This is a genomic window from Peteryoungia wuzhouensis (assembly GCF_003205195.1).
GTDB classification, from domain to species: Bacteria; Pseudomonadota; Alphaproteobacteria; order Rhizobiales; family Rhizobiaceae; genus Allorhizobium; species Allorhizobium wuzhouense.
The window spans coordinates 1-57,671 of the sequence record NZ_QJRY01000010.1 but is presented as its reverse complement, the minus strand read 5'-3'; the positions used below and the strand labels follow the sequence as shown (position 1 = coordinate 57,671).

Here is a 57,671-nt window from a genome sequence, read left to right as displayed (position 1 = left end):
AGTTGATCGTCTCGCCCGATCACGGGGATCGCATCGGCCTCGGTGCCGATAATTATCTCGCCGGCGTCACGGCAGGCATCAAGGCGGCCAAGGTCGCCACAGGCATTGAAGCCCGTATTATTGTGACGGGAGAGCGCCATTTCGGTCCGGAAAGCGTCATCGCCGCCGCGCAATATGCCGCCCGCAGTTCCAATCCCCTGATCACCGGCTTCAATATGGCCGGTGAAGAGCGCATGGGCCGCGTTGCGGACTATGCCCGTGCGTTCGATATCGCCCGCGAAGCGGGTCTCGGGCTCACCATCCATGCCGGAGAAGTCTGCGGCGCCTTCAGTGTCGCCGATGCGCTTGATCTCGTGAAGCCGGCTCGAATTGGCCACGGCGTGCGCGCCATCGAGGATGCGGAACTCGTCCGCCGCCTCGCCGATCTCGGCACGGTCCTCGAAGTCTGCCCCGGATCGAACATCGCGCTTTCGGTCTATCCGGATTTCCAGAGCCACCCCTTGCGCAAGCTCCGCGATGCCGGCGTGCGCGTCTGCATCAGCTCCGACGACCCGCCCTTCTTCCGCACGTCGCTGGCCCGTGAATACGAGCTTGCCGCAACCGAATTCGGGTTCTCCGATGCCGAGATCGACGCCATGACGCGTACGGCTATCGAAGCCGCCTTCGTCGACGAGGAAACACGGGCAGCTCTTTTGGCAAAACTCTGACGCCGCCCTGTTGAAGATTAGGCAAATTCTGCGCCCGCTCTTGCAGCCCTGCCAGAGAACGTGAAAATAGACCCATCCGAAAACAAAGAAGAAAAGAAGGCTCGATCCATGGACGGCGTAACAGTCATCAACCACCCCCTCGTCCAGCACAAGCTGACGATCATGCGCCGCAAGGAAACCTCGACCTCCAGCTTTCGCCGGCTCCTGCGCGAGATCTCGACCCTGCTGTGCTACGAGGTCACCCGCGATCTCGAACTGACCATGGAGACGATCGAGACACCGCTGACCGAAATGCAGTCACCGATCCTCGAAGGCAAGAAGCTGGTCTTTGCTTCAATCCTGCGCGCCGGAAATGGTCTCCTGGAAGGCATGCTGGAACTCGTGCCGGCCGCCCGCGTCGCCCATGTCGGCGTCTACCGGGATCACGAAACGCTGCAGGCTGTCGAATACTACTTCAAGGCGCCGGAGGCTCTGTCGGAGCGTCTGATCATCGTCGTCGATCCGATGCTTGCCACCGGCAATTCCTCGATCGCCGCCATCGACAAACTCAAGGAACGCGGCGCCAAGAACATCCGATTCCTCTGCCTGCTGGCCGCACCGGAAGGCATCAAGAACTTCCACGCCGTCCATCCCGACGTGCCGATCTTCACCGCTTCGATCGACAGCCACCTCAACGAGAAGGGCTATATCATGCCGGGCTTGGGCGACGCCGGCGACCGCATGTACGGAACGAAGTGACTTTTTAACCAGATTGCAAACTATGACGGCCCGAAACTCCGGTTTCGGGCCGTTTTGTCTCGCGCGTTATCCCGCCTCTTGGCCTTGGCTGCTACGATCTACACATCGCTCAAGGGTTCAAGCCGATGTTTGTTCGAACGTTGTTCACAGTCATGATGCTCGCGCTCTCTGCCAGCCAGTGGCCGACGATCGCGGTAAAGGTCGAAGCCATGCTGGCCGATCGCAAGGCGGCCTCCCTCGATAACGTCGCAGCCAAGCCTGCCACTACGGGGCCTTCCGGCCAGACGGTGCTGCCTATGGGGCCGGGCGGCCACTATATCGGCACTTTCAAGATGAATGGCAAGCCGGTAGAGGCGATGGTCGATACCGGTGCTTCAACGGTCGCGATCAATGTATCAACGGCCCGTCGCCTGGGCTTCAGCCCGGCGGCGCTCGATTTTCGCTACGAGGTGAACACTGCCAACGGCTCTATCAAAGCTGCCCATGTCATTCTCGATCGCATCGAGATCGGCACCATCAGGGTAAGGGCAGTCGATGCCTTTGTTCTCTCCGATCAGGCACTATCATCGACACTTGTTGGCATGAGCTTCCTGACAAAACTCCGATCATATACCGCCGACAACCGCGCCCTGCGGATGATTCAATAGAATCCTTTTGCCTTCATTCTTGGCCGATCCTCAGCCCAATTGCCGGAACGGCAATCGGCTTCGTTTCGGAAATCTGATAACACTTTGCCACAGTCTTGGCGGCTTGAGCGGCGGCTGCCTCGTCGTTCGCTTGAACGAAGGCGATCGGTTCACCTTTGGTGATCCTTGTTCCCAAGGGGCTGAAGCCGGAAAGACCGACACCATGGTCGATCGTGTCACTCGGACGTTGGCGACCGCCGCCGAGCGATACCACCGCGAGGCCGAGTTCACGCGTATCGCAGGCATTCAGATAACCGTCCCGCTCGGCGAGCACGGCCACCTCGACCTTGCCGCGGGGTAGATAATTCTCTGCCTTTTCCATGAAGTCCAAGGGGCCGCCAAGTTCGTGCACCATCTGCCCGAAGATCTCTGCGGCTCGTCCGGAACCCAGCATCTCGCTGCAACGCGCCAAGGCCGCTGCCTGATCGCTCTCGACTCGGGCATTCACCAGCATTTCCGCAGCCAGTGCCAGCGTTACCTGTTCGAGCCGCGTGCCGCTTTTACGGCCTTTTAGAAAATCGACCGCGTTCTGCACTTCAATCGCGTTCCCGGCGCAGTCGGCCAGCGGTTCGTTCATGTCGGTCAGCAGCGCCGTGGTCTTTACACCTGCACCGTTGGCGACCCGCACCAGCGAACGTGCCAGGGCTTCGGCGTCTTCTGCCTTCGCCATGAATGCGCCATTGCCGACTTTCACGTCGAGAACCAGGCTTCCAAGCCCGGCCGCAAGCTTTTTCGACAGGATCGATGCGGTGATCAGCGGAATGGATTCGACCGTTGCCGTCACGTCGCGGATTGCATAGAGCCGCTTGTCAGCCGGTGCCAGATTTCCCGTTTGGCCAATAATCGCACAGCCGGCGCGATCCACGGTCCGGCGAAAAATGGCATTGTCGGGCATCACATTGTAGCCGGGGATCGACTGTAGCTTGTCCAGAGTGCCGCCGGTATGACCAAGTCCACGCCCTGATATCATCGGCACAGCAAGCCCGCAGGCCGCAACGATCGGTGCCAGCATCAGGGACACATTGTCACCCACGCCGCCCGTCGAATGCTTGTCGGCAACTGGCTTGCCGACATCGGCCCACGAGAGCACGTCGCCGGAATCGCGCATGGCAAGCGTTAGCGCCACGATTTCATCCGGCGTCATGCCCTTGAAGAAGACTGCCATGGCAAAGGCAGCAACTTGCCCCTCTGAGATCGTTTCCTTCGACAGCCCCTCAATAAAGCCGGCGATTTCTTCCCCGCTCAGCGTCCCGCCGTCGCGCTTGCGCCGGATGATCTCCTGAGGAAGCATGGTCAATACCCTGACGTTGGGGCCGATGCCTGCTGGCCGGAGAGAACAGCGACAATGCTGTCGAGCAACCCGGATGCGCCAAAGCGGAATGTTGATGGCATGACCCAGTCTTCGCCCATTATGGTGTCTGCGAGCTTCAGATAGTGGGCGGCGTCAGCGACAGTCGAAATTCCACCGGCCGGCTTGAAACCGACCTTCTTGCGGCTGTCGCGGATCGCCTGCAACATGATGTCTGCCGCTTCGAGCGTCGCATTGACGCCGACCTTGCCGGTCGAGGTTTTGATGAAGTCGGCACCGGCCGCGATCGCGAGATCCGAGGCCTTGCGGATCAAAGAGATATCCTTGAGCTCGCCGGTTTCCAGAATGGTCTTCAGGATCGCATTGCCGCAGGCTGCCTTCACCGCCGTCACCATGTCCGTCACCGCCGTCTCGTTGCCCGAAGCCAAGGCGCGATAGGGGATGACGAGATCGATATCGTCGGCGCCATCGGCAACCGCGTCACGGGTCTCCGCCAGCACGTCCTCGATCTTCATCGCGCCAGAGGGAAAGTTCACAACAGTGGCGATCCGGATCGGACTGTCAGGTCCAAGAAGCGTGCGAGCCTGCATGACGAAGCGCGGCCAGATGCAGATCGCAGCCGTCGGACCAAAGGCGGTCTGCGCTTTGCCGCAGAGCGTTACGATCTGTTCCGGGGTGCAGTCGTCCTTCAGGTTTGTGAGATCGAGCAGCGAAAGCGCTCGCGATGCGACAAAGCGCAGTTCCTGGTTATCCAATATCGTTTCCTCCGCCGATCATCCGCGTCAGGATGCGGGCCAGACGTTTGCCGCCGATCGGCGCCATGTCTTTGGTTTCTTCGTGGCTCAGTTCGCCACCGGTCATGCCGGCCCCATAATTGGTGATCACGGAGGCTGCCGCAACCCTAAGGCCAAAGAAACGTGCCAGGATCACTTCCGGCACCGTCGACATGCCGACCGCGTCAGCACCCAGCACGCGCGCCATCCGGATCTCTGCGGGCGTCTCGAAGCTCGGCCCGGAAAACCACATGTAGACGCCCTGCGAGAGATCGATGGCCTCGGCGGCGGCGGCCTCGCGCATCGCGGCCGACAGGTCGGCGTCGTAGGCGGACGTCATGCCGACGAAGCGTCCATCGCTCGGCTCGCCGATCAGCGGGTTCATGCCGGAATAATTGATGTGATCGCTGATCTGCATCACCGAGCCCGGCGGCATATCTTCGCGCAACGAACCGGCGGCATTGGTCAGGATCAGCGACCTGACGCCGAGCCCCATCAGCACTTCGATTGGCCCACGCATCGCGTTTGCGTCGCCGTGCTCATAATAGTGAACGCGGCCTGCCAGCATGATGACAGGGGTCTTGCCGAGATAACCGGCTACCAGTTCACCGGCATGGCCGGAAACGGCGCTGACGGGGAAGCCCGGCAGGTCGGAGTAGGGGATGCGGACGGCATCGCGGACTTCACCGACCAGGGAACCGAGGCCGGAACCCAGAACGATGCCATAACGCGGCATGAGGCCGTTCAGACGTTCGACCAGAAGATCGACCGCGGCCTTCATCCGAGGATCTCGGTCTTGAAGCTCAGCGGCAACAGCTCATCCATCGTCACGGTCTTCTGCACGCCAACCTCGTCGCAGAGATAGATCTTGGTCTCGGCGCTGGCGAATTCCGAGATCTTCTGGCGGCAACCGCCGCACGGCGGGCAGAGCGCGAGCTTTTCGGCAATGACGGCCATCTCGACGATCTTCTTGCCTCCGCCCATGATCATGCAGCCGATGGCCGTTGGTTCCGCGCACCATCCCTGCGGGAACGAAAGGTTCTCGATATTGGCGCCGGTATAGATCTTCCCGTCATCGGCGCGGATCGCAGCACCCACGGGGAATTTCGAGTAGGGCGCATGCGCAAACGCCATCGCGCCGCGTGCGGCCTCGAAGAGATCGTGAGCCATGATCAACGCTCCTTTGTGTAGGGCACGCCACCGGCCTTGGGCGGGTTGGCGGCACCGATGAAACCGGCCAGCAAAACGCAGGTCAGGATATAGGGCAGCGCCTGGAAGATCTGGACCGGCACTTCGCCGATTCCCGGAACAGCCTTGCCCTGCATGAAGTTGGCGAGTGCGTCGAGGAATCCGAAAAGAAGGCAGGCGAACATGACAGGCACAGGCTTCCACTTGGCGAAGATGAGCGCCGCCAGCGCGATATAGCCCTTGCCCGCTGACATGTCCTTGATGAAGGCCGCTGACTGCGCGATCGCGAGATAAGTGCCCGCAAAGCCGCAGAGGAAGCCGGCAACCAGCACGGCCCGGTAGCGTAGATAAGTCACCGAGATGCCGGCCGTATCCACAGCGCCCGGGTTCTCACCCACAGCGCGCAAACGCAGGCCGAAGCGTGTGCGGTAGAGCACCCACCAAGACAGCGGCACGGCGAGGAAGGCGAGATAGGTAAGAATGTTGTTGCCCGAGATCACGTTCGCATAGATCGGTCCAATAAAGGGCACATCTCGCATCGCGTCGGCACCCGGCAGGATGATCGGCGAAAAGCGTCCGTCATTGGTCACCTGCGGCGTGCGTCCGCCCTGGCCGAACCAGGCTTGCCCGAGCACGACTGTGAGGCCGGCGGCAACAAAATTCAGCGCCACGCCCGAGACGATCTGGTTGCCACGATTGGTGATCGAGGCAAACCCATGGATGAGCGAGAAAAACAGCGAGATGCCGATCCCGGCGGCGAGTCCTGCCCAGGCCGAACCCGTCAGATGGGCCGTGCAGGCAGCTGCAAAGGCGGCAGCCAGCATCTTCCCCTCGAGCCCGATATCGAAAATACCGGCGCGTTCTGAGAAAAGCCCGGCGAGCGCCGTGAAGATCAACGGGATCGACAGGCGGATGGTCGACCCGAGAATGCTGATGAGGATGTCGAAAGTATCCATGGTCTGATCCTCAACCCTTCACGAACGTCTGGTAAGCTCGAACGATCATCGGCCTGCACATGAATTCAAGCGCGCCGGCAAACAGGATGACGAGGCCCTGGATGACCACGATCATGTCGCGGGTGATGTTAGGCATGTCGAAGGAGAGTTCGGCGCCGCCCTGATAAAGTACGCCGAACAGGATGGCGGCGATGATGATGCCGAGCGGATGGTTGCGCCCCATCAGCGAGACTGCGATGCCGACGAAACCTGCGCCGCCCACGAACTCGACTTGCAGGCGGGCCGAGGCGCCGAGCACGGGGTTGAGAGCCATCATGCCCGCAAGACCACCGGAAATCAGCATCGTGATGACCACGATCTTGGTGTAGGATATGCCGGCATAATCGGCAGCCGACCGGCTTAGACCCATGGTCCGCATTTCGAAGCCGAGCTTCGTCCGCCAAATCAACACCCACACCACGAAGCACATCGCGAGTGCGATGAGGAAAGAGACGTTGAACGGGGCAGGGCCCAGCTTGCCGCCGAACATGGCGATCAGCCAATCGAGCTTGGGCAATTGGCCGCCTTCGAGGAAGGTGCGCGTTTCCGGCGCCATCTTGCCGGGCACGATGAACACATTCACGAGCAGATAAACCATCAGCGCCGCGCCGATGAAGTTGAACATGATCGTGGTGATGACGATGTGGCTGCCACGCTTTGCCTGCAGCAAAGCCGGTATCAGCGCCCAGGCGGCGCCGAAAAGAGCAGCGCCGATGATTGCGAACGGCATCGTCACATACCACGGCACATAATGGTCCAGAGCCAGCGCCGCGAGTGCGGCCCCAAGTCCGCCGACATAGGCCTGTCCTTCAGAGCCGATGTTGAACAGTCCGGCATGGTAGGCGACCGCCACCGATAGGCCGGTGAAGATGAAGTTCGTCGCATAAAACAGCGTAAAGCCGATGCCCTCGCCGCGCCCAAGCGCGCCTTGCAGCATTAGCTTCAATGCTTCCCACGGGTTTTCCCCGATGATCCAGACCACGAGACCGGACACCAGAAAGGCCAGCGTCAGGTTGATCAGCGGCAGCAGCGCATAATTGATCCAGTTTGGAAGGGGTACGGATGCAGTGCTCATCAAATCCTCAAGCGGCAATACCGGCCATCATAAGGCCGAGTGTCTGTTCACCGGCATCCGGTGTCTTCTCGCCAACCACCTTGCCGGCGAACATCACCAGGATACGGTCGGACAACGAACGGATCTCGTCGAGTTCGACGGATACGAGCAGCACGGCCTTGCCCGTATCGCGCGTCTCGACGATCCGCTTGTGGATGAATTCGATCGCGCCGATATCGACCCCGCGGGTCGGTTGGCCGACGATCAGGAGCTTCGGATCACGCTCGATTTCGCGGGCAACAACGATCTTCTGCTGATTGCCGCCGGAGAAGTTCGCCGTCTTGAGGCGCGGGTTCGGCGGTCGGATGTCGTATTTCTCGATCTCGGCCACGGCGGCCTTGCGGATTGCATCCGGGTCAAGAAAGAAGCCTTTTCCGTAGCGCTCATCGCGATGATAGCCCAGAATGGCGTTCTGGCTTTCCTCGAAGGGCAGAACAAGACCCATGTGATGGCGGTCTTCGGGAATATGCGCAACGCCGATGCCGCGCAATTCGGCCGGATCAAGCCCGGCGACGTTGCGGCCACCGATCCAGATTTCTCCGGAGGTCGGCTTGCGGATGCCGGTGATCGCTTCCAGCAGTTCGCTCTGGCCATTGCCGGCGACGCCGGCAATGCCGACGATTTCGCCGGAGCGCACATCGAAGGAAACATTGTCGACCATGACCACGCCGCGGCTGTCCTTGACAGTCAGGTTGCGCACCGAGAGGTAGATCTCGCCGGGATTGGCCGGCTGCTTGTCGACATGCAGCAGCACGCGACGGCCAACCATCAGCTCTGCGAGCTCCTCGACGGTCGTGTCAGCCGTCTTGCGCGTCGCAACGATCTCGCCGCGCCGCATGACCGAGACCGTGTCGGTGATCGCCATGATCTCGCGCAGCTTGTGGGTGATCAGGATGACGGTCTTGCCCTGGTCGCGCAGCACGCCGAGGATCTTGAACAGGTGATCGGCTTCGGCCGGCGTCAACACGCCCGTCGGCTCGTCTAGGATCAGGATTTCGGCCCCACGATAGAGCGCTTTCAGGATTTCCACGCGCTGCTGCAGGCCGACCGGAAGTTCTTCGACCACGGCGTCGGGATCGACCTCAAGCTCGTAATCCTCTTCAAGCTTCTTCAGTGCTGAGCGCGCTCTGTCGACGCCCTTTGACAAGGTCGCGCCGCCTTCTGCGCCGAGCATCAGGTTTTCGAGCACCGTAAAATTTTCGACCAGCATGAAATGCTGATGCACCATGCCGATGCCGGCGGTGATGGCGGCCTGGCTGTCGCGGATCGTGATCGGTTTGCCGTCGATCTGGATGGATCCCTGGTCGGCCTGGTAGAAGCCGTAGAGGATCGACATCAGCGTCGACTTGCCTGCGCCATTCTCACCGATGATGCCGTGAATGGACCCCTTGGCGACCGTGAGATTGATGTTCTTGTTGGCGTGCACCGCACCGAACTTCTTGTCGATGCCGATCAGTTCGATCGCCGGTACCTGGCTGGTTGCAGTCATTCCGGTCCCCCAGACATAAAAAGGGCGCAGGACGACATAGGAGCCGTCCTGCGCCCGGATTTCAGATCACTTCGGGCAGGAATTGTCCGACATGTAGTCGTGGATCTTCACAGTCCCTGCGATGATGTCGGCCTTCGCCTTTTCGACGGCGGCCTTCATGTCGTCGGTGATCAGCTTCGCATTGTTGTCATCGAGCGCATAGCCGACGCCGTCTTCCTTGACGCCCAGCGCGAGCAGACCCGGGGTGAACTTGTCGTTCTTCGCGTCTGAATAGGCGTTGTAGACGGCGAGGTCGACGCGCTTGACCATCGAGGTCAGGACGGAGCCCGGCTGCAGGTGGTTCTGGTTGGAATCGACGCCGATCGAGAACTTCTTGTTGTCGGCTGCCGTCTGCAGAACGCCGAGGCCGGAAGCGCCGGCTGCCGCGTAGATCACATCGGCACCCTGGTCAATCTGGTTCTTGGCCAGCTCACCGCCCCGGACCGGATCGTTCCAGGCTGCACCGGTGGTGCCGATCATGTTCTGCAGAACTTCGATGTCAGCCTTGGCAGCGCGCGCGCCCTGCTCGTAGCCACATTCGAACTTGCGGATCAGCGGAATATCCATGCCGCCGACGAAACCTACCTTGCCGGTGGTCGATGCCATGCCGGCGAGCAGGCCGACGAGGTAGGACCCTTCTTCTTCCTTGTAGACGACCGAACGGACATTCGGCTTGTCGACGACGGAATCGACGATCACGAACTGGGTGTCAGGGAATTCTGCGGCAACCTTTTCGACGGCAGATGTCCAGGCGAAGGAAACGGCAACGATCGGGTTGAAGCCCTTCGAGGCGAAGTTGCGGATCGCCTGTTCGCCCTGGGTGTCGCTGGTCGGTTCGAAGTCACGATAGTCAACGCCGGTTTCGGCCTTGAACTTCTCGGCGCCACCATAGGCCGCTTCGTTGAACGACTTGTCGAATTTGCCGCCCGTGCCATACACCAGCGCCGGCTTGACGTCGGCCGCAAGCGCGGTTGCCGACATCGCGGCCAAGGCAAAGAGACTGAGGAGGGTTTTCTTCATTGTGCAGCCCTGTTTGTTGCTATTGATCTTGTTGGGTCCTCCCGCAAGCCTTTCCGTTGGGAAAGACATGTCTGCGGAACCGCCGCTCCCCTTTTCCAGAGGTCCTGGCTGGCCCGCATCCTTGCATGGCTTTTGCAAAAATTCACCAGATTTTTTTCATCTGGTAAAGATTCACACGTGTGCCGAAAATTCAGCGCCGTGTGTGAAAATCTAGTCGGATCAAGGAGATTTGTGCCGCCCCTTTGGGCAGCACGCCTCACGCAGCCGGGGAGATCGGGCAGGAAACGCCCGTCCCGCGCAGGCCGCAATAGCCGTTCGGATTCTTGGCCAGATATTGCTGGTGATAGTCCTCGGCATAATAGAAGGGGCCGGCATGAGCAATTTCGGTCGTCACCCGGCTGTTGCGCCCGGCCTCCACCAGCGCCTGTTGGAACCTGTCGCGCACCGCAATCGCAAGCGCCATGTCCTCTTCGGTTTCGACATAGATTGCCGACCGATAGGTGGTGCCGATGTCGTTACCCTGCCGCATACCCTGGGTCGGGTCGTGCGCCTCGAAGAAGATCTTGAGGATTTCCTCCAGGCCGATCTTCGCGGGATCATAGACCACCTTGACCACTTCCGTGTGGCCGGTAAGCCCGGTGACGGTTTCCTGATAGGTCGGATTGGGCGTGATCCCGCCCTGATAGCCGGCGGCGGTCACGTAGACACCCGGTGTCTGCCACAGAAGCCGCTCGGCGCCCCAGAAGCATCCCATCCCGAGATAGATCGTCCTCATCTGTTCGGGATAGGGACCCTTGAGCGGCAGGCCGGAGACAAAATGCGTCTCGGCCGTCGACAGCGGCTCGGCTCGCCCGGGAAGCGCATTTTCGGACGTCGGCATCACGGTCTTCTTGTTGAACATGTCGATCAGGAACATCTCGATACTCCTTCTGGAAAGGTGGAATGCCGCCGTCGGGACGCGGAAGCTCGGATATATGTTGTATTCGGCGACCGGGTTTCTCGACCGATGTATCGGCCGCCGCGATCTATTCAATGGGTGCCAACGCGTGAGCGAGCGCTCAGGCCGCAAATCGCCCTGCCAGCGATGGCTTCTTGTATCCCAGCATCCAGAAGACCAGCGACAGCGCGAACAGCACGACAAATGCAGGCTGGGGCAGAAGCGTGTCGTGAAAGGCAGTCCAGGTGCCCATGCCGAAACGCACTTCGAGGATTTCTTGCAGTTTGTAGAGCGATGTCGGGCTGACATCGGCCCAAACTGATGACAATGGCGTCAGGATCATGCGGGAGGCCGAGACCGACGCAATCGTATCCACAGTCGCCGCAACCACCCCAGCGCATAGCAGGAGCAAACTCATCATTCTCAACGCAAGCCGCACCATAAACATCCCCGGCTGAACTCGACCGGCAGTCTCCAGTCCCACTGCCGTCTGGCGCTATAGATAGGGATTTGCAGGCCAATGTCAAAATAATGATAGATTTCGGTTGATCGGCAGAATTTCATGGGTATATATCGCGCCCGACCAACCGCGGTGTTTTTCCCGCGTTCCCCCTGGACAGGTGGCCGAGTGGTTTAAGGCGCACGCCTGGAACGCGTGTGTGCGTGAAAGCGTACCGTGGGTTCGAATCCCACCCTGTCCGCCATCTTCTTCAATAACCTACCTGATTTTGCGGGTTATCGTCTTGCTTAGCGTCTCGACCTTCAGTCGCCTTGCAGCATGACTCCGTTTTGGTCATCGCTACGGTTTCCCGTGTAGAGCACGAGCTACCTGTTGTCGTTACGCCAATGGCTGCATAGGGTTTGGTTGTAGTGAGTGCAAAGACTGCGAGGACGCGCAATCTGCTCAACAAAGGCAAACTTATGTCTACTGATCAGTAGACGGCTTCTTCCAAAGCCATGCTGCAATCGGGGCTCATGCATGAAGCGAATGAACGGACCCGCCCCGGATAGGAAAGCGGTTGTAGCAGGGCCTGTGGTCGTTTGCGGGCGGAGGAGCGCAATTCTCCGCTGAGAAAGCCTGTGTGTTCTTCGATCAGCGTGCAGGCCGGTTTGGGGCCTCACCAAGCTGGACCAGCTTGCCCCAGGCCGATCAAAATTCCATTTGGCAGCCCTCTTCGGGCGGCTGTCCATGTATGGCTTTTAGCGGTCAATCGCGACAGGACCAGACGGGAAGCTCTCGACGAACTGCTCGTGAGAGCTTCCCTTTCCGCCAAGCGCTCAGTGCTTCAATATCTGATCCAGGAAGTTTCGCGTTCGCTCGTGCTTCGGATTGGCGAAGAATTCCTCCGGCCCGGCCCGCTCCACGATGTTACCGTCTGCCATCAGAAATATACTGTCGGCAACGGTGCGGGCAAAGCCCATTTCATGCGTGACGACGATCATCGTCATTCCGCTTTCAGCCAATTCGATCATGGTATCGAGCACTTCCTTGATCATCTCTGGATCAAGTGCCGAGGTTGGTTCGTCGAACAACATGATCTCCGGCTCCATGCACAGAGAGCGGGCGATCGCCACGCGCTGCTGCTGTCCGCCAGACAGTTGAAGCGGATACTTGTGCGCCTGCTCCGGAATACGAACCTTGCGGAGGAAATGCATGGCAAGTTCCTCAGCCTCCTTGCGCTTCATCTGCCGGACGAGCGTCGGTCCTATGGTCAGGTTTTCAAGCACGGTAAGGTGGGGGAAAAGGTTGAAGGACTGAAAGACCATGCCGAGATTGCTGCGAACCGCCGCAATGTTCTTGACGCTGTCGGTCAGTTCGATGCCCTTGACGAAGATCTGCCCTTTCTGGTGCTCTTCAAGGCGGTTGATGCAGCGGATCAGGGTCGATTTGCCAGACCCCGAAGGTCCGCACATCACGACGCGTTCACCTTTGCGAATTTCCAACGAAATGTCATTGAGCACCTTGAAGGTACCGTACCATTTGGACACGCCATTCATTTGAATGACCATGGGAGAAGAATCGTTAGCTGTCACGAGATGACCTTTCATGATCTCAGATGCGACCAACCGCAACCCAGCTCTCGACACGGCGCGCATAGCTGGAAAGCGCCAGGCCGAAGACGAGATAGATGAGCGCGACGAAAAGATAGGCTTCGATGTAGAACTGCCGCCACAATGGGTCCTGCATCACGGCAGTTGTCGCCGTCAGGATATCGAACAGGCCGATGATGATGACGAAGGATGTATTCTTCATCGCCGCAATGACGTGGTTGGTCATGGCCGGCAAGCAGATCCGCAAGGCCTGTGGCAGGATAATGCGTCTGGTGGTTTGCCAATACGTCATGTTGAGCGACGCGGCGGCCTCGAACTGACCTCGCGGGATGGCCTGCAAACCACCGCGGATAACCTCCGCCTGATAGCACGCGAAAAACACCGCAATCGAGAGTGTGATGCGAAGGAGCTTGTTCACCTCCATGCCGGCGGGCAGGAAAAGCGGGAAGATGTTGACGGCGACGAAGAGGATGGTGATCAACGGTACGCCGCGCAGGCTCTCGATGAAGATGACCGACAGCCCCCTCGCAACAGGCAAGGGCGAACGCCGGCCCAGGGCGAGGACCACGGCGATCGGCATGCCGAACAGAACCGAGCCCGTGAAGAGGATGATGGTCAGCGGCAGGCCGCCCCATTCGCTGGTCGGCACATAGGTCAAGCCCAGCACGCCGCCGAACATTAAAATCGTCATTGCAGCGATGGAAAGTGTCCAGAGCGGCAGCAAAATCCTGCGGCTCCAGCAAACCGGGCTCAGCGATGCGATGACGGTCGCCAGATAGATGACGATGACCAGCACAAGCCGCCAGTGTTGATCGTAGGGATACATGCCGAACAAGATCGGCCGATGTTTCTCGACGATCACCGCCCAGCAGGCGCCAGCCGCATCGCGGCAGACCTGCGGATCTGTTGTGAACCACACGGCATCGAGGATCGCCCAGTTCAACAGGAACCACGCAACGCGGACCGAGACGGCTGCCACAGCGAGGGTCAGCAAGGTCTGGCCAATGCTGCTGAAGAGATGACGCCGTGCCCACTGAACCGGACCGGACGCCGAGATCGGCGGCAGATCCGTCGATCGTTCAAGAATCTCCGTCTGAGCCATGTCTATCGCTCCTTGATCGCAACAAGACGATTGTAGAAATTCATCAGCAGGGACGTGCAGACGCTGATCGTCAGGTACACGATCATCATGATGGCGACCGCTTCGACTGCCTGACCTGTCTGGTTCATGACCGTATTGCCGATGTTGACCAGGTCCGGATATCCGACGACTACGGCGATGGAGCTGTTCTTGCTCAGGCTGACATACTGGCTCGTCAGCGGCGGCACGATGACGCGCAGCGCCTGCGGCATGACGATGTAGCGGGTGATGAACCAAGGCTTCAGACCAATTGTCTTGGCGGCCTCGATCTGCCCCCGTGGGGTCGCCTGGATACCGCTTCGGACGATTTCGGCGATAAAGCCGGACGCATAGATGGAAATCCCCATCAGCAGCGCCACGAATTCTGGCGACAACGTGGATCCACCCGAGAAGCTGAAGCCGGTGCGGACGGGAACACTCATGTCAAGCGGCGCGCCTGAGGCGAGCCAGATCAGCAAAGGCAGTCCCAGAATGAGTGCCAGGGACACCCACAGGCTGTCGACATGTTTGCCGGTCTTTTCATTCCAGCGCCTGACGAGCCGCGCGGCGCCGATCGACAGGACCACGCCGGCGACAAGGCCGATGAGCATCCAGAAATGGGATGGATGGCCGAGAGGCATCGCAATGGTAAGGCCGCGATTGCTGAGGAAGCCAGCGCCCCACAATTCGAATGCGCCACGAGGTGCCGGTAGGTTGCGGATGACCACCGACCAGAAGATCACCTGGAGGATAACGGGAATATTGCGAACGATCTCCACGTAAAACCGGGCCAGCTTGCTGAGCAACCAGTTGTCCGAGGTTCGCGCGATGCCAACGGAGAAGCCGATCACCGTTGCCACCACGATCCCGACAGCACTCACTGCCAGCGTATTGAACAGGCCGACCAGAAGAGCCCGGAAATAAGTATCGCGGGAGGAATAGTCGATCAGGGCTTCACCGATCTCGAACTGGGAAACCTCGGAAAGGAAGCGGAAACCTGTAGCGATATTCTGGGCCCGCAGGTTCTCCGTGACGTTGGAATAGAGGTAATATCCCGCAAGGAGAACGAATATCGCCATGGCCACCTGATAGGCGATGGAGCGAAAGGCCGCACTGTATAGAATCCCGGAGATGCTGCTGCGCGGGAGAGACGACCCTGTGGGCGGATCTAAAGAGGACATTGTCTTTCCTTGAACATAGGGGAATGACGAGCCGTCATCCAAGGGAGCATGCTGCGCCGGCGATCGCGGCGCAGCATCACAATCAGTTCATCGGCTGGCCGTAGAGGATGCCGCCATCATTCCACAGGCGGTTCAGATCCCGGTCGAGTGCGATCGGCGTGTTCGGGCCAAAGTGCCGCTCATAGATTTCGGCATAGTTCCCGACCTGCTTGATGATGTTGTAGCTCCATTTCTGGTCAAGTCCCAGCTTGCTGCCGTTGTCGCCGATCACGCCGAGAAGGGTCTGGATGTCAGGGTCATCCGACTTCAGCATCTCGTCGACATTGGCCTGAGAGACCTTCATCTCTTCGGCATTGAATGTTGCGAAGACGACCCATTTGACGATGTCATACCACTGGTCGTCGCCCTGACGGACTGCCATTGCCAGCGGCTCTTTCGAGTAGATGCCTTCCAGCAGGACGTGTTCGGCCGGATTTGGTGTATCAACCGCACGCACGCCCGGAAGCGCCGCCTTATCCTTCGTCAGGGCATCGCAGCGACCTGTGACATAGGCGTCGACGAGCTGCTTGTTATTCTCGATCACCACAGGCGTGTACTTGAGGCCGCGGGCAGCGAAGATCTGCGCGACATTCCGCTCGGTGGTGCTTCCCGGCGCCATGCAGATGACAGCGCCGTCAAGATCCTCGACCTTTTTGACGCCGGAGTCGGCCCGCACGAGAAAGCCGGTACCCGTATAGAAAATCGGCGGCGCAAAATTGAGGCCCAGCGCGGTATCGCGCGACAGGTTGGCGGTGACGTTTCTGGCGAGCACATCGACTTCGCCGGACTGGATCGCCGGGAAACGCTGCTGTGATGACAGGGGAACGTAACGGACCTTTTCCGCGTCGCCGAGGGCGGCGGCCGCAAGCGCCTTGCAGAAGTCGACTTCAAACCCCTCCCAGACACCCTTGCTATCTGGGGCGGCAAAACCATGGCGGGCAGGGTGCACACCGCAAAGGACAAGGCCACGCTCCTTGACCTGCTTCAGTGTATCTCCATTGGCCGCCAATGCGGAAGAAACCGGCATTGCTGCCAGTGCGACGGTTGCGGCGAGTAGGCATGCTTTCAAAGTACGCATTGGATCCCCTTCGTTGAGTACCTGGCATTTGCAGCGGGCCTTTTCCTCTTGGCCGCCGCTTAGGTTGACGCCTGAGCAACATTTGTATACAAATGTTCTTCGTTGGATGCAACAAACAATTTTAAGCGTCACTCAGTCGATCGAGAGCAAACCAGCATGCAAAAAAAACATGGCCAGGAAACGATAATTGCGCATTGTGGACGCAACCCTGAACAACACTATGGTGCTGTAAACACACCGATATATCGCGCATCGACTATCCTCTTCCCAACGCTTGGCCAACTGGACGCGAAGGATGGAGCCAAACTGCGATATGGCCGCAGAGGCACGCCGACCACGCATTCGCTGGAGGATGCGATTTGCGCTCTGGAGGAGGCAGATGCCGCCCTGATCGCCCCATCAGGTGTGATGGCGCTCTCTGTCGTCTTGATGTCCTTTGCGGATCAGGGCGCCCATTTTCTCGTCAGCGACAACAGCTACGGCCCGACGCGGAAATTTTGCAGCCAGCTGCTAAGCCGCTTCGGTGTCGAGACGACCTATTATGATCCGTCGATCGGCGCCGGCATCGAGGAGCTGATCCGCCCTGAGACCCGCCTCATCTGGATGGAATCGCCTGGCTCTCAGACCTTCGAGGTTCAGGACGTTCTCGCAATCACGGCGATCGCCCGTAAAAAGGGCGTTGCGACAGCCATCGATAACACCTGGTCAGGCGGCTATTTCTGCAAGCCGATCCTTCAGGGCGTCGACATCTCCTTGCAGGCGGGCACCAAGTACATCTCAGGCCACAGTGACATCATGCTTGGCACCATTGCTTGCACGGCATCGGTCTATGAGCGGCTGCGTGAAACCTATCTTCGCTTCGGCGTATGTGTCAGCCCTGACGATGCATTCCTCGCCATGCGTGGCATTCGCACCCTGGGCGTTCGTATGCGTCAGCACGAAACCAATGCGCTCGCTGTTGCAGACTGGCTGGCCTCCAGGGATGAGGTGATCCGGATCATGCATCCGGGCCGAGCAAGCGACCCCTACCACGATGTCTGGAAACGTCATTTCACCGGCTCTTCCGGCCTTTTTGGCTTCGTTATCCGCGAGACTGATCGCACCGCACTCGCACGCATGTTCGACGGCTTCACGCTCTTCGGCATGGGGTCGAGCTGGGGTGGATTTGAAAGCCTGATGGTTCCAAGCAATCCTTCCGTGTATCGTACCGCCACTCAGTGGTCACCGGGCGGGCAAACGATCCGCATCCACGTCGGCCTTGAGGACCCGGCTGATCTCATTGGCGAGATCGAAGCAGGCTTCGCCCGGTTGAAGAGCGCGTAACGTCTTCAGTCAACCGGGATGGCTGCAAGAAAATTCTATGCATACAATTACGCAGCATTTAGATCATCCCTCTTGAAGACTGAGTGATGCTATCGAGAAATTGGGTGCAGGAATGGATCTGCGAATAGATGGCGAGCCGGAGAAGAGCTCACCATTGGAACTTCTGCTCAACGCGATTGAGCAGGGGGACCTGCCTCCCGGCACACGCCTGAGGGAAACGGATCTGGCATCACAGCTGGGGATTAGCCGAACCCCGGTCAGAGAAGCCCTGCATCGTCTGCACGCCATGGGCCTTGCCGAACATGGCGTGCAGCGCGGTCTTGTCGTGGCTCAAATCTCTTATGATCAGACCCGCCAGCTCTTTGCCGTGCGCGAAGGTCTTGAGGGAATGGCAACGCGACTGGCAGCACAGCATGCGTCACCGTATGAAATCGACGTCATGAAGCAGATGGTCAAGAACGACCGGGGCGTGACCGATCCCGCGAAATTGAGCGAGACCAACAAGCAGCTGCATCGCTACATCGCCAATGCGTCGCACAATCAATACATGATCGACGCGCTGAACAACCTTCGTATCCACTTGAGCCTGCTCCCGGCGTCCACCTACACTTTGCCTGAACGCGTCGCGAGCGCCCAAGCGGAGCATGAGGAAATCGTGGCCGCCATCGCCGCCGGCGACGGTGATGCGGCGGAAGCGGCCGCGCGCCGGCATATCGCAAACGGCTACCGCATCCGGTTGAAAATTACCAAATTCTAGCCCGCAGATGTTGCCTGCGGCCATCACGGGCAGAGGCGGCAGGTACCGTAAGTGAGCAGCGTTCTGCCGAACTGTCCATTCCGGCACATTTGCCGCCATCTGTGATCAGCTCAAAGACTGGGCAATGCGGCTGACGAAGGCCGGGCGCTCGAGAAGGCGCTGGTGGTACGCGGCAATGTTCTTGAGTTCCGGCTTTTCGAGCAATAGCAACGTCCAACGATGAATATTGGCGCCAGCGGCAATGTCTGCGATCGAGAATTGATTGCCTGCGATGTACCTGCTGCCTTCCAAATGCGTGTCCAGGAGTTGAAAAGCAGCGAAGACGGGGGCGGTGGCAAAATCTTCGCCGGCCTTCAGGGCTTTGCGAAGACGTCCGAGCGGCGGCGTCAGCGTCGTCGCACTCCAATCCATCCACATGTCGATCGCGGCCCGTCCAGCTGCGTCCTCCGGCCACAGCGAAACCGCCTTGTGCCGGCTAGCGATGTAGCGAAGGATAGCATTGCTTTCCCAGACGACCACGTCACCGTCCACGACCGTCGGCACCTTGCCGTTGGGGTTCATGGCGAGATACGCGGGCTGGTCGTTTCCACCGAACTTTCCGCCGCAGTCGATGCGGTCATATGTCTGACCGATTTCGTCGAGCAGCCAATAGACCTTGGCCGAATTCGAGGAATCCGAACGTCCATAGATTTTCAGCATGTTCATACCCTTTTCTCGTTTGCGATAGCCCGGATGATGGGGAGCCAATTGGGCGCGTCCTGCACGGCGAGGATGTCGGAGAACAGCAACCGTGCTTCCGCCTCACCCAGGTGGCCGCGCGTACAATCCAGGAACTTGCGCTCCAATTCGCCGCTGGCGTGAAGGTCGAAGGAATTGCGCCCGAGTTCTGTCGTCGCGCTATCTTCGAGGACCGTTCCATCCTTCATGACGACCCGAACGCGTCCCAGATACTCGTTCTTCTCCTGATGGGAGTGGGCGACCACGCGCGGCAGAAGAGCTTTGACATCAGGCGTCATAAAGCGCTCATCATCGAAATCGCCGAGGCTGATCATGCCGTCGAGAAGTGCTTTCGCGGTGAGAAACTGAACGCTGAACTTCGCCTCCAGCCCCGTGGCTGGCATCGACCGGTTGGTGTGCGCCAGGCGCCGCTCGTGCGTCCAGATCTCGATGGTCTCGATGGCGTCGCCGACGTCTCGACCCCAGGCTTTGCGGATCGAAAGGGCGGCGTCGATCGCAGAATGGGCGCTGCCGCAACACGGATGCTGCTTGACCGCGATACCGGGATCGAGGATTTCGAACCGGTCCCAGCCCTCAAGCGCTCTCTCGGGATCGAAGGTGCCGGCTCCGTTGAAGACCTCGAAGAACCCGTAGGTATGCTCGAACGCAGCAACATTCGATGTCATCCCGTGTGCCACCGTTTTTGCGGCAAGCAGACCGTTGAATGCGGCCTGCCCGACATGCAACGGCTTGACCGGGCTGCCGAAATTGGACTTGATCCCGCTCGCCATGGAGACGGCAACCGCCAAAGTGCTGGCTAACTGGTCGTCATCAAAGCCCAGCAGACGGGCCGAAGCCGTTGCCGCGCCGAAGACGCCGAGCGTCGCGGTCGGATGCCAACCCTTGTCGTAATGATGCGGCATCACGGCGCGGGCCAGATGCATTTCCACCTCGACCCCGGCCAGATAGGCTTCCAGCACCGCCCCACCACTGGCTTCTCGTTCCTCGGCCAACGCCAGCAGAGCCGCGACGACGGGGGCCGACGGATGGCCGGACATGGCGACGCTGCAGTCATCGAAGTCGAGCGCGTGTGCTGCGGTCCCATTGAGTAGCGCAGCATGAAGCGCGGAATAACGTCCTTTGCGACCGATCCGACTGGCCGCTCCATGATTGCCTGCGGCACCGAGTGCTGACGCCAGACCATCGAGATAAGGCGCAGACGAGCCGGCAAGAGCAACGCCGAGCGTGTCGGCAATGGCGAAAGTGGCGGCTCGCACGGCTTCCACCGGCGCGGTGGCCAGTCTGATGGCATTGGCGCGTTTGGCCAGTTCCTGGGCAAAGGTCATGGTATGGGTCTCCTCGCGGGTGGCAGCCATCACTTCAGCGTCCCGGCATTGATTTCGGCCGTCAGATCTCGCATCGACGGGAGGGTATCGAGTGCCATGAGCATCTCGAAAACGGTCTGGGCGCTCTGCCGTGTCACCGCGCGATCGGCGCAGTCCAGGAACTTGGCCGCCAGCATCGTCTCCGGCATGGGCACTTCGGGCCCTCGGCCAAGGGGAGCCGCAACGAAATTGGTGAGGGTCGATCCGTCTTTGAGTGTGACTGTGACCTCCGCGCCGTAGTCATGGGAGAGGTCTTCCAGAGGTTTCATCTGGATCAGATTCATGATGCGGACGACATCGGTATCGTGAAGCGCATCATCCTCGAAATGATCAAGCGTCACGGCCCCATTCACCAGGGCACGCGAGACGGCATAGGAAAGCGAGAACTTGGCATTGAGCGCGCTGGTCGCCGGGTTGAGAACATGGGGCAGCATGCGGCGCGGATGCATACGCACCATCACGGATTCGACATCTGCCGGCTTGATCGCCGCTTGCAGGGCAATGGCAGCGTCGATTGCCCCGTGAACACTGTAGACGCAGGGGTATTTCTTGATCGAGATTCCCGGCTCCAGCAAATCGAGAGGGCGCGCCCATCCGTCAAGCATCTTGTCTACGTTGTAATTCCCCGCACCGTTGAAGACCTCAAGGAAGCCCTGCTTGCCTTCCAGCGCGGTTGGCGAGGCCTCAAAACCCTCTTGCGCCAGAAGGGCCGCAAACAGTCCGTTGCGCGCAGCCAATCCGGCATGCATGGGCTTTACTGGGGTGCCGAAATTCGCCTTCACCCCGCACGCCAAGGAGGCACCGATGCAAAGGGCATCCGCCATTTGCTTCTCCGACAGACGCATGAGGCGAGCCGCTGCGGCAATTGCCCCGAAAATTCCCAGCGTCGCGGTCGGATGCCAGCCTTTTTCGTAGTGGTAGAAGTTGAGACCACGGGCCATGCGCGTCGCGGTTTCCACGCCCACAATATAGGCGTCGACGAAATCGCGGCCGGTGGAACCGAGCTCTTCGGCCAATGCGAGAAGGCCCGGGACGATGATCACCGTCGGATGTCCGGAGAGCGATTTGCTGGTGTCGTCATAATCCAGGGCGTGCCCAGAGGTGCCGTTGACGAAGGCGGCCTCGAGTTTTCCAAGTCGCATTTTCCGCCCCAGCACGAGGCAGTTTCCAGGAGGGAATGCCCCCGCCTCGATCGCCATGGTGGTCGTATCCGTATTCGCTCCCAGAAGTGCGCAACCGACCATGTCGGCCATCGCCTGCTTGGCCCACTTGATGGCCTCCGGGTCGAATCTCTCAAAATCGAGTGCGCCGGCGCGCGTGGCGAGTTCCAGGGCGAGTGACATGCTTCATGCTCCGGCTATCGAGGCGGAAATCAGGCAATGGCGATCTGGATCGCTTCGGACTTTCGACGTTCATCGATCGCCAATGCCGCGAGGATTGACATAGTGTATACCGATGCATACATATGTTTTGATTTGAGTGCAATGCGTGTTTCGATAGCGCCGGAGCGAAAAGTTATGAACGAGATGACCATCCAAAAAGACCGGTCGGCTACGCTGGCGCGCTTCGTCGCCGGTGCCGGCGATGCAAGCTTGCCGGCCAACGTCAAGGAGGCGGGGCGTCAAGCCCTGGCAGACTACATCGGCGTTTCCATTGCCGGGCACGAAGATCCGGCCGTTCAATCGCTGAGGCGCCTGGCTGCGAGCTGGAATGCTCCTGGCAAAGCGCGCATTTTCTTTGGCGGACAAACCCAGCCGGCGATGGCAGCCCTGCTCAATGGCACCATGACCCATGCTATGGATCTGGACGATGTCCATTACGCCGGTGGCGGACACCCAAGCGGTCCGTGTTGGTCGGCAGCGCTGTCTCTGGCGGAACATCTTGGTTCATCCGACGAGACGGCGCTGAAGGCGTTCGTCACCGGCTACGAGGTGATGGCACGGCTCGGCGGCGGTGGGCAAAGCGGTGTCGGGCGGACCCTTCAGCGACACGGCTTTCACCCGACATCCATCTTCGGCCGAGCCGGCGCTGCGGCATCAGCGTCGGTCGTTCTCGGTCTCGATACTGAAGGGGCCGCGAACGCCCTGGGCGTGGCAGCGACCACCGCTGGCGGTCTGGTCGGTTCCTTCGGAACGCACTCAAAGCCGTTTCATGCGGGAAAAGCCGCCATGGACGGTGTCCTCGCTGCCGAAATGGCCAAGGCTGGTTTCATTGCTGCAGCAGACCTCTATGAAGCGGACAAGGGGATTCTTCCGTCCTTTTTGAAGGATGCGGATTTTGTCATCCCCGAACTTGATTTCGAGAAGCAATGGTACCTTCTGCAAAACGGCTACAAGCTGTTTGCGAGCTGCAGGGCCACGCATGCGGCCGCCGAGGCTGCACGGGGCGTCAAAGATCAGCTTGGCAACCGGACGATCACCAAGATCACCGCATATGTGAACCCGATCGCCTTGATCGCGGCTGGAAACCCGGCACCGAAAACCGGCCTTGAAGGCCGGTTCAGCACCTATTTCTGCATCGCAATGGGGATCGCCGGCTACCGTCTGAGCGCCTTTGATTTCAACGAGACGACGCTCAACGACCCCTTCATCTCCGACCTGCTGCCGAAGATCGAATGCATTCCGGTGAAGGGCCAGTCGGAAGTGGCCGCAAGGCTCGAAATCAGCCTTTCCGATGGGCAGCAGCTGCAAGCCTCCGTCGATGTGGTTCTCGGCCACCCCGACAAACCCCTGAGCTGGACCGATATCCATGAAAAGTTCAAGGGGCTCGTCGAACCGGTGCTCGGCTCCTCTGCGTGTGAGGAACTTTTTGAACTGATCACGAAGTTCGACACCGGCGGCGAATCCATTCCGGCCATGTCCCGCCTTCTTGCTGCAAAGACAGATCGGACGGCCTGAATTCAATCTTCGCCGACCTGTCGGCGAAGATTGATATCGCTCGTGCTTATGTCTGGCACCATGCAGATGTATTCGGTTGTACCTGGCGGTCCTTGCCACATTTGGCATTTTCCCCTAAGAAGCCGGTCCGGCATTGAGCAGATGAGTGGGGCACAAATGGCGGCGCGGCCGAAGCTGAAAAGTGACAAGAAGGAGCCCGCTGCAGAGACCAAGCCGGGAGAGTATCCGCTTGGATCTGGAGACCTGACCTCTGAAGTCTATCACAAGGTGCGCGATGCGATCCGGAAGGGCACGCTCTCGATTGGCGAGCGCGTGACCGAGGCGGATCTGGCCACCCGCTTCGGCGTGTCGAGAACTCCGGTTCGAGATGCAATCGTGAGGCTGGAGGCGGACGGCCTCCTGACGAACGAACCCAGGCGCGGCCTGATCATCACCGACCTCAGTCACCAGCAGATCGTCGAACTTTATTTTATGCGGGAAGTGCTGGAGGGCGCGGCGGCGCGCCAGGCTGCCCAGAGCGCAAGCGATATCGAGCTTCGCACCATCGCCGAAATTGCCGAATCGGAATCGGATCATCTCGGAGATTTTGATGAACTCGGGGAGATCAACGTCAAGTTCCACCGGATGACCATGCTGGCCGCGCACAACCGCTATCTTCTGCGCAGCCTGAGCCAATTGTCTGTAACGATGTCCCTCCTGCCAAGCCTGCTGTCGCGCGGAACGCGGGCCGCTGACGCCTGCAAGGAACACCAGGAGATCGTCACCGCGCTCCTGGCCCGCAACAGCGAGGCAGCCGAAGACGCAGCGCGCCGGCACGTGAGATCATCGCTGCAGCACCGCATGCTGCTCTCCATCCGGAACACCTGACACGCCTGGAAAATCTGTCGGGAGATATTGAGGCGCAACAGTTCTGCCTAATTCTTAGTCATCCAGCATTGCGCTGTCCGCATAGCTGCAGTGCAGCATTAAGTCTTGGAAACGGCAGAACTCGGCGTATGATCACAGTCATCGAAGCAATGCACCTCCTCCCGCAGAGCTTCGACGCAGAACGGCCACTCCTCCTCCCAAGGCCGTTCTATTGAACACTGGCACTCCTCCTCCCAGTCGGTGTTCAAACTTTTCGGAAAGCCTGCCGCACCTCCTCCCGCGGCAGGCTTTTTCGTTTGTAGTATCTTTCCAGATCGGACGTCCTTCCACGCCACCGGGCATAGGCCCGATGGCTGGTTGTCAACCTTACGCGGCCATTCAGTTCTGCCGCATGAAACCCTGGATCATTTCGGCCAGCGCCTCCGGCTGCTCGATGCACGGAAGGTGGGCGCAATCCTCGATGATCTCGAACCGGGCGCCGGGAATGAGCTCCGCTCCCTTCTTCACCGTCTCCGGTGGCGTCGAGCCATCCTGATCGCCGACGATTGCCAGCGTCGGCACGGTGATTGTCGGCAGGATCTCGGAGAAATCGGTGTCGCGAAGCGCTGCACAGGTCGAGAGATAGCCGGCCACAGACTGCCGTGTCATCATCAGCCGATAGCCTGCAAGCTCGTCAGCGCGATCTTCATGGAAGCCGGGTGTGAACCAGCGCGCCATTGCGTTGTCCGCAGCGCTCTCCAGTCCGCCCTTTTCGATGCCGGCAATGCGCTCGCCCCAGATCGCCGGGCTGCCGATCTGAGGGGCTGTGTCGCACAGCACCAGCTTGCGGAACAGATCCGGCCGCGCCTTCCAGAGACCCTGGCAGACGAGACCACCGACGGACAGACCACAGAAGGTCGCCTTGCGAATGCCGAGTTCGTCACAGAGGCTCGCCAGATCCGTCACCAGCTCGTCCATGCCGAAGGCTGCATCCGCTCCGCCGGAAAGCCCGTGCCCACGGCTGTCATAGAGCAGGACCGAAACATCCTCACCGAGCTCGTCGAACAGCGGCAGCCAGATCCGGAAATCCGTGCCAAGCCCATTGGAAAACACGATCAGGTTCTTAGACTTGGCCTCCCCGATCAGTTCGTAGTGCATTACATGGCCGTTGATGGTCTTGAACGCCAAAGCGTATCCTCCGTTGAGAGGGCGTTGGAAGTATGATCGGTGACGCCCTGTTTGTATGTGCCGGCGCGCCCAAAACGGCGTGCCTGAAATTCAGTGGGCTTCGTCCCAGTTATGGGCTGCGCGGGCGTCGACCTTCAGCGGCACCCGCATGGAGACAGCCGGCATGGCCGCATTCTCCATGACATCGACGATCACGGGCATTGCGGCATCGACGGCATCGTCTCCCACCTCGAAGATCAGTTCGTCATGCACCTGCAGCAGCATGCGGCACCGTTCGGATAGGCCGGTGGCGTTGAGCGCCGGCTCGATCTGGATCATTGCACGGCGGATGATGTCGGCCGCCGAACCCTGGATCGGCGCGTTGATCGCAGCCCGCTCGTTAAAGGCGCGCATGGAGGGATTGGACGACTTGATCTCGGGATAATGCGCTCGTCTGCCGAAGATGGTTTCGACATAACCATGCTCGCGGGCAAAGGTCTTGGTGGATTCCATATAGTCCTTGATGCCCGGAAAGCGCTCGAAATACCTCTTGATGTAGTCGCCCGCTTCAGAGCGCTCGATGCTCAGCTGATTGGCGAGGCCGAAGGCGGAAATGCCGTAGATGATGCCGAAGTTGATCGCCTTGGCCCGGCGACGAACCTCGGATGGCATGCCCTCGACCGGTACACCGAACATTTCCGACGCCGTCATCGCATGAATGTCGATGCCGTCGGCAAAGGCCTGGCGGAGCTGCGGGATATCGGCGACATGGGCAAGGACGCGCAGTTCGATCTGGCTGTAATCGGCCGACAGAAGTTTGTGCCCCGGCGTCGAGATGAAGGCGGTACGAATCTTGCGCCCTTCGGCTGTCCGGACCGGAATATTCTGCAGGTTCGGTTCGGACGAGGAGAGCCGCCCGGTGGTGGTCGAGGCGAGCGAATAGCCGGTATGGACCCGCTTGGTCTGGGGATGCACATAGCCGGGCAGGGCGTCGGTATAGGTAGACTTGAGTTTGGTCAGCTGCCGCCAGTCGACGATCTTGCGCGGCAGCGGAGCACCTTCCGCTGCAAGATCCTCGAGCACCTGAGCCGACGTCGACCATTGTCCGGTCTTCGTCTTGGAGCCGCCGGGCAGTCCCATCCGACCGAACAGGATGTCGCCAAGCTGTTTTGGCGAACCGATGTTGAAGCGCTCGCCGGCCAGTTCATAGACCTCGTCCTCGGCCGCCGCCGCCTTCTGGGCAAGCTCGCCGGAAAGGCGCGAGAGAATTTGCCGGTCGACGGTAATGCCGCGCTCCTCCATATGGGCAAGCACAGGCACCAAAGGCCGCTCGAGCCGTTCGTAGATACGGGTCAGCCCTTCGGCGGCGAGGCGCGGTTTCAGCACCAGCCAGAGGCGCAGTGTCACATCTGCATCCTCGGCGGCATAGGCCGTTGCGCGATCGATATCGACGAGATCGAAGGTAACGGAGGATTTGCCGGAACCGGCAACATCCTTGTAGGCGATTGGCGTATGGCCCAGCCATTTTTCCGACAGCCCGTCCATGCCGTGATTGCCCTTGCCGGCATCCAGCACATAGGACATCAGCATGGTGTCGTCGAAAGCCTGTAGCGTGATGCCGTGGCGCTTCATCACGAGGTAGTCGTATTTCAGGTTCTGCGCGACCTTCAGCACCGAAGGGTCTTCGAGGAGCCCCCTCAATGCATCGAGCGCTTCGCCCATCGGGATCTGGCCCTCTGCATGACCACCGCCCAGGAGATCGCCGATCCCGGTCTTGTGGGCGAGGGGGAGATAGGCGGCGCGGATAGTGGTCGATCCCGGCGACAGCACATTGTCCTGGATCGCGAGCGATACACCGACCAGCTCCGCCTGCATCGGATCGAGCGACGTCGTTTCTGTATCGAAGGCGACAAGGCCGGTTTCCCGCGCGGCCGCAACCCAGAGCTCAAGGGTCGGGAGGTCACGAATGGTGACATAGGTCGATCGATCGATCGGATTGGCGGCAAATCCATCCGCGCGGCTGCGCGCCAGATCTGCTGGCGTCTTGCCACTGGCGGCGCCAGCGCCAGATGCCGGCGCCGCATTGCTCGTGGTGGGATTGGCGTCCACCGCTGCGGTGGAACTCGCATCGAGATCAGGTCCGCGCGCGGCGTCGCCCCACTCAACTGACACGACTGCGGCCTCAATCGTGCCTGCGTCGCAGTTGCAGGTTTCGGCCACGCGCCGCGTCAATGTGGTAAACTCCATGGCCTTCAGGAAGCCGATAAGCTTCGGCCCGTCCTGCGGCTCCAGCACCAGGGCATCGAGGTCCATGTCCAGGGGCACGTCGGTACGCAGTTCGACCAGCTGTCGGGAGACGCGTGCAAGCTCGGCATTGGCAAGGATGTTCTCGCGACGTTTGACTTGCTTGATCTCGCCGGCGCGGGCCAGCAGCGTTTCCAGATCGCCGAATTCTTCGAGAAGCTGAGCCGCTGTCTTCGGGCCGATGCCGGGAATGCCGGGCACGTTGTCGGTCGAATCTCCCGTCATTGCCTGGAGATCGATCATCTTCTCCGGCGGAACGCCCCACTTCTCGATGACGTCGGGAATGCCGATCTGCTTGTCCTTCATCGCGTCGTACATGTGCACGTTCGCGGTGACGAGTTGCATCAGGTCCTTGTCGGATGAGACGACCGTGACGTCGGCACCAGCCGCTTCGGCCTGCCGCGCATAAGTCGCGATGATGTCGTCGGCTTCAAAACCTTCGGTTTCGATGCAGGGCAGGTTGAAGGCCCGCGTCGCATGACGGATCAGACCGAATTGCGGAATGAGGTCTTCCGGTGGCGCCGAGCGGTTTGCCTTGTAGAGCGGGTAGATTTCCTTACGGAAGGTCGTGGATGAATAGTCGAAGATCACGGCGAGATGGGTCGGTGTGACCCCGACATCCGTGTTGCGCGCGTCGCGCAAGAGCTTCCACAGCATGTTGCAGAAGCCTGAAACCGCGTTGACAGGCAACCCGTCCGACTTGCGGTTCAGGGCCGGAATGGCGTGGAAAGCGCGGAAAATGAAACCCGAGCCGTCGACGAGAAAGAGATGATCGCCTTTTTTCATGTCGGCATGGATAGCGCGGGGCAGGCGAAACGTCCATGACGGTTTGGCTCCGGCAGCGGAAAAACCCGGACGCACCGGGCGCTTTAACCTCTCTCCCGCAAATTGCGCTGCTCACAAAAAGCTTACCGATTTGTAATGCCCGTTTCCCTTGAAAAACCACATTTGGAACCACAAATCCCAGTCATCGGCGTCTGATCACGCCGTAGTCTGAATGAGGCTCGTCCCCCGCCGCGTCAGACTCGGGCAAAGGCCTTATCCCCCTCTCCGGGCCTTTGTCCCCATATTCCGGAGCCGTCGTGGCAGTCCCCCCGCCCAAAGCCACGGCGGCCTCCGAAATCCCTCACGCATCTGCTGAATGGTAAGCCATAGGAATGCATCGCCTGCGATGTTTTTCCGCGCTACAGTCACCGACACATATTCCGAATCTCTCTCTTGCGACATTGTCGAGCCATGGCCAATGACCGCCCGGAATCTGCCACGCAACTGGCGATGCAGTTCGCCCGCAGTGTGACCCGCGCTCTGCAGAGCCGGGCCGTACGCCTCGGTTTCTCTCCGGGCCAATTCCCCGTTCTTCTGGAGCTTTGGGAGGAGGAGGGCTTGACCCAGCGCCAATTGCTCGATCGGGTCGAGGTGGAGCAGGCGACGATTGCCAACACGCTGGCCCGCATGGAACGCGACGGTTTGATCGAGCGGCGGGTCCATCCCCGCGACAAACGCGCCCAGCAGATCTTCCTGACCGAGAAGGCCCGCGCCATGCGCGAAGAGGCGCTTGCACTGGCGTGCGAGGCCGAAGATGCGGTCTTTTCCGGCTTCCGGCGTTTCGAAAAGGAATTGCTGAAGGAGTATATCCGCTGGGCGATCGCCAATGCACGAAAGCTCTGAGCAGCCGACTCTTGGTGACCTGTAAATTGCCGCACCCCTATTTTCGCACAGGTTGTGCCTCGAAACATCAAGTCCTTTGCTCTATGGTCCGCCGCGATTTCAATTCTGCAGGACATTCCCCATGACCGATCTCTCTCCCATTCTTGCCAAGGCGGATGAAACCCTCCCCAAGAGCCTCGATCGGCTTTTTGATCTCGTCCGGATCCCCTCCATCTCGACGGATCCCGCCTACAAGGCCGAATGCCGCAAGGCCGGCGAATGGCTGGTGAAGGAACTGACCGAGCTCGGCTTCGACACCTCGTTGCGCGACACGCCCGGCCATCCGATGGTCGTCGCCCATCACGCCGCGGATCGCGCGGAAGCCCCTCATGTCCTCTTCTACGGTCACTACGATGTTCAGCCGGTCGATCCCCTGGACCTCTGGGAAGACGATCCCTTTGCCCCTGCGATCAAGGAGAAGGATGGCCGCAAGATCATCACCGGCCGTGGCACCTCGGACGACAAGGGCCAGTTGCTGACCTTCGTTGAAGCCTGCCGCGCCTACAAGGCGGTCAAGGGCTCTTTGCCGGTACGCATCACCATTCTCTTCGAGGGCGAAGAAGAATCCGGTTCGCCGTCGCTGAAGCCCTTCCTCGAAGCCAATGCCGCAGAGCTGAAGGCCGATTTTGCCCTGGTCTGCGACACCAGCATGTGGGATCGCGAGACGCCGGCAATCGCCGCAGCGCTTCGTGGCCTGGTTGGCGAAGAGGTGACGATAACAGCCGCCGACCGCGATCTGCATTCCGGCCTCTTTGGCGGTGCTGCCGCCAATCCCGTGCATATCCTGACGAAAATCCTCGCCGACCTGCATGACGAAACCGGCAAGGTTACCCTGCCAGGCTTCTACGATGGCGTTGAGGAAACGCCTTCCAACATCAAGGCATCCTGGGACAGCCTCGGCCGCACCGCCGAAAGCTTCCTCGGCGAAGTCGGTCTGTCGATCCCATCAGGCGAAAAGGGCCGCTCGGTTCTGGAACTGACCTGGGCCCGCCCGACCGCCGAAGTGAACGGCGTCATCGGTGGTTACACTGGCGAGGGTTTCAAGACGGTGATCGCCGCCAAGGCTTCCGCCAAGATCTCCTTCCGCCTCGTCGGCACCCAGGATCCTGCCAAGATCCGCGAACGCTTCCGCGCCTTTGTTCAGGCTCGCATCCCGGCTGATTGCTCGGTTGATTTCCACGAACATGGCGGTTCGCCAGCAATTCAGCTGTCCTATGATTCGCCGGAACTCACCAAGGCGAAGAACGCGCTGTCTGATGAGTGGCCGAAGCCGGCCGTCATCATCGGCATGGGTGGCTCTATCCCGATCGTCGGCGATTTCCAGAAGATGCTCGGCATGGATTCGCTTCTGGTCGGTTTCGGTTTGACCGACGACCGCATCCATTCTCCCAATGAAAAATATGATCTCAACTCGTTCCACAAGGGCATCCGCTCGTGGATTCGTATCCTCGACGCACTCGCCAGCAAGTGAAAACCTGAGCCAGAAAAGCAAAAAGGCCGGTGAAAACCGGCCTTTCCTTTACGTTTCAACACTGTCCTGCCAGTACATCCGTGGTCAGGGGTGGAAACGTGCCATGCGATGCTTCGGATGTCTGTTCGCCGTGGCGAACTCATCCCAGATCCACAGGATCGCGCGGGATGATGAACAATTCCTTAATGCGCCTCGTATTTCATGCCGTCCTGGCACTAAACCGGCGCGTCCATCGCTTGGTAACCTTTAGATGGTGGAGGCGGCCGCCCGTTTCAAGACCCGCAAGCATGCGCAGTTGAAGAACCGAGCCGATCCTGACTAAGATGCTGACATGAGCCTTGAATCCGTCCGACAATTTTTCCGCGACCACGCCCCTGATCTCTCCGTGATCGTCACTGAGGCGAGCTCCGCCACGGTGGCGCTCGCCGCCGAAGCCCATGGCGTCGAGCCGGACCAGATCGCCAAGACGATCTGCCTCAGGATCGGCGAGGACGTGGTACTCGTCGTTGCCGCCGGCACGAAGCGCCTCGATAACAGAAAGTTCAAAGATCGGTTCGGGGTCAAGCCGCGCATGCTGGATGCAGAGGCTGTGGTCGAAGCGACGAGCCATCCGGTCGGCGGCGTCTGTCCTTTCGGCCTTCCAGCGCCGCTCAAGATCTATTGCGACATCTCGCTGAAAACTTGGCCCGAAGTTGTCCCCGCTGCTGGTGCGACCAATGCTGCGGTGCGGATCGCGCCTGACCGTCTGGCGTCCCTGATCGACGCGGAATGGGCCGATCTCTGCCAGTGAAGCGGGTTTGATTTCGGCTGTTTACCGCGTCTTAACCACCCCTTAAATCGCCGCAATTACTGTGCAATCGGATGAATGTCCGCACCGGCTCAAAGGGCGGTTTTCAACACCAATTCACCCGGCATTAGGCGAGCGTCAGACCTCGACGCCCGGCCGGCCACACGAGCATCTGGAGCAAGACCACCGCAATGGTGAGCCGAGGCAAGTCCCGCGACCGTATTGAGCCGAGCTTCGACGAGGAGAGCGAGGACGAGGATCTGCGGCTGGATGCAGACGATCGCATTGCGGGAGGCCGAAAGACGCGCTCTTCAGGCAAGCGTTCGGCCCCTGCGGCTCGATCCAACAAGGGTAAGAAATCGCAGCCCCGCAAGCGAGAAACCTCGGGTGGCTTCGGTCTTGGACGCCTGATCTACTGGTGTTTTGTCCTGTCGATCTGGGGCGCCATCGGTCTCGGAGCTCTCATCGCCTATTACGGCTCACAGATGCCGAGCGCCAGCAGCTGGTCCATCCCCGAGCGCCCGCCGAACATGAAGATCGTTTCTGTCGAGGGCACGGTGATTGCCAATCGCGGCGCGACCGGCGGCGAGGCGCTTCCTTTGGAAGAAATGTCGCCTTTCATTCCCCAGGCGGTGATGGCGATCGAAGACCGACGCTTCTATTCGCATTTCGGCATCGATCCCTTGGGTCTCGCCCGTGCCATCGTCACCAATGTGGTGAGTGGCCGCGCCGTGCAGGGCGGATCGACGCTGACGCAGCAGCTGGCCAAGAACCTCTTCCTCTCGCCGGAACGCACGGTCGAGCGCAAGGTTCAGGAAGTCCTGCTCGCCTTCTGGCTGGAGCAGAAATACACCAAGGACCAGATCCTAGCGATGTATCTGAACCGCGTCTATTTCGGGTCTAATGCCTATGGCGTGGAAGCCGCCGCCCGGCGTTATTTCAACAAGTCCGCCCGCGACGTGAACCTCGGCGAGGCTGCCCTGCTGGCAGGTCTTCTGAAGGCCCCCTCCAGGTTGTCCCCCGCCCGTGACCCGGAGGCGGCGGAAGCCCGCGCCCAGGTCGTGCTCCAGGCCATGCTGGAAGAGGGCTACATCACCGACGACGAGATCAAGACGGCGATGTCGCAATCGCCCACCAAGGCAAAACGCTATTGGAGCGGGGCCGGCCAGTATGTCGCCGACATGGTGCGCGATGATGTGACCGCACTGATCGGCAAGGTCACTGAAGACATCGTCGTCGAAACCACGATCGACATGACGCTCGAAAAGAAGGCTGAAGCGGCACTGACCGAATCACTGGCCGCCGAAGGCGCCAAGGTGAATGCGTCCCAGGCAGCGCTCGTCTCGATCGACGGCACCGGCGCCATCCGGGCTCTGGTCGGCGGGCGCGACTATGCGGAAAGCCAGTTCAACCGCGCGGTCAAGGCCAAGCGCCAGCCGGGCTCAGCGTTCAAGCCCTTCGTCTACGCGGCCGCCATGGAAATCGGTCTGCGTCCCGGCTCCACCCGCAACGATGCGCCGATCCGCATCGGATCGTGGACGCCGCAGAACTATGATGAAAAGTATCGCGGTCCGGTGACCCTTGCCCATGCGCTCGCCGAATCGCTCAACACGGTCGCGGCCCAACTGGTGATGGAAGTCGGTCCCGATCAGGTGATCAAGCTCGCGCATCGCATGGGCATTGATTCGGACCTGCAGAACAATGCCTCGATTGCGCTCGGCACATCCGAAGTCTCGCTGCTGGAACTGACCGCTGCCTATGCCCCCTTCATGAACGGCGGCTACAAGGCGACCCCGCATATCGTCCAGCGTATCCTCAAGGCGGACGGCACGGTGCTCTACGAGAACAACTATCTCGAGCCGCCCCGTGTCATCAGTGACCAGGTCGTTGCCGAGATGAACCAGATGATGATGGGCGTGATCAATCAGGGCACCGGCAAGAAGGCGCAGCTGAAGGGCTGGGAAGCCGCCGGCAAGACCGGCACCACCCAGTCTTTCCGCGATGCGCTCTTCGTCGGCTACACCAGCAATCTCACCACCGGTGTCTGGTTCGGCAATGACAATGGTGATTCGATGAAGAAGGTCACCGGCGGTGGCCTGCCCGCGCGCGCCTGGCACGACTTCATGGCGGCAGCCCATCAGGGACTGGCGCCGGCACCCCTGCCGGGCGGTGATTATCAGGAACCTGCACCTGTCGATCAGGATCCGACCATCGGCGCGATCATTTCGGACGTTTTGAACGGTGGAGGCGAAGAGCGTTACCCGGCCCAGCCGCAGGCCAATGGCGAGCCGCCTGCCGAGCAGGATCAGCAGGGCAACTGGCCTGTACTGGAAGGCCCTGTGCCGCCGGGCGATGTGGGCCAGGCGCCGCAGGAAGGTGCCCGCAGGCGCACCACGCTGCTCGATCTTATCCTCGGGCAATAAGGATTTTGACGTTGGCAGGCATTGCGCCTGCCAGAGGCAAGCCCGACATGGTATGGGGCATGCCGAACACGGGTTGAGGTGGTGTGGAAATCGGCCTGAAGATTGCCGCCCAATCTCTTCTTTTTACTGATTTTCAGCGGAATTCCAGCCTTGCAGTCGGAAAAACCGCTTCTTATATACGCGACATAGCCACAGCACCGCTGTAGCAAATCCCAGACCATCCACGTCGAGGGGCTGTCAGGAATGCCTGATTGGGGTTCCGACGGCCTGCTTCAAGGAGAGAATGACATGGCAAAAGTAATCGGTATCGACCTTGGAACGACCAATTCCTGCGTCGCCGTCATGGACGGCAAGGATGCGAAGGTCATTGAGAATTCCGAAGGCGCACGCACCACGCCTTCCATGGTGGCTTTTTCGGACGATGGCGAACGCCTCGTCGGACAGCCGGCCAAGCGCCAGGCTGTCACCAACCCGACCAACACCCTCTTCGCCGTCAAGCGCCTGATCGGCCGCCGCCACGAAGATCCGACCGTTGAAAAGGACAAGGGCCTCGTTCCCTTCCCGATCATCAAGGGCGACAACGGCGATGCCTGGGTCGAAGCCCAGGGCAAGGGTTATTCGCCTTCGCAGATCTCGGCCATGATCCTCCAGAAGATGAAGGAAACGGCAGAAGCCTATCTCGGCGAAAAGGTTGAAAAGGCCGTCATCACCGTTCCCGCCTACTTCAACGACGCGCAGCGCCAGGCAACCAAGGATGCCGGCCGCATCGCGGGTCTTGAAGTGCTCCGCATCATCAACGAGCCGACGGCTGCCGCTCTCGCTTACGGCCTCGACAAGAAGGACGGCAAGACCATCGCCGTTTACGACTTGGGTGGTGGTACCTTCGATATCTCGGTTCTGGAAATCGGCGACGGCGTCTTCGAAGTGAAGTCAACCAACGGCGACACCTTCCTCGGCGGTGAAGACTTCGACATGCGTCTCGTCGAATATCTCGCAGCCGAATTCAAGAAGGACCAGGGCATCGACCTGAAGGGCGACAAGCTTGCCCTGCAGCGGCTGAAGGAAGCCGCTGAAAAGGCCAAGATCGAGCTGTCGTCCTCGCAGCAGACCGAAATCAACCTGCCCTTCATCACGGCTGACGCGTCCGGTCCGAAGCACCTGACGATGAAGCTGACCCGTGCAAAGTTCGAAAGCCTGGTCGACGATCTCGTCCAGCGCACGATCGCACCGTGCAAGGCAGCCCTCAAGGATGCCGGCGTCACCGCTGCCGATATCGACGAAGTCGTTCTCGTCGGCGGCATGAGCCGCATGCCGAAGGTCCAGGAAGTGGTGAAGCAGTTGTTCGGCAAGGAGCCGCACAAGGGCGTCAACCCGGATGAAGTCGTTGCACTCGGCGCCGCCATCCAGGCCGGTGTTCTGCAGGGCGACGTCAAGGACGTTCTCCTCCTCGACGTGACCCCGCTGTCGCTCGGCATCGAAACGCTCGGTGGTGTCTTCACCCGTCTGATCGACCGCAACACGACGATCCCGACGAAGAAGAGCCAGACCTTCTCGACCGCTGAAGACAACCAGCAGGCTGTCACCATCCGCGTCAGCCAAGGCGAGCGCGAAATGGCACAGGACAACAAGCTGCTTGGCCAGTTCGACCTCGTCGGCCTGCCGCCGTCGCCGCGTGGCGTTCCGCAGATCGAAGTCACCTTCGACATCGATGCCAACGGCATCGTCCAGGTTTCGGCCAAGGACAAGGGCACCGGCAAGGAACAGCAGATCCGCATCCAGGCGTCGGGTGGTCTGTCTGACGCCGACATCGAAAAGATGGTGAAGGACGCCGAAGCCAATGCCGAAGCCGACAAGAAGCGTCGTGCGGTGGTTGAAGCCAAGAACAGCGCGGAAAGCCTCGTCCACTCGACTGAAAAGTCGCTGAAGGACTACGGCGACAAGGTCTCCGAAACCGACCGCAAGGCGATCGAAGATGCGATTGCCGCTCTGAAGGGCGCGCTCGAAGCCTCCGATCCGTCGCCGGAAGACATCGGCACCAAGACCCAGGCCCTCATGGAAGTCTCCATGAAGCTCGGTCAGGCCATCTACGAGGCCCAGCAGGCCGAGGGTGGCAATGCCGAAGCCGGCGACGATAATGTCGTCGACGCCGACTATGAAGAAGTGAAGGACGAAGACGCGAAGAAGTCGGCCTGATGCTGGCTCGCTTCACGCGCATCGTATCGAGCGGGCTGGCCTTCGGGCCAGCCTGTATCGCATTGATGATGGCAACGACAGCTGTTGCGCAGGATGCGCAGATTGGCGCCGTCTATCGGCAGGTGAGCAGTGCCGAGGCCAAGGTTGCCAAGGCCCTGTCTGCGAAGGACTCGCGTTCTCTTTCCCGGATCGGCAGCGAACTCGGGAAGATCATCGAGGCGGCCCTGCAGCGGCGCGAGAATGGCGGTTCGGTATCGGCTTGCGATATGGCCGCCCATTCGCTGGCTTTCGTTGCCGTATCAGCAGCCGATGGCGTGATCAGCAAGGGCGATGCGCGCAAGCTCCTGATGGACGATGCGATGGCAGCGGCTTCCGACTTTCAAAAAGACATGCAGGCCTGTGACAAGCTCGCCGGCAAGCCGGCGTCCGGTCACACGAGCGTTGGGAAAGCTTTGAGGGCTTTGTAAGACGATGGCAAAGGCAGATTTCTACGAGACCCTCGGGGTCGGCCGCACGGCGGATGAAAAGGAGCTGAAGAGCGCCTTCCGCAAGCTTGCGATGAAATACCATCCGGACAAGAATCCGGGCGACGATGAAGCGGAAAAGAAGTTCAAGGAACTCAACGAGGCTTACGAGACCTTGAAGGATCCGCAGAAGCGCGCGGCTTATGATCGTTTCGGCCACGCTGCCTTTGAACAGGGTGGTGGCGGCTTCGGCGGTGGTGGCGGCGGTTTTGCCGGCGGCGGTGGCTTCTCCGACATCTTCGAAGACATCTTCGGCGAGATGATGGGTGGTGGTCGCGGTGGTCGTGCTCGCTCTACGGGCGGCCGCGAACGCGGGGCCGACCTGCGCTACAACATGGAAATCAGCCTCGAAGAGGCCTTTACGGGCAAGACGGCACAGATCCGGGTTCCGACCTCGATCACCTGCGATCTTTGCACCGGCACCGGTGCTAAGCCCGGCACCAAGCCGACGACCTGCTCAACCTGTCAGGGTTCCGGGCGTGTGCGGGCAGCCCAGGGCTTCTTTTCGATCGAACGGACCTGCCCAACCTGTCACGGTCGCGGCCAGACTATCTCCGATCCCTGCACCAAGTGCCACGGCCACGGCCGCGTGACCGAGGAGCGCTCGCTCTCCGTCAATATACCGGCGGGCATCGAGGATGGCACGCGTATCCGCCTGCAGGGCGAGGGCGAGGCGGGTCTGCGCGGCGGCCCCTCCGGCGATCTCTACATCTTCCTGTCGGTCAAGCCGCACGAATTCTTCCAGCGCGACGGGGCAGACCTTTATTGCTCCGTGCCGATCTCGATGACGACGGCCGCTCTCGGCGGCACCTTCGATGTGGTGACGCTCGATGGCACGAAGTCGCGCGTGACCGTTCCGGAAGGCACCCAGGCCGGCAAGCAGTTCCGCTTGAAAGCCAAGGGCATGCCGGTTCTACGGTCGGCACAGACGGGGGATCTGTACATTCAGATCCAGATCGAGACACCGCAGAAGCTCACCAAGCGCCAGCGGGAACTGCTCCAGGAATTCGAGCAGCTGTCGTCGAAGGAAAACAATCCGGAATCGACAGGCTTCTTCGCTCGCATGAAGGATTTCTTCGACACGTTGAGCGACTGATCGACAACGATCTGTCGGATGTGGAAAAGGGGCTGGCCGCGAGGCTGGCCCCTTTTCGCTATGGATGAACGCGACACACCGCGTGCTTTACCCGTGGCCTATGCCAACGCCACGGTGCCAAATGCCATGGTCGAACTTCACGCGATCCGCGCCAGACTTGCGGATCCAACTCACCGCAGAACCGCCAACTCGTTTCGATGGCGCATCATGGTGCGCAGCAACGCATGATCCCGCGCCAAGGCCTTTTGCCGTGTCGGATCCGGATGCACGGCCCTGAGCGGAAAACGCATGGCAGCCCCGGCAACCTCGGTGCCATCGAATATGCCGGCGCACACGGCCGCATGAAAAGCCGAACCGAGCAGGACGGCATCGCAACCATCCGGAACATGCATCACGCAACCGGTCGCATCGGCGTAAAGTTGCGAGAGCAGGGGATGGTCGGCAAGGCCGCCGGCGAGGAAGAGATGCTGCGGGTTCCCGGCCTGCTCAGGCAGATGATCGATGATGTTGCGGATGCTGCAGGCCAGCGCCACGCAACTGCGCCAATAGAGACGCAGCAGGCCCTCCAGGCTTCGGTCGAGGTCGAGCCCCGCAATGGTGCCGGTCAGAAGCGGGTCGGAGACGGGCGACCGCGTCCCGTGAAAGTCCGGCAATACGCTGGTGGGGAGACCGAAATCCGGTCCTTCTTCCGCCAGCCGCTCGGCAATCTGATCGAGCAGGACGCGATGGCGATCCTTCGTCGGCGTGCCCCCTGCTGGATGGTCTTTCACGATGTGGTCGAGAAAGGCACCGGACGCCGATTGTCCCGCCTCGGTCAGCCAAAGCCCTGGCAGCGCCGCATCGCGGAATCCGCCCCAGCAACCCGGCCCTGAGATCGGCTTCTCCGACAACATCACGATGCAGCTCGAAGTGCCCGCGATCAGCGCTGCATGGTCACCCACAGGAGAGCGGCTTGTGCCGAACAGGGCGACGGCTCCGGCATAGGCATCGACCAGTCCCGGCGCAACGATACACCCCGCAGTCAGGCCGAGCGCCGCTGCCGCTCCCTCCGACAGGGAGCCGACGGGCAGGCCGATAGGATGGGAGGTCGCCGGAAGCCCGGCCTTTTCCGCGAGATCAGCCAGTCCGATGCGTGCATAGAATTCGTCCGGTCGCGCGCCGGGCGGCTGTGGGAGGTACCCCCATTTCGACGCCAGCGGCGAGTGACTTCGCAGGTCCATGCCGGTTGCTCGCCACGTCAGGAAGTCGCTCAGGTCGAAGATTAAACCGGCCTTTTCCCAGGTTTCAGGCATGTGCCGCTTCAGCCACAGGAGCTTTGGCAATTGCATTTCGACCGAGAGCCGTCCGCCGAACCGCGTAAGTAACGGATCGTCGATGGCATTGCATTCAGCCGTTTCGGCAATGGCACGATGGTCCATCCATAAGATGGTGTCCTGTTTCAATGTGCCGGTGGTGGAGACGGAGAGCGGCGCCCCGCCCCGGTCGCGCACGACCAGCGAACACGTGGCATCGAAGCCGATGGCGCCGACGGTCGCACTGTCGATACCCGCAGCAGACAGTGCTTCCCGGGACGCCGTACAGACGGCAGACCAGATCTCTTCGCTGTCCTGTTCCATGTGGTTGTGCAGTGGTCGATAAATGGAAATCGGCACCACGCATCGGGCGAGCTGGCGGCCCGCGAGGTCAAAGACACCGGCTCGCGCGCTGCCCGTGCCAACATCCACGGCCATGAGGTGCTCACGCATCAGAATGGTCTTCCGGTCTCCTCGCTCCGCCGACAAAGTGGAGCAATTCTTCCATGGCGTCAAACCGTGCGTCGGGATGCAGCGCAAGGAGTGCGGCCTGGTAGGAGGCATGGTTCGTATGCGATCCGCCCGTGAAGGCACAAACCGCCATACCGGCCGCCTGGGCCGCAGCGATACCTGCCGGACTGTCCTCGACGACCACGCAGGCCGAAGGGTCGGTCCCCATGGCTGCGGCCGCATAAAGGAACAGATCCGGTGCCGGCTTGCCGTTTTTGACCATGGTGGCGCTGAAAATGGCATGCTTGAAGTGGTCAAGCAAACCGGTCGCCGTCAGCGACAGCTCGATCCGCTCGCGCTGGCTGGACGACGCGACGCACCATGCGATGCCCCTGTCTTTCAGCCCAGCAATCACCCGCTCGATGCGGGCGATCGGCTGCAGTTCCTGCCTGAACCGCGCATAGAGCGCTTCGCGCATCTGGCTGAGAAAGACCTGGTCGATTTCGACCCGGAATTCCTCCTTCACGACTTCGGCCATTGAGGCGATACTGCGCCCGAGAAAGCGCTCCGCCGCCCCGTCCGTATCCATCGTGATGCCTTTTACCGCTAGCATGTCCACCAGGACCTCGAGTGCGATCGGCTCGCTGTCGACTAGGACACCGTCGCAATCGAAGATCACCAGTTGTATCGGCTGCATTGGCATCATGGGTCAGACAGGGTTCCATCCAGGTAGTGCTGGAGGGTATTGGCCGTTCCCTGACTACGCAAGCTATTGATCGCGGAAAGAAAACGGTTGCGGAAAAGCGGGTGGCTTCCGATCGCACCAAAGATGTCGGTAAGCCCCAGGAAGGCATCCGGATTCGAGCGGGAGGCAAGCGCTGCCGTCTGCAGCCGCTCCGCGTTGGCATCGTTGAACACCAGTGCCTTGCCGTTGTCGGAGACCCCTTCGAAATAGCGGCACCACAGCGCAGAAACCAGCGCCAGACCCTGCACGTCGAGCCCCTTGGCCAGTCGGTCTGCCGTCGACGGCAGAATGAATTTCGGCTGCCGGTTCGAGCCGTCCTGGGCCAGCCGCGGGATGGTGTCGCCGATCTTCGGATTGAGGAAACGCCGTTCAATCAGGTCGACATAATCCGAAAGGCTCGTGTCCGGCACGGGCGGCACGACTGGCACGATCTCCTCGTGCTCGAGCTTCGACAGGAAAGCGCGGATCAGCGGATGCTCCATCGCCTCGTGCACGAAGTGAATGTCGAGAAGCGCTGCCGGATAGGCGATGGCCGCATGACCGCCGTTCAGGATCCGGAGTTTCATCAGCTCATAAGGCGCGACATCCGCCACGAACGTGACGCCGACTGCCTCCAGAGCCGGGCGCCCGAGCGGAAACTTGTCTTCCAGCACCCACTGCTTGAACTCCTCGCAGAACACCGGCCAGCCATCTTCGATGCCATAGGTATCACGCGTCATGTCGATCTCGCGTTGCCCTGTTGCAGGCGTGATGCGGTCGACCATCGCATTCGGGAAAGCCACGTTGTCGTGGATCCAATGTGCAAAGTCCGGATCGAAGAGTTTTGCCAGCCCGCACAGCGTCGCCTCGGTCACTTCGCCATTGCCGGGAATGTTGTCGCAACACATCACGGTGAAGGGCGGATGTCCTGCCGTGCGACGAGCCTTCAACCCGGCAATGATCAGGCCGAACACGGTCTTCGGTGCATCAGGGTTTTGCGCGTCGGCAACGATCGCCGGATGGGCGGGATCGAACTTGCCCGTCGCCGGATCGATGAAATAGCCACCTTCCGTGATCGTCATCGAAACGATCCGGATAGCAGGGTCGGCCAGCGTCGCGATGATCCGGTCGAACTCCGGCGCGGTGATCACGTCGAGCATCGGCCCCGTTACGGTTGCTGCCGAACGCGTCGTATCCTGCTCGACCACCGTCGTCAGGAAATCCTGCGCCTTCAGCGTGTCCCGCATCTTCTGGTCCGACGGCATCACGCCGGCGCCGATGATCCCCCAGTCGAGATCACGCCCCTGGTTGAACAGCTCGTGCAGATAGACCGCCATATGAGCCCGGTGGAAATTGCCGACACCGAAATGCAGGATGCCGGGCGTGATGTCCTCGCGCCGATAGGTCGGCACCGAGGCATTGGCCGAGATTTCGGCGAGATGGGCAAGGGAAAGTCTGGTCGTCATGATCCCGTTCCTTGGCTATGAGCGCGGCCTTGTGGCCGTCAGCTCATCCAGTTGCCGCCGTCGACATTGTAGGTCTGCGCCACGATGTATTCGGCTTCCGCAGACGCCAGAAACACCGCCATGCCGGTCAGGTCTTCCGCGCGTCCCATGCGGCCGAAGGGAACCGCCTCTCCGACCAGCTTCTTCTTCTCCCCGAGCGGCCGGTTCTCGTATTTGGCGAACAGCGCATCCACTTCGTCCCACATCTCGCTGCCGACAACGCCAGGCGCGATGCCGTTGACATTGATGCCGTGTTTGATGAGGTCGAGCCCGGCCGATTGCGTGATCGAGATGACGGCGGCCTTGGAGGCGCAGTAAACGCCGACCAGCGCTTCGCCTCGGCGACCGGCCTGGCTTGCCATGTTGATGATCTTGCCGCCGCGGCCCTGGGCGATCATCTGCTTGGCGAATGCCTGCAGCGTGAACAGGCATCCGCCGACATTGATGTCGAACACCCGCTGATAGCTTTTGCGCGTGATCTCAACGATCGGGGCCAGATCAAAGATCGCGGCATTGTTGACGAGAATGTCCACGCCGCCAGCCTTGTCGACGCAAGCCGCGACTGCCGCGTCGATCGACTCCTGGTTCGAAACGTCGATGCGCACGGCATAGGCGGCAGGACCAATTTCCGCAGCCGTCGCCGAGGCGCGGTCGAAATCGATATCGGCGATGGCAACGGCCGTTGCCCCCTCGCGCACATAGGCCTCGGCGAAGGCGCGACCGATGCCGCGTGCCGATCCCGTGATGATCGCCGATTTTCCGTTCAGTCTGCCAGTCATTGGGCCAGTCCCTTGTCGTTGAATTTGTGCATGCGGTTTGGATCGGGCGTGATGAAAACCTTGTCGCCATGGGAGACAGGGAAGTCACCACTGGTGCGGACAGTCACCATGCCGATCTTGTCGACATTCACGTGCAGGAAGGTATCGGATCCCAGATGCTCGGCAACGCCGACCACGCCCGCCCAGGTGCCGCTCTCCGCGGAGAGCTTGACGTGTTCCGGACGGAAACCGATCGTGTGGGCATTGTAGGGTGCGGCCACTTCGCCCGTGGCGAAGTTCATGCGCGGCGAGCCGATGAAGCCGGCAACGAAGATGTTGTCGGGCTTGTTGTAAAGCTCAAGCGGCGAGCCGACCTGCTCGATATGACCGGCGTTCAACACAACGATCTTGTCGGCCATGGTCATGGCCTCCACCTGGTCGTGGGTGACATAGATCATCGTCGTCTTCAACTGCTGGTGCAGTTCGCTGATTTCAAGCCGCATGGTGCCGCGCAGCGACGCATCGAGGTTGGACAGCGGCTCATCGAAGAGAAAGGCGGACGGTTCGCGCACGATCGCCCGGCCGATCGCCACACGTTGGCGCTGGCCGCCGGAGAGCTGGCCCGGACGACGGTCCAGGTAGTTGGTGAGGTTCAGCACGCGGGCGGCGTCCGTCACCTTCTTCTCGATGACAGCGGGATCAAGCTTGGCCATTTTCAAGGGAAAGGCGATGTTGTTGCGCACGCTCATATGCGGATAGAGCGCATAGGACTGGAATACCATGGCGAGGCCGCGCTTGGCGGGCGCTTCGTCGGTGACATCGCGACCGTCGATAACGATATGGCCGGTCGTGGTATCCTCTAGCCCGGCGATCAGCCGCAGCAGGGTAGACTTCCCGCAGCCGGAGGGGCCGACGAAGACGACGAACTCGCCTTCTTTGATCTCCAGGTCGATCCCCGGAATGACGGTGGTCGCTCCAAAGGATTTCGTGACCTTGTTGAGGACGATGTTACCCATGTGTTGTCTCCCCGTAGCCGTTTCGGCTTGTTGGCCCGCTGACCGGTTTATTTCACAGCGCCGAATGTCAGTCCGCGCACGAGCTGCTTCTGGCTGAACCAGCCCATGATCAGGATCGGGGCGATGGCGAGCGTCGAGGCGGCGGAAAGCTTGGCCCAGAACAATCCTTGCGGACTGGAGAACGAGCTGATGAAGGCCGTCAGTGGCGCCGCGTTGGTGGCCGTCAGCCGGATCGTCCAGAAGGCTTCGTTCCAGGCAAGAATGATATTGAGGAGCATCGTCGACGCGATGCCCGGAACGGCCATCGGCGTCAGCACATAGACGATCTCGTTCCACAGCGAGGCTCCGTCCATGCGAGCTGCTTCCAGGATTTCCGAGGGAATTTCACGGAAGTAGGTGTAGAGCATCCACACCACGATCGGCAGATTGATCATCGTCAGCATGACGGTGAGACCGATGCGGCTGTCCAGCAGTCCGAGATTGCGGAAGATCAGGTAAATCGGAAACAGCACGGCAACCGCCGGCATCATCTTGGTGGAAAGCATCCACATCAGGATGTCCTTGGTGCGCTTGCCAGGCGAAAAGGCCATGGACCAGGCGGCTGGAATGGCGATCAGCAGGGCAAGCAGCGTGGAGCCCACCGACAGGATCACCGAATTCATGAAAGGCTTGAAGTAATTGTACTGGCCCTGAACCTCAGCATAACTCTCCAGAGTGCCCGACGGGATCAGATTGAAGCCGGCAATTGCCTCGGTTTCCGATTTGAACGACGTGATGATCGTATAGAGGATCGGAAAGAAGATGATCAGGGCGACGATCCAGGCGGCGACCGTGAAGACTGCCTTGCGTTTCGTGCTGATAGCGCGTGCCATTGACGTGTCCTCTTAGTTCCGCTCAGCGGTCCAGGTTCTTGCCGACTGCGCGCATGGCGAAGAAGGCGACGATATTGGCAAGGATGACGGCGATGATGCCCCCGGCCGATGCCTGGCCGATTTTGAATTCGAGCGAGGCCTTCTGGTAGACGAGGAAGGGCAGGTTGGTGGAGGCGTAGCCGGGTCCGCCATTGGTGGTGACGAGGATCTCCGCATAGACGGCCAAAAGGAAGATCGTCTGGATCAGGATGACCACGGTGATCGCTCGCGACATATGCGGCAGCGTCAGATGCCAGAAGCGGGATAGGAAACCGGCGCCGTCCATTTCGGCTGCTTCCATCTGCTCGTTGTCCAGCGATTGCAGCGCGGTCAGGAGGATCAGGGTCGCAAAGGGCAGCCACTGCCAGGCAACGATGATGATGACCGAAAACAGCGGATACTGGGCAAACCAGTCCACGGGTTGCACGCCGAGAAAGCGGGAAATATCAGCAAAGACCCCGTAGCTTGGATGCATGATCATGTTCTTCCACACGAGTGCCGCCACCGGTGGCATGACGAAGAACGGGGAGATCACCAGGATGCGCACAATGCCCTGGCCGAAGATCGGCTGGTCGAGCAGCAGGGCCAGGAGAATGCCGCCGATGACCGTGATCAGCAGAACGCTGCCCACGATCAGCAGCGTGTTGATGATCGAGGAGAGAAAAGCGGGATTCGAGTAGAACAGCGCGTAATTGGCAAAGCCGACAAAGCCGTCGCGGATCGGGTTCAGCGGGTTGTATTGCTGGAACGAAAACCACAGCGTGAAGCCGAGTGGCACGATCATCCAGATAAACAGCAGCACCACGGACGGTGCCATCATCAGTCTGGCAAGCGTTTGGGTCTGTCGCGTCGCCATGGTTCCCTCCCGATTGATCTGGACCGTTCGGTCTCTTGCTGTTTCTAAACCGTCATGCCGATACGCCTGAAACCGTCGCAAGGCTGCAATCAGCCATGACTTTGCGCATTCCAGACATTGAGAGAGCTGAGCGCCCCTTCCGGGCGGTCGGAGCAGGGCCGGTCTGTCGACGGCGGCCCTGCTCTCATTTTGTAGAAGACTACTTGATGTAGCCGCCTTCGGTCATGGTCGCGGTCGAGGCGTCCTGTGCCTGCTTGAGCGCATCGTCAACGGACATCTGGCCGGCCAGAGCCGCCGAGAAGAGCTGGCCGACGGTCGTGCCAAGGCCCTGGAATTCAGGAATGGCGACGAACTGGACACCGACATAAGGCACCGGCTTGACGGTCGGTTTGGTCGGGTCGGCAGCGTTGATCGAGTCCAGCGTCATCTTCGCAAACGGGGCGGCCTTCTGGTACTCGGGGTTTGCGTAGAGCGAGGAGCGCGTGCCCGGAGGAACGTTGGCCCAGCCTTCCTTGGAAGCGACGAGTTCGAGATAGGCCTTGCTGGTTGCCCAGGAAACGAACTTCTGAGCAGCTTCCGCCTTCTGCGTGCCGGCCGGAACGGCCAGCGACCATGCCCAGAGCCAGTTACCGCGCTTGCCGAGACCGGTGTCGGGGGCGAGCGCGTAAGCGACCTTGTCAGCGACGGTGGAGTCCTTCGGGTTGGACACGAAGGAAGCCGCTACCGTAGCGTCGATCCACATGCCGCACTTGCCCTGCTGGAACAGCGCCAGGTTCTCGTTGAAGCCGTTGGAGGAGGCGCCAACCGGGCCTGCGTCCTTCATCAGATTGACGTAGAAGTCGAGCGTGTTTTTCCATTCGGGCTGGTCGAACTGCGGCTTCCAGTTTTCGTCGAACCAGCGCGCGCCGAACGAGTTGGACATGGCGGTCAGGAACGCCATGTTCTCGCCCCAGCCGGCCTTGCCGCGCAGGCAGATGCCGTTCACGCCGGTGGCGCGGTCGGTCATCTTGCGGGCCGCGTCGGCCACGAAGTCCCAGGTCGGAGCGTCGGGCATCGTCAGCCCGGCCTTTTCCATCAGGTCCTTGCGGTACATGATGAACGAGCTTTCGCCGTAGAACGGGGCTGCATAGAGCTTGCCGTCAACCGTCAGGCCACCGGCAATCGCCGGGATGATGTCGGCGGCATCATAGTCGGCGCCAAGGTTGTCGAGCGGCAGAAGCCAGTTCTGCTTCGCCCAGATCGGAACTTCATAGGTGCCGATCGTCATCACGTCATACTGGCCGCCCTTCGTGGCGATGTCCGTCGTGACGCGCTCGCGCAGGACGTTTTCTTCCAGCGTAACCCACTCGACCTGAATATCGGGGTTCTTGGCGGTGAATTCCGAGGTCAGGCCCTGCATGCGGATCATGTCACCATTGTTCACGGTGGCGATCGTCAGGGTTTCGGCAGAGGCCATGCCGGCAAGCGCCAGCGCCGAGCAGGCGCCCAGCAAAATCGTCTTCAATGTCATGTCTTCCTCCCAGAAGAAAAATGAGCATTCGCTTTGCTCATGGGCAATTACTCAGTTGTGGCGCGCGCAAAGTCAAGCGGGATTCATTGCTGCAGCGCCGCATAAATCGCCCAAGCGTATGAATATGAATGAGAAAAACTTGGACCGTCAGCGCTTCAAAAGCTGCCTGGCCGCTTCTTCGTCGGTGATAAGGCCATTGATATGCCCCCCTCGCACGGCGGCGAGGATGGCGGCATGCTTGCGTTTGCCGCGCGCCATGCCGATGACGGTCGAGTGCTCACGCGAGGGAATATGGAGGCTGGCCACGCGGTCGTTGACGGGGTGGTCGAGCAGATTCCCATCTGCGCCGAAGATCCAGCCGCAGATCTCGCCGACGGCTCCGGCACGCAGCAGATCTTCCATCTCGTCGGGCTTCAGGAAGCCATCGACCAGAAGCGGTGCCGTGATCGCCATGTCGCCGATGCCGACGAAGGTAACGTCCGACTTTTGTCCGAGCGCGATGGTCGGCGCGACGAGTGGTTGCGCATGAAGCAGCGCCTTCTCTTCGGGGGAAGACACGATAACCGGCAAGGGCATCGGAAAATGCGGCGCCTTGATCGCGTCCGCCATCGAGAAAATGACGTTGAAATAGGCGGCCGATCCATCGGGGCTGATGTTCCCTGTCAGCGAGACGATCTTGTGCTGCGGACATTCGATCGGGGACAGTTGGTCGATCATGGCGCGAAGCGTGCGTCCGGTTCCCATGGCGATCACCAGAGGATCCGATTGCTTGAGCCAGCGCTCAAGCTCGGCTGCGCCTGCTTCTGCGACGCCGACTGTTGCCGATTCCGATTCGGGGTCGGAGGGAACGATCTCCACCTGCCGCAACCCGTAACGCTCCTTCAGCGCTTCCGCCAGTTCGAGACAGGCCGCGATCGGATGATCCAGCCGGACTTTGATCAGCCGCTCGGCAATCGAGAGCGACACGAGGCGCTGCGCACTTTGTCGCGAAATTCCCATGAGAGCGGCAATTTCGTCCTGGGTTCGCCCGGAGACATAGTAGAGCCAGCCCGCGCGCGCGGCATCGTCCAGCCTCGTCTGTCCTTCACTCCGCCGCGCCATTCGCTCACGCCTCCCTTTGCGGAACAGTGCTGCCAATTTTGCCGCCTGCTGTCAAATCGGGCCAGGGTTCGGGCAGGGCGCTTGGGAGGGCGTTGGCAGGGGAAAAGATCGCCGCGGCAAGAAAAAGATCCCGCCGGAGCGGGATCGAGGTGGGAGCGCTGACGCTACCGGGGGAGGTTGGGGGAGGAAAGACTGTGACGACTAAACGGCTTGATGTTCCCTTTGTTCCATCGAGATGGAACAAAAATCGGGCATTCGGATAATCCCGAATGCAAAGTGTCGCAGACATTCGGCGGCCAGCTCAGTTTGATGATGCGAAATTCTATCATACTCCCATTGACGTATGTAATGTTATTACATATCAAACACGAACGACGAAGGATCCCGCTTGACCGCCCGGTCAGAGAGGCTCTATTCAGGAGGGGACGGTTCCCCCACCGGATGACTCCGAGGGGATTAATAGGGAACACGGTGCGGAAGACCCAACAGGGACCAAGACCGTGGCTGCCCCCGCAACTGTAAGCGGATTGCCGTCCATTCTCGCGGCGCGAAAGCGTCGGGCCACTGCGAGTGATCGTGGGAAGGCAGATGGACGACAGATATTCGCGAGCCAGGAGACCTGCCGTCAAGTGAATGAGAAACGTAGCGGACGGGGTGTTCCGATGGATACGATCTGGCTTGCAAACCGCGCCTGTGGCGTGCGTTTATCGGTGCCATTTTGCCTCCGGAGAAGTCCTGCGGAGGAAAACTATGCCGGATATCTGCAGCGATGAGCCTTGCGCTCGGCGGGTGACGTGGCGACATTCGACCGCCTTCCAGGTTGGGAGAGCTGTCGATGAGTTGTGACACGAAGGGGATCTCCCTGCGGTCTGTCGGGCTCGGCTGGGGGCCGAAGTCCTCCCATTTTCTGTTGCGTGACGTCACCTTCGCCATCGAAGGCGGTGACCGCCTTGCCATCGTCGGTCCGAATGGTGCCGGCAAGACGACACTTCTGCGTTGCCTTTATCGCGGCGTGGCACCGCTTGAGGGCCGGGTGGAGATCGACGGTCAGGACATGGCCGATCTGACACCCCGCCAGGTCGCGCGCCGGGTCGCTGTTGTCCTGCAGGAAATGCCGGCCGATTTTCCCTTCACCGTTCAGGATGTCGTCCTCATGGGCCGCGTCCCCTGGCGCGAAGGCCTCACCGGCTGGACGGAGCAGGACCGTGAAGAAGCCCGCCATGCGCTTGGGCATCTGGATCTGCTCAGTCTCGCAAGACGGCAATTTTCGACCCTGTCCGGCGGTGAAAAGCAACGTGTTCTCGTGGCGCGCGCGCTCGCCCAGAACCCGGAGATCGTCATTCTCGACGAACCGACCAATCATCTCGATATCCGGCACCAGCTCGAGATCCTGGCTCTGCTGGCCACGCTTCGGCTGACCATCGTCACCAGCCTGCACGACATCAACCTCGCCGCCGATTTTGCCACCCATGTCGCTCTGATGCAGTCGGGTCGGGTGACGGCATTCGGCCATCCGGACGACGTTCTTACCGATCATGCCATCTCCGGCATCTTCGGCGTGCTTGCCTCACGCCAGCGTTTCGCCGGCTCCGCCTCCTCGCAGTTTTCCTTCTCCCTTGCCAGTTCCTGATTTCGAAAGAAGCACCATGATCTCGCCCCGCCTTCTCTCCATCTCCACCCTCCTCGGCGCTGTTCTTGTCGCCTCCGCAGCGGCCGCCTTCCCGGTGACGGTCAAGAGCTGCAACCGTGATGTCACCTTCGACGAGGCGCCGAAGCGTGCTGTCTCCAACGACGTCAATCTCACCGAAATGATGCTCGCCCTGAGGCTGCAGGACCACATGGTCGGTTATACCGGCATCTCCGGCTGGAAAACGCTCGACGCAAGTCTGCGTGAAGGTGTTCAGGAACTGCCAGAGCTTTCGCCGAAATATCCCAGCAAGGAAGTTCTGCTCGAGGCGGATGCCGATTTCTACTTCGCCGGCTGGAACTACGGCATGAAGGTCGGTGGTGAAGTCACCCCCGAGACGCTGAGCCCCTTCGGCATCAAGGTCTATGAGCTGACGGAATCCTGCAGCCACATCATGGCCAAGGCAAAGCCGACCATGGACGACATGTTCGTCGATCTCCTCAACCTCGGCCGCATCTTCGGTGTCGAGGATCGGGCCGAGGCGCTGGTAACAGGCTACAAGAGCGGGCTTGCAAAAATTCAGGAGCGGATCGGCACGATCAAGGAACCGGTCCGCGTTTTCGTCTACGATTCCGGCACTGAAAAGCCATTCACCTCCGGCCGCTTCGGCATTCCGACAGCCATGATCGAAGCCGCCGGTGGCATCAACATCATGGACGATGTCGAAAAGAGCTGGACCGAAGTTTCCTGGGAGCCGGTCATCGACCGCAATCCGCAGGTCATCGTCATCGTCGACTACGGCGATGTCACTGCAGAGCAGAAAATCGCCTTCATGAAGGAAAACCCGGCCTTCAAGAACCTCGACGCGGTCAAGGCCGATCGCTTCGTGGTGCTCGCCTATGTCGAGGCAACGCCGGGACCACGCAATGTCGCGGCAATCGAGCGCCTCGCTGAGGTTTTCCACCCGCGCAACATGTAACCGGGCCGAAAGGCCTTGGCGCATGCGCCAAGGCCGTGACCGGATTGAATCCAGTATAGAAACAGGAACAGAATGCGCGGCAGCAGGATCTTGCTCTGGACCGTAGGCTCGCTTGGTCTGCTGCTCCTCTCAGTCACTCTCGGCGTCTCGCTCGGCTCGGCGCGCATTCCGGTCGGCATGGTCTGGCAGATCCTCGGCCACCATGTGGCGCCCGACCTGTTCGAGCAGACCTGGTCGCCTGGCCGCGACAGCATCGTCTGGGAAGTACGCCTGCCGCGTGTGCTGCTGGCAGCCCTTGTCGGCGCCGGTCTCGCGGTCGTCGGCGCGGTGCTGCAGTCCATCACACGCAATCCGCTCGCTGATCCGCATCTGCTTGGCGTATCCTCAGGCGGCTCACTCGGGGCCATCGTTGCGCTGCTGCATACGGGCCTGATCTTCGGGGCCGTCACAGTTCCCCTGTTCGCTTTTGCCGGGGCGCTGGTCGCGACCATGGCTGTCGTCGCCGTGACCCGGATGACGGGTGCCGCGCCGGATCGACTCGTGCTCTCGGGCGTCGCGGTTGCGTTCATTGCCACCTCACTCGGCAATCTCGCGATCTTCCTCGGCGATCCCCGCGCCGCGCATACCGTGATCTTCTGGATGTTGGGTGGCCTCGGCCTCGCCGAATGGGGCCACCTCGTCTATCCTGCCGCGACCCTGGCTGTCTGCCTTCTCTTCCTCGTCCTGCGCGCCCGTGAAATCAATGCGCTCGCCATGGGCGACGAAACAGCCGCTACCTTGGGGGTCCCGGTCGCCCGCTTCCGGGCCGAACTCTTCGTCGTGACGGCTCTGCTGACCGGGGTGATGGTCGCCTTTTCCGGTGCCATCGGGTTCGTCGGTCTGCTGGTGCCCCATTTCGTCCGGCTGACGGGCGGCAGTGACAATGTCCGTGTCATTCCCCTGTCGGCCCTGGTCGGTGCCATCGCGCTGATCCTCGCGGACGTCGTCTCCCGCACCATCATGGCGCCGGAGGATGTACCGATCGGTGTCATCACGGGGCTTGTCGGCGGACTGTCCTTCATCCTGCTGTTGAGGCGCCGCTGACATTATTTGAGTTTTCAGTTGCCCTTGGTTCGTTTTCACTTAAGTTGAAGAAAAACGAAAGAGTAGGGGATGGAGATGCTGCTTTCGGCCCGACAGACGGAAATTATGGCGCTTGCCAAGGAATACGGGCGCGTGCTCGTCGATGAACTGGCCGCCCGCTTCGCAGTCACACCGCAAACCATCCGCAAGGATCTCAACGATCTGTGCGACGCCCGAGCGCTGAACCGGATCCATGGCGGTGCAGTCTTCCCGACCGGAAATGAAAACGTCAAATACGAAGCGCGCCGATCCATGGCAGCGACGGAAAAGCAGGCGATCGGTCGGGCAGCGGCCGCCCTCATCCCCGACAATTCCTCTCTTTTCATCAACATCGGAACCACCACGGAAGCTGTAGGCGACGCACTTGTGGACCACAAGGAATTGATGGTCATCACCAATAACATCAATGTTGCCAATCGCTTGCGCGTCTTCCCCTCGATCGAGGTGGTCATCGCCGGTGGCGTGGTCCGCGGGTCGGATGGTGGCATCGTCGGCGAAGCAGCCGTTGATTTCATCCGCCAGTTCAAGGTGGATTTCGCCGTGATCGGTGTGTCAGCGATCGACGAGGATGGCGCCTTGCTCGATTTCGATTTCCGGGAAGTGAAAGTTGCACAGGCCATCATCGCCAATGCGCGTCATGTCATCCTCGTCTCGGATGCGTCCAAGTTCGAACGAACGGCGCCGGTGCGAATCGGCCATGTTTCGCAGGTTCAGACCTTTATCACCGACCATTGTCCCTCGGACAGCATCCGCTCCATTTGCGTGGAAAACGATGTCCGAATGATCGAAACCGCCGCAATAGAAGCCACGCCCGATTCACTTTAACTTTCGTTTGACATTCGTTTAAATTTCGATTTAGATATCCATGCTTTCGCTATCGCAGCAAATGCTGCAGTGCGAAAACTGGGAGGAAAGATGTCGGGGCAGCCTATCTACGATCTCTTCGTGATCGGTGGCGGGATCAACGGATGCGGGATCGCGCGCGACGCGGCCGGCCGTGGCTACTCCGTCGCTCTTGCAGAGATGAATGATTTTGCCTCGGGCACCTCATCCGGTGCCACAAAGCTGATCCATGGCGGTCTGCGTTATCTCGAACATTACGAATTCCGTCTCGTACGCGAGGCGCTGATGGAGCGGGAAGTGCTTTGGGCCATGGCGCCGCACGTCATCTGGCCGCTGCGCTTCGTTCTGCCCTTCCAGAAGGGGGGCATCCGCCCGGCTTGGCTGATCCGCCTCGGGCTGTTCCTCTACGATCATCTCGGCGGTCGCAAGCTGTTGCCGGCCACCCGCACGCTTGATTTGCGCCGCGATCCCGCCGGAAAACCCTTGAAGCCGATCTTTTCCAAGGCCTTCGAATATTCCGATGGCTGGGTCGACGACGCCCGCATGGTCGTCTTGAACGCCCGCGACGCCGAAATTCGCGGCGCAACCATCCTCAGCCGCTCGCGTGTCACGTCGGCGAAGCGCGAGAATGGCGTTTGGGTCGTCACCACCCGCAAGCGCGACGGATCGGTATCGACGCATCGCGCCCGCATGCTCGTCAATGCCGCCGGTCCATGGGTCGATCAGGTGCTCGCCGGCGCCTTTGGCCGCAACAATGTTCACAATGTCCGCCTGGTTCAGGGCAGCCACATCATCGTGAAGAAGAAGTTCAACGATGCGCGCGCCTATTTCTTCCAGAATCCGGACAATCGCATCATCTTTGCTATCCCCTATGAGCGTGATTTCACCCTGATCGGGACCACCGACCGCGACTATACCGATGACCCCAAGGATGTTCGCATCAGCCCCGAAGAGGTGAGCTATCTCTGCGGTGCCGCAAGCGAATATTTCCAGGAACCGGTCGTGCCCGGCGATATCGTCTGGAGCTATTCGGCCGTCCGCCCGCTCTTTGACGACGGCGCCTCCAAAGCCCAGGAAGCGACGCGCGATTACGTCTTGAAGGTCGAAGGCAATGAGGGCGAGGCGCCCCTGCTGAACGTCTTCGGCGGTAAGCTGACGACCTATCGTCGATTGGCCGAGCATGCGCTTGAAAAGATCGGTGAGACCATCGGCGTGAAGGGCACGTCCTGGACGGCCGGCAGCCAGTTGCCTGGCGGCGACTTCGGCGTCACCGCCTATGAGGCAACCGTCGAAAAGCTGATCAGGAGTTGCCCGTTCCTGCAGCGTTCGCATGCCGAAAGATTGATTCGCTGCTACGGCACCGACGCCCATGCCATTCTCGCAGGCGCCCGGGCAATCGAGGATCTCGGTCGCCATTTCGGCGGCACGCTCTACGAGGCGGAGGTCCGTTGGCTGATCGAGCGGGAATGGGCGGTCACGGCAGAGGATGTGCTGTGGCGGCGAACCAAGCAGGGACTGTTCCTGACGCCTGAAGAGGCGGAAGGCCTGGACGGTTATATGGGGCTGATGGCTGCGGCCTGAGAGCCATCAACGGAAAAGACCGACGGTTTGGAGGAGGCCCGAGGAAACATGTTGGAACTGCGTAAAGTCTCGAAACAGGTGGGGGTGGATTATCACATTCACCCGACCGATCTGACGTTGCAGCGGGGTACGCTGAACGTTCTGCTCGGCCCCACGCTTTCGGGCAAGACCTCGCTGATGCGGCTGATGGCCGGCCTCGACAAGCCCACCTCCGGCAGCGTCTTCGTTGATGGCGTCGATGTCACCGGGGTGCCGGTGCAGAAGCGTCAGATCGCCATGGTCTACCAGCAGTTCATCAACTATCCCGCCCTCACTGTATACGAGAACATTGCCTCGCCGATGCGCGTCTCGGGAGTCGACCAGGCGACGATCGACCGCGAGGTCCGCAAGGCTGCAGATTTGCTGCGGCTCACGCCCTATCTCGATCGCACGCCGCTCAGCCTCTCCGGCGGTCAGCAGCAGCGTACCGCGCTCGCACGCGCCATCGTCAAGAAGGCCAATCTCGTCCTGCTCGATGAACCGCTCGCCAACCTCGACTACAAGCTGCGTGAGGAACTGCGCGAAGAGCTGCCGAAAATTTTCGCTGAGTCGGGCGCGATTTTCGTCTATGCCACGACGGAACCCTCGGAGGCGCTGCTGCTTGGCGGCAATACCGCAACCCTGAGTGAAGGTCGGGTGACCCAGTTCGGCAGTACCATCTCGGTCTACCGCAAGCCTGCCGATCTCGCCTCAGCCCGCATCTTTGCCGATCCGCCACTGAACACGCTTGACGTCGTCAAGGTCGGCACTCAGTTCCAGCGCGACGGCCGGCCGATATTGCCGGTGCCGGCGCATCTGGGGGCGATCCCGGACGGGCCCGTCACCATTGCCTTCCACCCGCACCATCTCTCCTTGTCTGGCGAGGTCGGCTCTACGGGCCTTGCGGCGCGCACGCTGGTTTCCGAAATCGCCGGCTCCGAGAGCTTCATCCACGTCGAATATGGCAATGCCCGTTGGGTGAGCCTGGAGCATGGCATCCACGACATCGAACCCGACCGGGAGATCGACGTCTATATCGACACCCGACACCTGATGGCCTTCGATGCCGAGGGCCGCGCCCTTGGCGTCGCGCCTGAACTGGCAGCGTGAGGGAGGATAGACATGGCGCGCATCAATCTCGACCACATCCGCCACGCTTACACGCCGGCTGCTCGCGCCGCCGGAGACTATGCCTTGAAGGAGGTCCATCACGAATGGGATGACGGCGGCGCCTATGCGCTTCTCGGCCCGTCGGGTTGCGGCAAGACCACGCTCCTCAACATCATATCGGGTCTGCTGCACCCCTCCGATGGCCGCATTGAATTCGATGGCGTCGACGTCACCAACCTGCCGACCCAGGCACGCAACATCGCCCAGGTCTTCCAGTTCCCGGTCGTCTACGACACGATGAGCGTTTACGACAATCTGGCCTTTCCCTTGCGCAACCGCCATGTGCCGGAAGATCAGGTCCATCGTCGTGTCAACGAGATCCTCGACATGATCGATCTCCAGCCCATGGCCCGCAAGAAGGCGCAAGGCCTGACGGCAGACCAGAAGCAGAAGATCTCGCTCGGCCGTGGTCTCGTCCGTTCGGACGTCAACGCGATCCTCTTCGACGAGCCGCTGACCGTCATCGATCCGCACATGAAATGGCTGCTGCGCTCGCAATTGAAGCGCCTTCACCGCCAGTCCGGTTTCACCATGGTCTATGTCACCCACGACCAGACCGAAGCGCTCACTTTCGCCGATAAGGTCGTCGTCATGTATGATGGCCAGATCGTCCAGATCGGCACGCCGGCCGAACTCTTCGAACGCCCGAGCCATACCTTTGTCGGTTACTTCATCGGTTCGCCCGGCATGAATGTCATGCCGGCCAAAGTCAGCGGTGCGACGGCCACCGTCGGCGATCAGGCGATTGAACTCTCCGGCCCGCCGAAGCTCGGCACTCAGTCGAAAATCGAGCTCGGCATCCGCCCCGAATTCGTCCGCCTCGGGCGCGAAGGTATGCCGGTGACGGTTTCGAAGGTCGAGGATATCGGCCGCCAGAAGATCGTGCGCGCCCGCTTCTGCGACCAGCCGCTGTCGATCGTCATCTCGGAAAATGCCGAGGTCCCGACCGATCCGAAAATCACGTTCGACCCGGCAGGCATCGGCATTTTCGCTGATTCCTGGCGCGTAGGTCTGGAGGGCTGACAATGGAAAAGACCTGGAACAACAGAGCCTGGTTCATGGTCATTCCGGTCCTCCTGCTGGTGGCCTTCTCGGCCGTCATCCCGCTGATGACCGTGGTGAACTATTCGGTGCAGGATACCTTCGGCAACAATGAGTTCTTCTGGGCTGGCACCGACTGGTTCACCGAGATCTTGTCGTCCGATCGCTTCTGGAATGCGCTCGGACGCAACATGATCTTCTCGATGATCATTCTGGCGATCGAAGTGCCACTCGGCATCCTGATCGCACTCAACATGCCGAAAAAGGGCCTGGGCGTTCCGGTCTGCCTCGTGCTGATGGCCTTGCCGCTGCTCATCCCGTGGAATGTCGTCGGCACCATCTGGCAGGTCTTCGGCCGCGTCGATATCGGCCTCCTCGGCTACATGCTGAATGCCATGGGCATTGACTACAACCTGACCCAGGACCCGGTCGACGCCTGGATCACGGTCATCGCCATGGATGTCTGGCACTGGACCAGCCTCGTGGTGCTGCTCTGCTATGCCGGGCTCGTTTCGATCCCGGACGCGTATTATCAGGCAGCGAAGATCGATGGCGCCTCTCGCTGGTCCGTCTTCCGCTACATCCAGCTGCCGAAGATGAAGCGCGTTCTTCTGATCGCCGTGCTGCTCCGCTTCATGGATAGTTTCATGATCTACACCGAGCCCTTCGTCGTCACCGGTGGTGGTCCCGGCAATTCCACCACCTTCCTGTCGATCGATCTGGTCAAGATGGCCGTCGGCCAGTTCGACCTAGGACCGGCAGCCGCCATGTCCATCATCTACTTCCTGATCATCCTGCTGATGTCATGGGTCTTCTACACCGTCATGACCGTCAGCGACGCAAAGAGCCAGTAAGGAGGCGCATTCGATGAGCAATTCCGACGATCGTTCGCGCTTCGGCTTCGTCATCCCGACGGTCTATATCGTCTTCCTGCTCCTGCCGATCTACTGGTTGGTCAACATGAGCTTCAAGACCAATTCGGAAATCACCGGCGCTCTATCGCTCTGGCCGGTCAATCCGACGCTCGCCAACTATGCCGTGATCTTCACCGATCCGTCGTGGTACAAGGGCTACATCAACTCGATCATCTATGTGTGCCTGAACA

50 protein-coding genes, 1 tRNA gene, 1 pseudogene and 1 riboswitch (1 of these 53 running past the window's edge) are annotated in these 57,671 nt (G+C 60.4%); of the genes and pseudogenes, 24 read left to right on the top strand and 28 right to left on the bottom strand.

The window, feature by feature from the left end; genetic code table 11:
* The 3 genes from DMY87_RS21865 to DMY87_RS21855 form a co-directional block, all read left to right on the top strand.
* A protein-coding gene (locus DMY87_RS21865) for an adenosine deaminase (RefSeq protein ID WP_110793754.1) crosses the window boundary here: on the top strand, positions 1-707 show its 3' portion. 262 nt of this gene lie to the left of the window's left edge; only the last 707 of its 969 coding nucleotides appear in the window; the start codon falls outside the window, past its left edge; the stop codon is at positions 705-707.
* Positions 708-815: 108 nt separating this feature from the next.
* Positions 816-1,445: a uracil phosphoribosyltransferase gene (gene upp, locus DMY87_RS21860; protein WP_062277615.1), complete on the top strand. Its 630-nt coding sequence runs from the start codon at positions 816-818 to the stop codon at positions 1,443-1,445.
* 125 nt (positions 1,446-1,570) lie between these two features.
* Positions 1,571-2,092: a TIGR02281 family clan AA aspartic protease gene (locus DMY87_RS21855; protein ID WP_110793753.1), complete on the top strand. Its 522-nt coding sequence runs from the start codon at positions 1,571-1,573 to the stop codon at positions 2,090-2,092.
* A gap of 13 nt (positions 2,093-2,105) precedes the next feature.
* Here the strand turns inward: DMY87_RS21855 and deoA are convergent, their stop codons facing one another.
* The 10 genes from deoA to DMY87_RS21805 all read right to left on the bottom strand — a co-directional run bounded on the left by deoA (position 2,106) and on the right by DMY87_RS21805 (position 11,416).
* Positions 2,106-3,422: a thymidine phosphorylase gene (deoA, locus tag DMY87_RS21850; RefSeq protein WP_110793752.1), complete on the bottom strand. Its 1,317-nt coding sequence runs from the start codon at positions 3,420-3,422 to the stop codon at positions 2,106-2,108.
* A 2-nt stretch (positions 3,423-3,424) separates the two neighbouring features.
* Positions 3,425-4,195 carry a deoxyribose-phosphate aldolase gene (deoC, locus tag DMY87_RS21845; protein ID WP_110793751.1) on the bottom strand — a complete coding sequence of 257 codons (771 nt, stop codon included), beginning with the start codon at positions 4,193-4,195 and terminating at the stop codon, positions 3,425-3,427.
* Positions 4,188-4,994, bottom strand: coding sequence for a purine-nucleoside phosphorylase (locus DMY87_RS21840; protein WP_110793750.1), 807 nt, complete (start codon positions 4,992-4,994; stop codon positions 4,188-4,190). The genes deoC and DMY87_RS21840 overlap by 8 nt, the downstream gene beginning before the upstream one ends.
* Positions 4,991-5,383 carry a cytidine deaminase gene (locus tag DMY87_RS21835; protein WP_110793749.1) on the bottom strand — a complete coding sequence of 131 codons (393 nt, stop codon included), beginning with the start codon at positions 5,381-5,383 and terminating at the stop codon, positions 4,991-4,993. Before DMY87_RS21835 ends, DMY87_RS21840 begins: the two co-directional genes overlap by 4 nt.
* Before the next feature lie 2 nt (positions 5,384-5,385).
* Positions 5,386-6,357, bottom strand: a complete 972-nt coding sequence (locus DMY87_RS21830; protein ID WP_110793748.1) for an ABC transporter permease — start codon at positions 6,355-6,357, stop codon at positions 5,386-5,388.
* Between the two features lie 10 nt (positions 6,358-6,367).
* Complete coding sequence (locus DMY87_RS21825) at positions 6,368-7,471, bottom strand: ABC transporter permease (protein ID WP_110793747.1); 1,104 nt, start codon at positions 7,469-7,471, stop codon at positions 6,368-6,370.
* A 7-nt stretch (positions 7,472-7,478) separates the two neighbouring features.
* Positions 7,479-8,999 carry an ABC transporter ATP-binding protein gene (locus tag DMY87_RS21820; RefSeq protein ID WP_110793746.1) on the bottom strand — a complete coding sequence of 507 codons (1,521 nt, stop codon included), beginning with the start codon at positions 8,997-8,999 and terminating at the stop codon, positions 7,479-7,481.
* Between the two features lie 66 nt (positions 9,000-9,065).
* Positions 9,066-10,058 carry a BMP family lipoprotein gene (locus DMY87_RS21815; RefSeq protein WP_110793819.1) on the bottom strand — a complete coding sequence of 331 codons (993 nt, stop codon included), beginning with the start codon at positions 10,056-10,058 and terminating at the stop codon, positions 9,066-9,068.
* A gap of 256 nt (positions 10,059-10,314) precedes the next feature.
* Positions 10,315-10,974: a peptide-methionine (S)-S-oxide reductase MsrA gene (gene msrA, locus DMY87_RS21810; protein ID WP_110793745.1), complete on the bottom strand. Its 660-nt coding sequence runs from the start codon at positions 10,972-10,974 to the stop codon at positions 10,315-10,317.
* 142 nt (positions 10,975-11,116) lie between these two features.
* Positions 11,117-11,416, bottom strand: a complete 300-nt coding sequence (locus DMY87_RS21805; protein WP_245409007.1) for a hypothetical protein — start codon at positions 11,414-11,416, stop codon at positions 11,117-11,119.
* Positions 11,417-11,609: 193 nt separating this feature from the next.
* On the opposite strand from DMY87_RS21805, the gene DMY87_RS21800 reads away from it, so the two are divergent.
* A tRNA-Ser gene (locus DMY87_RS21800) sits at positions 11,610-11,699 on the top strand.
* 574 nt (positions 11,700-12,273) lie between these two features.
* Here the strand turns inward: DMY87_RS21800 and DMY87_RS21795 are convergent.
* The 4 genes from DMY87_RS21795 to DMY87_RS21780 form a co-directional block, all read right to left on the bottom strand.
* Positions 12,274-13,044, bottom strand: coding sequence for an amino acid ABC transporter ATP-binding protein (locus tag DMY87_RS21795; protein WP_165826413.1), 771 nt, complete (start codon positions 13,042-13,044; stop codon positions 12,274-12,276).
* Between the two features lie 4 nt (positions 13,045-13,048).
* On the bottom strand, positions 13,049-14,149 hold the full coding sequence (locus tag DMY87_RS21790) for an amino acid ABC transporter permease (RefSeq protein WP_110793743.1): 1,101 nt from the start codon (positions 14,147-14,149) through the stop codon (positions 13,049-13,051).
* 2 nt (positions 14,150-14,151) lie between these two features.
* Complete coding sequence (locus DMY87_RS21785) at positions 14,152-15,348, bottom strand: amino acid ABC transporter permease (protein WP_205908206.1); 1,197 nt, start codon at positions 15,346-15,348, stop codon at positions 14,152-14,154.
* A gap of 82 nt (positions 15,349-15,430) precedes the next feature.
* Positions 15,431-16,456: an amino acid ABC transporter substrate-binding protein gene (locus DMY87_RS21780; RefSeq protein ID WP_245409008.1), complete on the bottom strand. Its 1,026-nt coding sequence runs from the start codon at positions 16,454-16,456 to the stop codon at positions 15,431-15,433.
* Between the two features lie 111 nt (positions 16,457-16,567).
* Here DMY87_RS21780 and metC point away from each other — a divergent pair, with 111 nt between their 5' ends.
* Together metC and DMY87_RS21770 are read left to right on the top strand one after the other, a co-directional pair.
* Positions 16,568-17,788, top strand: coding sequence for a cystathionine beta-lyase (metC, locus tag DMY87_RS21775; protein WP_245409006.1), 1,221 nt, complete (start codon positions 16,568-16,570; stop codon positions 17,786-17,788).
* A gap of 154 nt (positions 17,789-17,942) precedes the next feature.
* A complete protein-coding gene (locus DMY87_RS21770; protein ID WP_245409005.1) occupies positions 17,943-18,545 on the top strand; it encodes a GntR family transcriptional regulator in 603 nt (200 codons plus the stop codon).
* Between the two features lie 105 nt (positions 18,546-18,650).
* Here DMY87_RS21770 and DMY87_RS21765 read toward each other — a convergent pair whose 3' ends face one another.
* From DMY87_RS21765 to DMY87_RS21755, 3 genes are read right to left on the bottom strand one after another with little or no spacing between them, the layout of a single operon-like run.
* Positions 18,651-19,250: a glutathione S-transferase family protein gene (locus DMY87_RS21765; protein WP_110793739.1), complete on the bottom strand. Its 600-nt coding sequence runs from the start codon at positions 19,248-19,250 to the stop codon at positions 18,651-18,653.
* Complete coding sequence (locus tag DMY87_RS21760) at positions 19,247-20,638, bottom strand: MmgE/PrpD family protein (RefSeq protein WP_205908205.1); 1,392 nt, start codon at positions 20,636-20,638, stop codon at positions 19,247-19,249. Before DMY87_RS21760 ends, DMY87_RS21765 begins: the two co-directional genes overlap by 4 nt.
* Positions 20,638-21,990, bottom strand: a complete 1,353-nt coding sequence (locus DMY87_RS21755) for an MmgE/PrpD family protein (protein WP_110793738.1) — start codon at positions 21,988-21,990, stop codon at positions 20,638-20,640. The genes DMY87_RS21760 and DMY87_RS21755 overlap by 1 nt, the downstream gene beginning before the upstream one ends.
* 36 nt (positions 21,991-22,026) lie before the next feature.
* On the opposite strand from DMY87_RS21755, the gene DMY87_RS21750 reads away from it, so the two are divergent.
* Together DMY87_RS21750 and DMY87_RS21745 are read left to right on the top strand one after the other, a co-directional pair.
* Entirely contained in the window at positions 22,027-23,544 is a 1,518-nt protein-coding gene (locus DMY87_RS21750) for an MmgE/PrpD family protein (RefSeq protein WP_205908204.1), read from the top strand.
* Between the two features lie 141 nt (positions 23,545-23,685).
* The gene (locus tag DMY87_RS21745; protein ID WP_205908203.1) at positions 23,686-24,411 is read left to right on the top strand and encodes a GntR family transcriptional regulator; all 726 of its coding nucleotides are present in this window, start codon (positions 23,686-23,688) and stop codon (positions 24,409-24,411) included.
* A 378-nt stretch (positions 24,412-24,789) separates the two neighbouring features.
* On the opposite strand, the gene pcaD is transcribed toward DMY87_RS21745, so the two are convergent.
* Both pcaD and polA read right to left on the bottom strand, forming a co-directional pair.
* Positions 24,790-25,578, bottom strand: coding sequence for a 3-oxoadipate enol-lactonase (gene pcaD / locus DMY87_RS21740; RefSeq protein WP_425353521.1), 789 nt, complete (start codon positions 25,576-25,578; stop codon positions 24,790-24,792).
* 90 nt (positions 25,579-25,668) lie between these two features.
* Positions 25,669-28,647 (bottom strand): DNA polymerase I, encoded by a 2,979-nt coding sequence (gene polA, locus DMY87_RS21735; RefSeq protein WP_110793736.1) that lies wholly within the window; start codon positions 28,645-28,647, stop codon positions 25,669-25,671.
* A 450-nt stretch (positions 28,648-29,097) separates the two neighbouring features.
* Here polA and DMY87_RS21730 point away from each other — a divergent pair, with 450 nt between their 5' ends.
* The 7 genes from DMY87_RS21730 to dnaJ all read left to right on the top strand — a co-directional run bounded on the left by DMY87_RS21730 (position 29,098) and on the right by dnaJ (position 38,062).
* Positions 29,098-29,529 carry a MarR family winged helix-turn-helix transcriptional regulator gene (locus DMY87_RS21730; RefSeq protein WP_110793735.1) on the top strand — a complete coding sequence of 144 codons (432 nt, stop codon included), beginning with the start codon at positions 29,098-29,100 and terminating at the stop codon, positions 29,527-29,529.
* Positions 29,530-29,650: 121 nt separating this feature from the next.
* Complete coding sequence (locus DMY87_RS21725) at positions 29,651-31,039, top strand: dipeptidase (protein WP_110793734.1); 1,389 nt, start codon at positions 29,651-29,653, stop codon at positions 31,037-31,039.
* A gap of 331 nt (positions 31,040-31,370) precedes the next feature.
* Positions 31,371-31,829 (top strand): YbaK/EbsC family protein, encoded by a 459-nt coding sequence (locus DMY87_RS21720; protein ID WP_110793733.1) that lies wholly within the window; start codon positions 31,371-31,373, stop codon positions 31,827-31,829.
* Between the two features lie 188 nt (positions 31,830-32,017).
* Positions 32,018-34,249: a transglycosylase domain-containing protein gene (locus tag DMY87_RS21715; RefSeq protein WP_110793732.1), complete on the top strand. Its 2,232-nt coding sequence runs from the start codon at positions 32,018-32,020 to the stop codon at positions 34,247-34,249.
* Positions 34,250-34,537: 288 nt separating this feature from the next.
* Entirely contained in the window at positions 34,538-36,442 is a 1,905-nt protein-coding gene (gene dnaK / locus DMY87_RS21710) for a molecular chaperone DnaK (RefSeq protein WP_110793731.1), read from the top strand.
* Positions 36,442-36,909: a hypothetical protein gene (locus DMY87_RS21705; RefSeq protein ID WP_110793730.1), complete on the top strand. Its 468-nt coding sequence runs from the start codon at positions 36,442-36,444 to the stop codon at positions 36,907-36,909. Before dnaK ends, DMY87_RS21705 begins: the two co-directional genes overlap by 1 nt.
* A gap of 4 nt (positions 36,910-36,913) precedes the next feature.
* Positions 36,914-38,062, top strand: coding sequence for a molecular chaperone DnaJ (gene dnaJ / locus DMY87_RS21700; protein WP_110793729.1), 1,149 nt, complete (start codon positions 36,914-36,916; stop codon positions 38,060-38,062).
* A gap of 170 nt (positions 38,063-38,232) precedes the next feature.
* Here the strand turns inward: dnaJ and DMY87_RS21695 are convergent, their stop codons facing one another.
* The 9 genes from DMY87_RS21695 to DMY87_RS21655 form a co-directional block, all read right to left on the bottom strand.
* Positions 38,233-39,807 (bottom strand): FGGY family pentulose kinase, encoded by a 1,575-nt coding sequence (locus tag DMY87_RS21695; protein WP_110793728.1) that lies wholly within the window; start codon positions 39,805-39,807, stop codon positions 38,233-38,235.
* Positions 39,800-40,507, bottom strand: a complete 708-nt coding sequence (locus tag DMY87_RS21690) for an HAD family hydrolase (RefSeq protein WP_110793813.1) — start codon at positions 40,505-40,507, stop codon at positions 39,800-39,802. Before DMY87_RS21690 ends, DMY87_RS21695 begins: the two co-directional genes overlap by 8 nt.
* Complete coding sequence (locus DMY87_RS21685) at positions 40,507-41,994, bottom strand: mannitol dehydrogenase family protein (RefSeq protein WP_110793727.1); 1,488 nt, start codon at positions 41,992-41,994, stop codon at positions 40,507-40,509. Before DMY87_RS21685 ends, DMY87_RS21690 begins: the two co-directional genes overlap by 1 nt.
* A gap of 38 nt (positions 41,995-42,032) precedes the next feature.
* Positions 42,033-42,812: an L-iditol 2-dehydrogenase gene (locus DMY87_RS21680; protein ID WP_110793726.1), complete on the bottom strand. Its 780-nt coding sequence runs from the start codon at positions 42,810-42,812 to the stop codon at positions 42,033-42,035.
* Positions 42,809-43,807 (bottom strand): ABC transporter ATP-binding protein, encoded by a 999-nt coding sequence (locus tag DMY87_RS21675; protein WP_110793725.1) that lies wholly within the window; start codon positions 43,805-43,807, stop codon positions 42,809-42,811. The genes DMY87_RS21680 and DMY87_RS21675 overlap by 4 nt, the downstream gene beginning before the upstream one ends.
* A gap of 47 nt (positions 43,808-43,854) precedes the next feature.
* Entirely contained in the window at positions 43,855-44,679 is an 825-nt protein-coding gene (locus tag DMY87_RS21670; protein WP_110793724.1) for a carbohydrate ABC transporter permease, read from the bottom strand.
* Between the two features lie 22 nt (positions 44,680-44,701).
* Entirely contained in the window at positions 44,702-45,574 is an 873-nt protein-coding gene (locus DMY87_RS21665) for a carbohydrate ABC transporter permease (RefSeq protein ID WP_110793723.1), read from the bottom strand.
* Positions 45,575-45,773: 199 nt separating this feature from the next.
* Positions 45,774-47,084: an ABC transporter substrate-binding protein gene (locus DMY87_RS21660; protein WP_110793722.1), complete on the bottom strand. Its 1,311-nt coding sequence runs from the start codon at positions 47,082-47,084 to the stop codon at positions 45,774-45,776.
* A 147-nt stretch (positions 47,085-47,231) separates the two neighbouring features.
* Positions 47,232-48,185, bottom strand: a complete 954-nt coding sequence (locus tag DMY87_RS21655; protein WP_110793721.1) for a sugar-binding transcriptional regulator — start codon at positions 48,183-48,185, stop codon at positions 47,232-47,234.
* Positions 48,186-48,594: 409 nt separating this feature from the next.
* Positions 48,595-48,826: riboswitch (cobalamin riboswitch) on the top strand.
* 194 nt (positions 48,827-49,020) lie between these two features.
* Here DMY87_RS21655 and DMY87_RS21650 point away from each other — a divergent pair.
* From DMY87_RS21650 to DMY87_RS21610, 9 genes and pseudogenes are all read left to right on the top strand, one after another.
* On the top strand, positions 49,021-49,815 hold the full coding sequence (locus DMY87_RS21650) for an ABC transporter ATP-binding protein (protein WP_165826409.1): 795 nt from the start codon (positions 49,021-49,023) through the stop codon (positions 49,813-49,815).
* Positions 49,816-49,831: 16 nt separating this feature from the next.
* Positions 49,832-50,791: an ABC transporter substrate-binding protein gene (locus DMY87_RS21645; protein ID WP_110793720.1), complete on the top strand. Its 960-nt coding sequence runs from the start codon at positions 49,832-49,834 to the stop codon at positions 50,789-50,791.
* Positions 50,792-50,863: 72 nt separating this feature from the next.
* Positions 50,864-51,874 carry a FecCD family ABC transporter permease gene (locus tag DMY87_RS21640; protein ID WP_110793719.1) on the top strand — a complete coding sequence of 337 codons (1,011 nt, stop codon included), beginning with the start codon at positions 50,864-50,866 and terminating at the stop codon, positions 51,872-51,874.
* 75 nt (positions 51,875-51,949) lie between these two features.
* Positions 51,950-52,738, top strand: a complete 789-nt coding sequence (locus DMY87_RS21635; protein ID WP_110793811.1) for a DeoR/GlpR family DNA-binding transcription regulator — start codon at positions 51,950-51,952, stop codon at positions 52,736-52,738.
* A gap of 90 nt (positions 52,739-52,828) precedes the next feature.
* On the top strand, positions 52,829-54,337 hold the full coding sequence (gene glpD, locus DMY87_RS21630) for a glycerol-3-phosphate dehydrogenase (RefSeq protein ID WP_110793718.1): 1,509 nt from the start codon (positions 52,829-52,831) through the stop codon (positions 54,335-54,337).
* Positions 54,338-54,385: 48 nt separating this feature from the next.
* The gene (locus tag DMY87_RS21625; RefSeq protein WP_110793717.1) at positions 54,386-55,465 is read left to right on the top strand and encodes an ABC transporter ATP-binding protein; all 1,080 of its coding nucleotides are present in this window, start codon (positions 54,386-54,388) and stop codon (positions 55,463-55,465) included.
* A 12-nt stretch (positions 55,466-55,477) separates the two neighbouring features.
* Complete coding sequence (locus tag DMY87_RS21620) at positions 55,478-56,548, top strand: ABC transporter ATP-binding protein (RefSeq protein WP_110793716.1); 1,071 nt, start codon at positions 55,478-55,480, stop codon at positions 56,546-56,548.
* A gap of 2 nt (positions 56,549-56,550) precedes the next feature.
* The gene (locus DMY87_RS21615; RefSeq protein ID WP_110793715.1) at positions 56,551-57,420 is read left to right on the top strand and encodes a carbohydrate ABC transporter permease; all 870 of its coding nucleotides are present in this window, start codon (positions 56,551-56,553) and stop codon (positions 57,418-57,420) included.
* 13 nt (positions 57,421-57,433) lie between these two features.
* Positions 57,434-57,671, top strand: a pseudogene (locus DMY87_RS21610) (carbohydrate ABC transporter permease); the annotation flags it as partial.

Bases quoted from the DNA above. Each gene is read 5' to 3' on its own strand.
- DMY87_RS21690 (WP_110793813.1), bottom strand. From the start codon at position 40,507: ATGCCAATGCAGCCGATACAACTGGTGATCTTCGATTGCGACGGTGTC.
- DMY87_RS21855 (WP_110793753.1), top strand. From the start codon at position 1,571: ATGTTTGTTCGAACGTTGTTCACAGTCATGATGCTCGCGCTCTCTGCC.
- DMY87_RS21655 (WP_110793721.1), bottom strand. From the start codon at position 48,185: ATGGCGCGGCGGAGTGAAGGACAGACGAGGCTGGACGATGCCGCGCGC.
- msrA (WP_110793745.1), bottom strand. From the start codon at position 10,974: ATGTTCCTGATCGACATGTTCAACAAGAAGACCGTGATGCCGACGTCC.
- DMY87_RS21660 (WP_110793722.1), bottom strand. From the start codon at position 47,084: ATGACATTGAAGACGATTTTGCTGGGCGCCTGCTCGGCGCTGGCGCTT.
- DMY87_RS21675 (WP_110793725.1), bottom strand. From the start codon at position 43,807: ATGGGTAACATCGTCCTCAACAAGGTCACGAAATCCTTTGGAGCGACC.
- polA (WP_110793736.1), bottom strand. From the start codon at position 28,647: ATGAAAAAAGGCGATCATCTCTTTCTCGTCGACGGCTCGGGTTTCATT.
- DMY87_RS21790 (WP_110793743.1), bottom strand. From the start codon at position 14,149: ATGGCTCAGACGGAGATTCTTGAACGATCGACGGATCTGCCGCCGATC.
- DMY87_RS21670 (WP_110793724.1), bottom strand. From the start codon at position 44,679: ATGGCACGCGCTATCAGCACGAAACGCAAGGCAGTCTTCACGGTCGCC.
- DMY87_RS21640 (WP_110793719.1), top strand. From the start codon at position 50,864: ATGCGCGGCAGCAGGATCTTGCTCTGGACCGTAGGCTCGCTTGGTCTG.
- dnaJ (WP_110793729.1), top strand. From the start codon at position 36,914: ATGGCAAAGGCAGATTTCTACGAGACCCTCGGGGTCGGCCGCACGGCG.
- DMY87_RS21730 (WP_110793735.1), top strand. From the start codon at position 29,098: ATGGCCAATGACCGCCCGGAATCTGCCACGCAACTGGCGATGCAGTTC.
- DMY87_RS21835 (WP_110793749.1), bottom strand. From the start codon at position 5,383: ATGGCTCACGATCTCTTCGAGGCCGCACGCGGCGCGATGGCGTTTGCG.
- DMY87_RS21815 (WP_110793819.1), bottom strand. From the start codon at position 10,058: ATGAAGAAAACCCTCCTCAGTCTCTTTGCCTTGGCCGCGATGTCGGCA.
- DMY87_RS21760 (WP_205908205.1), bottom strand. From the start codon at position 20,638: ATGGCTGCCACCCGCGAGGAGACCCATACCATGACCTTTGCCCAGGAA.
- DMY87_RS21705 (WP_110793730.1), top strand. From the start codon at position 36,442: ATGCTGGCTCGCTTCACGCGCATCGTATCGAGCGGGCTGGCCTTCGGG.
- DMY87_RS21615 (WP_110793715.1), top strand. From the start codon at position 56,551: ATGGAAAAGACCTGGAACAACAGAGCCTGGTTCATGGTCATTCCGGTC.
- DMY87_RS21645 (WP_110793720.1), top strand. From the start codon at position 49,832: ATGATCTCGCCCCGCCTTCTCTCCATCTCCACCCTCCTCGGCGCTGTT.
- glpD (WP_110793718.1), top strand. From the start codon at position 52,829: ATGTCGGGGCAGCCTATCTACGATCTCTTCGTGATCGGTGGCGGGATC.
- DMY87_RS21805 (WP_245409007.1), bottom strand. From the start codon at position 11,416: ATGATGAGTTTGCTCCTGCTATGCGCTGGGGTGGTTGCGGCGACTGTG.
- dnaK (WP_110793731.1), top strand. From the start codon at position 34,538: ATGGCAAAAGTAATCGGTATCGACCTTGGAACGACCAATTCCTGCGTC.
- DMY87_RS21695 (WP_110793728.1), bottom strand. From the start codon at position 39,807: ATGCGTGAGCACCTCATGGCCGTGGATGTTGGCACGGGCAGCGCGCGA.
- DMY87_RS21840 (WP_110793750.1), bottom strand. From the start codon at position 4,994: ATGAAGGCCGCGGTCGATCTTCTGGTCGAACGTCTGAACGGCCTCATG.
- DMY87_RS21765 (WP_110793739.1), bottom strand. From the start codon at position 19,250: ATGAACATGCTGAAAATCTATGGACGTTCGGATTCCTCGAATTCGGCC.
- DMY87_RS21750 (WP_205908204.1), top strand. From the start codon at position 22,027: ATGGCGATCTGGATCGCTTCGGACTTTCGACGTTCATCGATCGCCAAT.
- DMY87_RS21680 (WP_110793726.1), bottom strand. From the start codon at position 42,812: ATGACTGGCAGACTGAACGGAAAATCGGCGATCATCACGGGATCGGCA.
- DMY87_RS21665 (WP_110793723.1), bottom strand. From the start codon at position 45,574: ATGGCGACGCGACAGACCCAAACGCTTGCCAGACTGATGATGGCACCG.
- upp (WP_062277615.1), top strand. From the start codon at position 816: ATGGACGGCGTAACAGTCATCAACCACCCCCTCGTCCAGCACAAGCTG.
- DMY87_RS21625 (WP_110793717.1), top strand. From the start codon at position 54,386: ATGTTGGAACTGCGTAAAGTCTCGAAACAGGTGGGGGTGGATTATCAC.
- DMY87_RS21725 (WP_110793734.1), top strand. From the start codon at position 29,651: ATGACCGATCTCTCTCCCATTCTTGCCAAGGCGGATGAAACCCTCCCC.
- DMY87_RS21720 (WP_110793733.1), top strand. From the start codon at position 31,371: ATGAGCCTTGAATCCGTCCGACAATTTTTCCGCGACCACGCCCCTGAT.
- DMY87_RS21755 (WP_110793738.1), bottom strand. From the start codon at position 21,990: ATGTCACTCGCCCTGGAACTCGCCACGCGCGCCGGCGCACTCGATTTT.
- DMY87_RS21820 (WP_110793746.1), bottom strand. From the start codon at position 8,999: ATGACTGCAACCAGCCAGGTACCGGCGATCGAACTGATCGGCATCGAC.
- DMY87_RS21825 (WP_110793747.1), bottom strand. From the start codon at position 7,471: ATGAGCACTGCATCCGTACCCCTTCCAAACTGGATCAATTATGCGCTG.
- DMY87_RS21795 (WP_165826413.1), bottom strand. From the start codon at position 13,044: ATGAAAGGTCATCTCGTGACAGCTAACGATTCTTCTCCCATGGTCATT.
- DMY87_RS21635 (WP_110793811.1), top strand. From the start codon at position 51,950: ATGCTGCTTTCGGCCCGACAGACGGAAATTATGGCGCTTGCCAAGGAA.
- deoA (WP_110793752.1), bottom strand. From the start codon at position 3,422: ATGCTTCCTCAGGAGATCATCCGGCGCAAGCGCGACGGCGGGACGCTG.
- DMY87_RS21745 (WP_205908203.1), top strand. From the start codon at position 23,686: ATGAGTGGGGCACAAATGGCGGCGCGGCCGAAGCTGAAAAGTGACAAG.
- DMY87_RS21685 (WP_110793727.1), bottom strand. From the start codon at position 41,994: ATGACGACCAGACTTTCCCTTGCCCATCTCGCCGAAATCTCGGCCAAT.
- DMY87_RS21715 (WP_110793732.1), top strand. From the start codon at position 32,018: ATGGTGAGCCGAGGCAAGTCCCGCGACCGTATTGAGCCGAGCTTCGAC.
- DMY87_RS21620 (WP_110793716.1), top strand. From the start codon at position 55,478: ATGGCGCGCATCAATCTCGACCACATCCGCCACGCTTACACGCCGGCT.
- DMY87_RS21650 (WP_165826409.1), top strand. From the start codon at position 49,021: ATGAGTTGTGACACGAAGGGGATCTCCCTGCGGTCTGTCGGGCTCGGC.
- DMY87_RS21785 (WP_205908206.1), bottom strand. From the start codon at position 15,348: ATGTCCTCTTTAGATCCGCCCACAGGGTCGTCTCTCCCGCGCAGCAGC.
- DMY87_RS21830 (WP_110793748.1), bottom strand. From the start codon at position 6,357: ATGGATACTTTCGACATCCTCATCAGCATTCTCGGGTCGACCATCCGC.